This is a genomic window from Paenibacillus sinensis (assembly GCF_019904155.1).
Taxonomy (GTDB): Bacteria; Bacillota; Bacilli; order Paenibacillales; family Paenibacillaceae; genus Paenibacillus_AQ; species Paenibacillus_AQ sinensis.
The window spans coordinates 230,686-288,356 of the sequence record NZ_JAHCMB010000121.1 but is presented as its reverse complement, the minus strand read 5'-3'; the positions used below and the strand labels follow the sequence as shown (position 1 = coordinate 288,356).

The following is a 57,671-nucleotide window of genomic DNA, read 5'->3' as shown; positions in this document are numbered from 1 at the left end:
TTTCCTTAACCAGTTCATTTATTTTAGTTTCGGCGGACTCATAATTGTGAAGAGCATAGTTATATGCATTCTCCGCTGCTTCAATAGATCTTAGGCGCGCTTTTTTCCCGAGGCCTATGACCTTCTCAATAAAAGAGGCTTCCATAGCCACACCAGCAAAAAAGCTTTCCCGCACTGGTACCGGATTAGCTGGAATTGGCTTAACATAGGGCTCAACGTACTCAGGATGTTCATCCTTCTTATAAAGCGATTCAAATGAGATCTTGTCGTCCACACTAAGCGTTTCATTGATAATTGATTTAAATTCATTCAGCCGGTAAAGAATCTCTTCATTATAATCATTCGTTTCTTCTTTACGTCCTTCTATGTATAGCGCCTTTTGTTCTTTTTCAAATGCCTTTTGTTCACGGATAGACTGTTTAATTGCACGCTCGCTCTCACGTTCATATTGCCTCTGCAGCCTTAAAACCCTTTCCTGTTCACGAATAGCGGCATTCCTTGATCGTTCAGCTGCACGCTGCGCTTTTGCAGTTTCCCTAATAATTTTATTAACTGTACTTCCTAAACTACGAGCCACTTTTACCCCTCCAGATTACGCAATAATAGGATTATGTTTATCCAAATTATAACATCAAGATTCAATCATTTTACATGTAAATCCTACTTTTTACATATTTCTTTTGAACTATACGTCTGAATATCGACAACAAAAAGAGTCTGCCTATAGACAGACTCGATAGTATCACCGCTTCGCCTTATAAAACTCATGATACAGCTTCATGAGCGCTCTCTTCTCTATGCGCGACACGTAGCTCCGCGAAATCCCCAGCTCCTTGGCAATCTCCCGCTGCGTGCGCTCCTCCCCGCCGGTGTCCAGGCCGAAGCGGCCGACCACCACCTCTTTTTCCCGGTCATCCAGGATGTCGAGGTTGCGGTAAATCTTGCTCTTCTCAATCTTCAGGTCCACTTCCTTGATGACATCATCCGTATCCGAGCCCAGAATATCGATAAGCGTAATCTCGTTGCCCTCTTTATCCGTCCCGATCGGATCGTGGAGCGACACATCCTTGCGGGTCTTCTTCAGCGAACGAAGATGCATGAGGATCTCGTTCTCGATACAGCGGGCGGCGAATGTCGCGAGCTTCGTCCCTTTATTCGGCCGGTAGCTCTCGATAGCTTTGATCAGCCCAATCGTCCCGATGGAGATGAGATCCTCCATGTCCTCTCCGGTATTGTCGAATTTCTTGACGATATGCGCAACGAGCCGCAGGTTATGTTCAATCAGCATGTTTCGGGCCTTGGCGTCTCCCTCCGCCATCATCCCTAAGTATCGACTCTCTTCTTCCTCCGTCAGCGGCTGCGGAAACGCATTGTTCCTTACATACGATACCAGCAGCGTCAGTTCCTTGATCAGCAGCGCGATCGCGCTTAAGAATCCGGACACCTTGGCGACACCTCCCGCACGTGTACAATGAAACCGGTCAGCAAGACTTACGGGTTCACGGTCAGTTCATTGTATGTGGGCAGGTGCCTACAAGTGCCAGTACCGCTAAAAACAGCGGCAAAAAACTTATGCGGTCACTCCCTATAATGCTTGCGGAATTCGCTAGGTGTTGTACCGAACAAGAGCTTGAATTTACGGTAAAAGTTGCTAATATCCGTATAGCCGACGCTTGCGACAATTTCTTCAATACTGATGGAGGAATTCTTCAAAATATCTGCGGCCTCCTTCATTCTCAACTGCTGTAAAAGTGCGGAAAAAGAATACCCTGTTTCTGCTTTGATGTATCGGCTCAGATACCCTTTGCTTAGATTGAAATGCTGCGCAAGCATCGACAGGTCTGCCGTTTGGTAATTATTTCGGATATATCGCAGAATTAGCGAAATCGTATGCTTATGTGCGTCACCGGTTAAGGATTGGACTTGATCCAGATGGTAACGGATAAGCTGCCCGAATAGCAGCAGAACATAGCTGTTCATAATGATTAAACTTTTATTCGGTTCTAATTGAGATTCGGCGTACAAATTCAACAGCAATTTTTTGATTTCGGAGTCTGCGTTGCATTGAAACAACAGTACATGAGAAAAATTCTTCACGTAAAGCATCTGCCAGAAAAAATCCGAAATTTGATTTCTCTCCATGAGCAGCGGCGAAAAGGCATTCTCAAACGTGGAGCGTCTCATGATCACATTGATCACCAGGTCCTCATCATGATTGGCATAGAATGCTTGCTGCACATTTGGGCCAACAATGATTAAGCCCCCCGCCGGAATCATCCTCTTCTGTCCCTTTAAATAGAAGTAACAGCGGCCGCTAACCACATAGACAAGTTTAACAAATTCCAGACTATGCAAAAAAGGCGGCAAGTAGCGGAGATGCTTAAAAGCAACAACTCCTGAATCCATATGGGGAGGATAAATGAGTTCGTTCATCTGATCCGCCGTAAAATCGCTAAGCAGCGGAGCCGGCTGCGAGAAAAATTGATGCTCATAAAAGCGCGTTGCGATATCCGAAATAGGCGCGTCGGGAAATGAGATATATTCTTTAGCTGCCAATTGCCGGTAGTGTTCTTCGAAATCATCCCAGCTTGAAACCGGATCTATGTCATCGTAAGGATTAGCAACGTATAGATGTTGGTAGGCTTGTTCAGCCGGTTCAAGTGCCGACAGCTGTGAAATGATATGTGACGTTTCCAAGCTGATCATCCCTCTCCAACATATCAATAATGCGCTTCTATCTGATGATCCCCGCCTGACAGTTCCAGAATTTCGTCTTGCCTTGGCAGCTTGACTCGTGCAGTTGTTCCAAATGGAACGGTTATCTTGATGTTTATCATGTCTTTATCCAGCTTCCAGGATACACTGGCACGTCCAAACGGCGTTTGGTGGGCCGTCTGGGCACTGATAATCCCGCCTCCCGGCTGCGGATTGACTTCGAATACTTCCCAGCCGGGTTCCACTGGCTTTAATCCGCCGATTGTTGCATGCATCCAATCAGCCACCGAACCGAGCGAATAGTGATTGAATGAGGTCATAACGCCCGGATTAACCGTTCCGTCCGGAAGCATCGAATCCCAACGTTCCCAGGTAGTAGTGCCGCCCATTTTAATTTGATACAGCCAGCCCGGACATTCTTCAGACAGGAACAGCTGATAGGCTTCCTTCAAATGACCGGTTTCTGTAAGCGCCGGCAGCACATAGGGGGTTCCGGCAAAACCGGTGCTGATCTTGCCGTCCGACTCACGGACTAATTCAGCCAAGCGATTTCCGGCAATGGATTTTAGATTCTCCTGATCATCTAAGAGCCCGAATGCAATGGCCAATGCATAGGCGCACTGTGAATCCGACGTCATCAGTCCGTTGGCCTTAACAAAGCGGTTCACGAACCCGGTCTTGACATGCTCGGCTAACTTCCGGTAGGTGCCTTCGTCTGCGCCCACATTTAGTTCTTGCACCATCGATGCCAATAGGCGGCAGCTGTAGGCGAAAAAGGCAGTGGCAACCAGTTCTTTTTCTGTAATGGCAAGCGTTGGGTCGTCTGCCGGCGCCGAAGGGTCCAGCCAGTCGCCCAGTTGACCAAGCACATATTGCGGCTTACGATCCCAAACGCCATCAACGGACAGATAGGTTCGAACTTCATCGACCCATGCTTTAGCTAAGTAATAGTGCTCCTTGAGCTGTTTCTTATCGCCATCGGCCATGTAAATGGCCCACGGGACAAGCACGGCTGCATCGCCCCAAATCGCAATAGCCTGCGGATTGGACCATTCTGCCAGACGCAGATAAGGCACATAGAACGGCACCGTACCAACACGCTGCTGCTCATGCCGCACGTCTTCCAGCCAATGTGACAGAAAACCGGATACCTCGTATAGATAAGCGGCTGTCGGTGCAAAAAGAGCAATATCGCCTGTCCAGCCGAGCCGTTCGTCGCGTTGCGGACAGTCGGTCGGAATGGAGACAAAATTGGACTTCATCGACCACAGCACGTTCTCATGCAGCCGGTTGACTAATTGATTCGAAGACTCGAACCAGCCTGCCGGTTCCATATCTGAATAATACACCCGGCATTCCACATCCTCAGCCGATAGCTCGCCGCTCCAACCGGATATTTCGGCATACTGGAACCCGTGAATAGCAAACCTCGGCTCCCAGAAGGCATCCTGTCCATTTGAAATGAACACATCCGATTGCTTTCCCCGGCGCAGCGGCTGCATGGCAAGAGTTCCATCCTGATTCAAGACTTCGGCATGCCTGATAGACACGGTGTCGCCGGACTGCAAATCATGCAGATGCAGCCGCAATCGCTGCGTACAATTTTGCCCGAAATCCAGCAGCCAACTGGTCTTCCCATTAGCGTCCTCGCTTAATTTGGAAACAGAAACTATGGGGTGAGACCCCGTTTCCCGAACAGGTGGAAGCTTCGGAAACTGGATTTTTTGATTATCAAAAGGAATTTGGGCAACCGGCAGCCAATCGCGATCATCAAAGTTTGCTTTCGACCAGCCTTCTGCTTCCAAGCGGGCATCGTATGTCTCACCTTCGCATAAATCCGAGTGAAGAATGGGTCCGGGAGCCGTCTTCCAAGTGCTATCCCAGGAGTTGGAATAAATCGACTCACATGTACCATCGGCATATGTGATCTCGATTTGGGCAAACACGCCGATCCGGTCGCCGTATAGGTTGGCTTGGCCGCCCTTGAAGCCGATGCGTCCACGGTACCATCCGTCGCCAAGCCAGAAGCCCAACGCGTTCTGACCAGCATGCAGATCGTTAGTAATGTCGTACGTCCAGCACTCAATCCGATGATCATAGCAAGTCCATCCGGGAGTGAGAATATCTTGGCCGACTTTATTGCCGTTCACTTCGGCTTCAACCAGTCCTAATGCCGAGAGGTACAGGCGGGCATATACGGGGGCCTCTTTCAGCCTAAATTCAGTGCGAACGAGCGGCAGATGGCGGTGATCGGTTTCTCCTTCGAGCCAGGAAGGGCCAACAAAGGCTGCTTCCCGCTCATATGGATGTAATAAACCGGTTTCAAATGTTAATTCTTCCGACCAGCCGGATGAGTGGCTTGGTGTCACCAGCTTTATAGTGACGGTCACTTGTTCGCGTGATCTCAGCTCTGCAAATTGCCAAGGGTGCAGAAGATTTTGAACAGCATCAACCTCCGCCGTTTCAATTATCGCAGAAACGCCCGGCATATTGCGTGTTATTTGAATCACAGCTTGTGCACCGTCAGGCACCACTCCGTCATACTGCCACGAAAGCCGCGGAGTACTTGTGCCCAGGCCCAATATATTTCCGGTAAAATGTTCGGCTCGCAGATTTAGCGGCTTGGTCATTGTATCACTCAATTTTCCATTCTCCCCCTTACCTATTGTCCTTAAAGATTAGTAGAAGTGGCAGGGTTATCTCTCAGCGCCGTGTCGGCGATGTCTTTCTTCACAATGAAGCGGATGATGGATTTGCCGCAGATCCAGCAGACCAACAATGATCCTGCGAGCAGCCACATTAAGAGCGTTGGGGAGTAGTTCATGATTACCGGAGTCACCAATGAGAACACAGCAGTGAGCAAGCGGACAGACGCATAGGTGAATCCGGTTACAGTTGCACGTACATTAGCCGGATATAATGTCTGGCTCCAGATTTTATAGAGCGGCTCGCCGTGAAGCATATTGGCCATACAGTACAGAACATAGCATGCTGTGAACATATACCAAACGCCGCCGAACGCCGCCGAGACGATAAATGAAAGAATACACAGGGCCAAGCCGATATGCATCATCCGGTACCGGTACTTCGTATCGGCGAATTTCATATAAATAAAGTAGAGGACGAATACGCCCAGGATGTTCGCTACAAAAGCGACCAACGTAGCAAACGACTGGCTGCGGTTGTCAACGGTTACAAGAAAATAATTCAGAAACGATCCCCAAGTATTAGCCGGCAGATTCCAGAACAGGTAGAAGCCGGCCAGCATGATCATGGGCGCAAGATAACGGGGAACTTTAAGCAAGGCCAGCAGGGAAATCTTCTGATTATCAGCCGTGGGATTGGACGATGGGTCCGGATTTTTCCACAAGGCTTCTTCTTCAATCTGCTTGAAACGCGGCGAGAACACACGGATCAGCCAAGTGACGAGCGCAACCAGCGCCAGCCACAGAAACAAGAACCGGTTACTCAACGTTCCAAGTCCGGCTGTTAAAAATCCCAACCCTTGCGAAAGAACGATCCCGCCGATCCAAAAAATCTCGGTGACGGTCATCGCTTTGCCGTGCTTGTCATCTGAGGTCCGTTCGGAAATAACGGCAAGCGAAGTCGGCAAATCGGCTCCGGAAGCAATTCCGGCGATGACCAGCCCGCTCATCAGCCAGGGCAGAGACGGGGCAAAAGCAATAATCGCAGTTCCGATAACGACAAATAGAATATCCAGGTTGAACACCCGGGTGCGGCCGAACTTATCGGATAAGTAACCGCCTACAAAAGATCCAAAGGCCACCGAAAGTGTGAGCAGTGTGCTGATAAATCCGGCCATCCAGGGACCAATGTTGAATTGCTGCGGCCAGATAGCTAATGCGATACCGGCAGATACCAGCAAACCTGCATCCAGATAAGATGCGATGCTTGCGTTAATGACTAAGGACCAGTTAAGATCCTTGCTGTGAGATTGCATGGTGAAATCCTCCCACTACAAAATAATATTGTCTCTTGTTCATTTCGTTAATAGATGTATTAGATAGCGCTTTCTTAATACATTCCTAGTATAAATTCGCGCTCACAGAGTGTCACTGTTGCATCTTATTGGTTTTATATGACCTTATTCTTCTGCTATTTAGCCCTTCACTGCGCCGCCGACAATTCCTTTGATAAAGTGTTTCTGCAGCAGCAGGAAGGTGATCAGAAGCGGCAATGTGCCCAGTACAATGGCCGAGAAGATCATAGCCCAGTTGTTATTGTATTGTCCGGTGAACGTGAAAATCGAGATGGGAATGGTGCGTTTCTCGCTTGCCTGCAAGAATAGCAGAGGTACAAGAAAATCGTTCCAGATCGTGAGACTGTTAGTAATGACAATCGAAGCGGTAACTGGCTTTAACAGCGGGAGTACGATGGTCAGGAAGGTTCTAACAGGCCCGCACCCATCGATCAGCGCCGACTCTTCGAGTTCTTTCGGGATGCCTTTGAGGAAGCCCGTATACAGAAAGATCGAAAATGGAATGGTCATGGCGATGTATATGAATATGATGCCCTGATGCGTGTTGATTAAGTGCAGTGTCTTTAGCAGCTTGTAGAGCGGTATCATGCTCAGCTGGAACGGAATCATAATGCCGGATATGAAATAGAAGTAGAACGCATTAATCATTCTGGACTTGGCTCTTGCAATCGGATAAGCGGCAAAAGCGCTGACCAGGACGACTCCAGCAAGAGAGAATGCCGTAATAATGATGCTGTTGCCGAAGGAATTCAGAAGATGCGCCGTCTTCCATGCCTCCGAGAAGTTGCTCCACATCCATTTTTCCGGAAGCGCAAACGGCGACTTCAGAAGATCCTGAGGGGACTTGACGGTGACGGTGACCAATAGGGTAAGCGGCAGTGCAACAATGAGGGCCCAAATGAACAATACAAAACCGGATAGGGTACGGATGGCGGCATTTCCTTTCATCACGCTTCAATCTCCCTTCTGCGAAGAATTCGTAGCTGAATGACTGAGATGAAGAGAATAATGAAGAACATGACAATGGCGATTGCAGTCCCGTAGCCCATCTCATTGTAATTGAACGCTTTCTTATATAGCAGGATTGCGAGTGACTCCGTAGCCGTCCCCGGTCCTCCTTTGGTCATGACGAAAATAATATCGAATACCTTAAAGCTTCCGATAATGGAGATCAGAATATTCACGGTGAAGGCCGGAGCGATGAGCGGAAATGTAATCTGTTTGAATTGATGCCACCGATTGGCCCCGTCGATATCCGCAGCTTCGTACAGGTCTCCCGGAATCGCCTGAAGTCCCGCCAAATAGATGACCAGCGAGAGTCCGGTCCACTGCCAAATATTTGTGAACACGACGCTGTACATCGACCACTTGGGATCTCCGAGCCAATCTTGCGCCCATGAGCCAAGTCCGATATTTTCCAAAGCCATGTTGATGACGCCGAACACCGGGTTATACATATAGCTCCAGACAAATCCGATTGCAAGGGCGCTTAATAAAGCAGGTATGAGGTAGAACACCCGCAAGAAACGAGCGAGCCAGCCTGCTCCGTCCAGCAGCATAGCAAGCACTAATGACAAAATGTTCTGAAGAACGGTTACCAGAATGGCAAAGATAATCGTGTTCTTCAACGCAATCCAAACTTCGGAGTCGTGGATTATATTCTGATAATTCTTGAGACCAATAAAATGAGAGTGGGGATTCAAGCCGTTCCAATCCGTCAAACTGAAATAAAAGCTGCTCAACATCGGAATTACGATGAACACACTAAAGATAAGGAAAGCCGGCAGCATGAATAAAATCTGTAGTCCTGGTTTTTTCATCCTCAATCCCTCTGTTTCTATCCGGATCAGGAGGGGATACCCCCTCCCAGTCCGCATTATGATTACTGCTGAGTTGTCCTATTGGTCTTTCTTCTCTGTGAACACCTTATCCATGTCTTTCAGCATGTTGTCAATCGGGTAAGTCTTGCCTCCATCGACAAGAACCTTCTGGATGCCAGTGAACATCGTTTCCTGCACGCCCTGCGGCCAATTTTGATCGAGGAAGCTATACGTTCCCGCATTCAGATAAGGGAGAAGCTCTTTCAGCGTCGCGCCAAGGTCCGGATTGACATCTGTAAAAACAGGGAAGGCTTGAGCCTGCTTGAGCAGCAGCTCGTTGTTCTCCGGTTCTGCCCAGAAGTCGATATACTTCTTGACTTCTTCCGGATGTTCGGTCTTGGCGGAGGCTCCGATGCCAAGCGCGATTGCAGAGGACACCAATACCTTCTCGCCAGGTGCAGCATACGGTAAGGGGAACATGCCCAGATCCACATCCGGATTCACGGCCAGCACGGCCGGCAAAGCCCAGTTGCCCATAACCATCATCCCCGCCTTGCCCGTTGCCATCAATTGAACCATTTGATCGTAGCTTGTTCCCAGGACCCCTTTGTTGAAATATCCCTTCTCGTCAAGCATCACGTAGTCTTGCATGATTTTCGTCCATGCCGAATCGGCGAATGTTGCCTTACCCTCATACATTTCCTGATCGAAAGCCGGATTGTCACGATAGATTGCCGATGGCGCCATAGCATAAGGAATCAATTGCGTGACCCACAGGTCTTTGTTGCCGATCGCAAGCGGTGTAATCTTCTCCGCCTTGAGCTTCTCGCAAAGTGCAAGGAATTCATCCCAGTTCTGGGGAATGGACAACCCAAGGTCCGAGAAGATCTTCTTGTTATAGACAACGCCGATCGCATTCTGATCCAGCGGCAGCGCGTAGACTTTACCGTCCTGGCTCTCCATCTCTTTGGCACCTTCTTGCAGGCGAGAAACCCAAGGCCGGTCGGACAGATCCATCAAGTAGCCCGATTCGACAAACGGCTTCTTCCAGGTTCCCGGGAACACGCCGAGAAGGTCAGGCGCATCACCTGAAGCAAATCTTGTCCGAATTAAGGTTTGATATTGATCGACGGGAGCATTCTCGTATTCGATTGTTATATTCGGATATTTTTCATGGAAACGCTTGTTAATTTCTTTGAGCGTCGGACCTGCTTCGGCTTCCATAAAGTGAAGCATCTTGAGCGTAACCGGTTTGTCGTCACCTGTTGTCGTAGCGTTCGACGCGCCCGGCTTCGAACTTGCGCCAGGGACCGCGCTTGCAGCTCCTTGGTTGGATGAATTATCCCCGCCGTTTCCGCAGCCCATTAAGGCTAGGGACAACATCGAGACTAGTGCGACAATGCTGAATAATGTTTTTGTTCTTGCTGACATTGTAATGACCTCCCAGAAGTTAATCGCTTACATTCCTAGTTTAGCTTGAGGCCCCTACGAGAACTGCCGAGTTGTTTTCCCTTTTGGGTAGGTTCATTTGCCTTCTTATGCACCAACAACAATAGGCCAGCCAGAAGTTTCTGGCTGACCTAATTGCCCCAGTTGCCGATAAGCTAGGGAACATCATAGTAGAGCTTGGATTTGTTCTGCGCATAAGCCCGGTCTAATTCGCCAAGCGCCTGGTCGATCGTATGCTCCCCTTCCCTGGTCAAGATGTTCTGTACCGATTGGAAGAGAGTATTTTGAACACCTGGCGGCCAGTTCTGGTCCGGAAACGAATAGGTTGAGCCTTGAAACGCTGGTTCAATCTCCCTCTGCGCCGGAACGAGCTCCGGATGTATATCCTTATAGACAGAGAAGGAATGGGTTCTCTCCAGGAAGAGCGCATTAATCTCAGGCTCGCTCCAGAAGTCCAAATACTTCTGTGCTTCTTCCGGATATGACGTTGAGCTGGATATCCCGATACCGATGCTGACGCCGGATGACGTTCCAATCGGCTCATCCTTCTGCACATAAGGCAGCGGGAACATGCCGATCTCTGCCTTGGGATTCGTCAATTCGATTGGCCCAAGCGACCAATTGCCCATAATCATCATCGCAGCTTGGCCTTTGGCCAACATCTGTACCATTTGATCATATGTCGTCCCAATATATCCTTCGTTAAAATATCCTTTTTGCTTCAAACTCATATAGTCCTTAAATATCTGCTTCCATGCCGAGCTGCTGAAAGATGCCTGGCCTTCGTACAGTTCTTTATCGAACCCAGGATCTTCAAGATAGATCGAAGAGGCGGCCATTGCGAACGGGATAATCTGCGTGACCCATTGATCCTTGATGCCTAGTGCAAGTGGAGTTACTCCACTGTGCTTGATCTTCTCGCATAAAGCCAGGAACTCATCCCATGATTTCGGAATGGTGTAACCTTCAGAGCGAAATAGCTGCTTGTCGTACAATACTCCGATCACATTGCGGTTAATGGGCATGGCGTATAATTTGCCGCCTGTTTCCATGATTTTTAACGCATCATCTTGCAGTCTCGACTCCCACGGGCTCCCGCTCAAGTCCATCAAATACCCGGCTTGCACGAAGGGGTCCTTCCATGTGCCCGGAAAAATGCCTACAAGATCGGGGGCTCCTCCAGCTACAAAACGGCTCCGAATCAGACTCTGGTATTGATCGACAGGCGCATATTCGACTTGGATCGTAATATTGGGGTATTTCTGATGAAATCTCTCGTTGATCTCGCTCACTACAGGACCTGCTTCCGTTCCGATCCAATGAACCATTTTTAACGTTACAACCTCTGTTCCTTTATCCGGTGAAACAGCATGATCTCCTCCTAATCCACATGCTGTCACGAACAGGGACAGGCATACGATGGCGATGAAGGCCCGCGAGCTGAGTGTTCTTTTTCGCATAACATCATCCCCGTTTCACTTTTCTTTGCGCCTATATTCTTGGGGGGTAACGCCCGTCCATCGCTTAAACGTCTGACTGAAGAATTTCGGATCTTCATAGCCCACAAATTTACCGATCTCCGCAACTTTCGTATACCCGTTGTCCAGGAGCTCTCTGGCTTTGTTCATCCGAAGACGAATGATATAATCCGAGAAATTGTCTCCTGTCTCGGTTTTGAAGAGCTTGGACAAATAACCGACGCTGACATGGTGCCTGGCCGCAAAGTCCTGGAGATGAACAGCTTCTCCGTAATGCTGCCGGGCATACTCGATCATCGAAGGAATGATCTGTTTCGGCTCCAGAGTCGGCTTCTCGATCCCTGCCATCAGAGCTGCCAGCTTGCTCGATAGCCATTCCACAAGCATAGTCTCTTCTCGACATGACTTCAGGAATTCGTATAGAGAATCCGCGCCTCCATGATCCGCATTGAATTGGCTATCGCTCAATTTAAATTTGAGCGCGTAGAGGAAATCCGCAAGCAGAACGGAAGTTTGCTTGAGCGTCTTGCGCTCCCGCCGCAGGCCTTCGATCATCCTTCTCAGCTCCAGCTGAAGCTTCGCATAATCCTGCTCTCTCACATGCTGTTCAATGCGTCTGGCGCTGTCCCAGAATGATTGAACGTGAACAGGCTGCTCGATCTGCATGAACGTTGATTCACCCAGGCGTACTTGAGATTCCAATTGAAGGAGACATTGTTTATAGGTATCCGCCAATGAGTGTTGTACCGCTGTATGCCGATAGACGCTATGCACCACAAGCCCTTGCGAGCAAATATATTGGTGCAGCAGGCTGACTCGCTGGCGGATAACCCCCTCTTTTTCCGAAGAACCCAAGGGCCACATGACGATTCGTAGATGCTCATCCATATCGAAGCATTCCGTGTCGGCATAGCCCTCGCCGCGGAGCCAGGACGATATGGAAGAAGCAGAAATTCCGGTCTGATGCCATAAATAAGAGCTGTTCCAATTCTCGAGAAGCATAGTGATCAGAACCCAATCGCCTTCCAGCTCATTTCTGATGTCATCCGCTCCTTCAAGTATCCCTCGCACGGAACGCGATAACGACCAATGCAGCTCCAGTCTGCTCTTTTCTTCTTCCTTTCTTGCGGCAACGATCATTCGATCGACGGCGGCATACAGCTCGGCTTCAAGTACCGGCTTGAGCAAATACTCCTTGGCGCCTAACTTCAGCGCGGTCCTCACGTATTCAAAGTCATTGTAGCCGCTCAGCATAACGGCTTGCGTTCTGGGCTGCAAGGCGATCATTTCTTCGACCACTCCTAATCCGTTCAGCCCCGGCATGCGAATATCCGATATTACGATATCGGGAGCGGAGAGCCTGGCATCTGCTACAGCCTCTTCACCACTTTTAAAGCATACGACCGTATGCGCAGATTCATAAGGATTCATTAAGTAACGCAGTTCATCCAGCGCCAGCGCTTCATCTTCAACCAGTGTGATCTTCATGCCGCTCCTCCTCTTTTCGTTCTCTTTGAAAGGGCAGTTTCAAAATCACAGCTGTCCCTCCTTCCAATCCATTCTCTATTGTCAAACCGTAATCATTACCGTAAATAAGCACCAGCCGCTTCTGAATATTGACCAGGGCAATGCCCATATGTTCATCACGGATGCTAGATCCACGCAAATGAGTCTCCTCAAGTTTCTTCCGAAGATTCTCCCGGATGCCAGCATCCATGCCGATTCCGTTGTCCGTCACTTTTATTTCCAACACTCCGCCGTTGCTCCGGACGCTGACAGCCACGATGCCGCCCTCTTTGCGGTGTTCCAATCCATGTACAATTGCATTCTCCACGAGAGGCTGGATCATCAGGCGCAGCACTTTCGCGTCCAGTAGTTCCTCGGGAATATCGCTTTGGAATACGAACCGGTCCTGAAACCGGTATTTCTGAATCTTGATATAGCTGTTGACCAGATGCAATTCCTCTCTTAATTCGACGGTTCGGTCCCAATCATACAGACTATAGCGGAACAAGTGGGCTAAAGATTCCGTCACTTCAACAACATCAGCAGAAGCTCCCTTTCTTCCAAGCGATTTGAGAATCGTAAGCGTATTGAATAGAAAGTGGGGATTGATCTGCGCTTGTAGAGCTACAAGCCTGGCGTCCTTTTCCCTGATTTCAGCCATATAGACCTTAGTGATCATCTCTTGCAGGCTATCAAGCATCTTATTAAAAACCTTACCAAGCAAGCTGATTTCATTGCGGTGACCCGAGTATTCCGCACGTACAGTGAAATCCCCGCGCTCCACATGCTTCATCGTGACGATCATTTTGCGAAGGGGTCGCGTTACGCCTGTTGCAATAATCCAGGCGATTGCTACAACCAGGATCAGCACGACAGCTTCAATCCCCATGACCGTATTGCGGATAACCTTCAGCTGCTTCGTAATGGCGCTGATCGGCGTTAGAATCAAAGTTGTCCATTGCGTATAGTCGGAACGGTAAAATCCATATAAATAGTCTTGTCCTTGCCAGTTGATCGTGCCTGTCGAACGGGCTTGCAACAACTCGGGCGCGTTTATCCCGGACATATTCTTGCCGGTTAATAAGTCCTGATTATCATAGACAACCTGGTCTTCGTCTGTTGTAATATACAGCTTGGAACCCGGAGATTTATCCGCCTGTAAAGAGACCAGATTGTTAAAAACCTCTGCATGAATATCGATTTTCATATAACCGATCAGCTTCCCCGTCGGAATTTGATTGATCGGACGAACAAGCGAGAACACCTGCTCCCCGAGAAAGTTGGTAATCGTATTCTCTCTCATGGTCGGCCATAGCAAGAATGGCGTTCTTCGTCCTTTCCCGTCGTAGGGATACCACGGCTCTTGGTCGATGGTATAACCGACAGGCGGGCTCCGCTTGGACCAGAAGTAGGTTAATTCCTTCTGCTGAACGGAGTACAGATAAATTCCCTGAACATCAGGCCATGACATCGTCAAATTCAGAAGATGCGACGTTACCTGTTGGGTCAGATCCGCTTGCTCCGATAGACTCAGTTTCTCATTCTGCCCCACTGCCCGTTGAACGACAGGATCATTGAAGACGGATAACGACAGCTTCTCCAAATCTTCCGTGAAGAGTTCGATCGAACGCGAGACCTGTGCGCTATTCGAACCCAATAACTGCAGCGACTGCTTCTTGACTTCATTAACACTGCTGTAGTAATAGAACACGCCGGTAGCGATGAAAGAGAGAGCCAATATCACGGAGAAGCTCAACACGAGCTTCGTATGAAGCTTCCATGACTTCCAGTACTTCATTTCATCCTCATCCACAATTTGTTAAGCGCTTTCAAAAATAAATCCCCCTTGCCATGAATTGAACTGCTATACCTTATACTCTTGATTGAATATTAGCACCCTGCAGAATAAGACAGCAAGCTCTCCGGCATGACCTCACCGGAAGAGCTTGCTTAGAGTAATCTGTAAGCTTCACATTTCTTGCTGCTTAGCTTACCGCTTAGTTAGAAGAGTAACGCCAGAGCTGATTGCTGCTGGAACTGCTGGACCACTGCTGCATCGCGGTTGCGTCCCCGGTTTGTGTACCTGTGTCGAGAGCTTTGCCTGTCGCGCGGTTTACTATTTTCCAATAGTCGCCGCTTTGAGAGACAATGGACCATTGTTGATTGTAGCTGGAACTGTCCGTGTATTGACCAACGATGGACCCGTCCGTTGTCCGGCCCATTGTATCCAGTCTCAGACCTGTTGCTTTATTGACAATTTTGAAATAGCCATTGCCGATGTCTACGTTATACCATAATTGGTTATCGGTATCATTAAGATGATACTGATCGACATCCGCCCCCGGTGTTGTGTTCCCCATCCCATCAAGGGCCAACCCTGTGGCAGGGTTAACGATTTTGAAGTAAATGGGCTGGCCGCTCACGCCGTTCACCGGCATGTCTGCATAGGTCACCGAGTTCAAAGCTGGTTCTCTCAATGGACCGCCATTCATTACAAACAACCGGCCGTTCATGAGCGGCAGCAGCAGACGTCTGTAGCCGTTGCCTATGGGTGTTGCCTGCCGAATCCAAGTACCTGTACCATTATTTGAGTTCACATAAATATCCGTAGTGCTGTAGGAGCCGGCAACCACCTTACCATCATTCATAACCGCTACATAGGGACTTCCTCCATAACCGTAAGTGGTTCCCGGATCTGTCGGATTCCAGCTTTCGGGATTGGATGTAATTTTGAAATTAACCGGCGCATTTGCCTTGCCAATAAACTCATAGACCATGATGTATTGACCGTTAGCCATTTGCGCGACTACAGGCATGCCCGGACGATAGGATACATTTGTAGAACTGAAATTGACCACATCAAAAGGCGCGCTCCAATTTACTCCATCGGTCGAGGACTGTGCTACAATTTTTTGTCCTCCGCTGGCCATGCCGCGTTCATCCGAATAAAAGCAAATCAGCTTATTGTTAGCGTAAATAAGGTACGGCTCCCATATCGCGCTGCTTGTACCCATGGTTGCCGCTCCGCCTGAAGCTACCGAGCTGGCAAATGTCCATGTTCTGCCGAGATCATTGCTCTTGTATATATCGATCTTGGTCTGCGAATCATCGACAGGCTCCGAATTGCCAATCATCAGAAGCGTCCCGGCAGGCATATCCCCAACGCTTTCAGGAAGTTCAAACAGATGCGGCTCCTGCTTCAATCCCCACCCGTTGACCTGATCTGTTACATCCGGAAGTCTTGTCCATGATTTACCGTTGTCCACACTTTCAAATACAGGAAAAGTAAAAGGGGCTACCGTATATTTTTCAAAGGTCGCATACATCTTGCCGTTATCAGACGGATTGCTTTGATGCTTAAGCTGGATGGCATGCGGGTACAGCGTTCCGTATCGAACTGATGTTGATGAATCTGCGGTATACATCGTCAATGGCCCGTAAGCGCTTGCTTGAATCGGAAAGCTAATGATCATCGCGACAATAAGTGAACATAACAGAATCAGATTTCTGGAAGATTTTCTGGAAAAACATTGCACAATTAACTCCTCCTCATAGCTATTCTATTAATCTACCCCATCTTTAGCTACATAGTTGGCGTTCCCTCTTCAATGGGCATACATGATGATCCCCCCTTTGTGTTTATTGTAGATGGAATTTATTGCCGACAATGGTAGATTAATTTTTCTATTAGGGTGGGTTAATTTACATGTTCAAGCTAAACGGCACATCTTTCGCTATTGGATATCCCCGCCCATTGATACGGACAATCCCTCCCTCTGTATCCGAGCAAACCCGGAGCGTATCCTTCGTCAGCTCCACATGCACCGTTCCCCCATTCACCGGCACTGAACCCTTGATCCATTCCAGGCCGCCAAGCCGTGGCTCGACTGCGAATGTCTCATATCCCGCCGAGGTCGGGTATACGCCCAGATAATAGCGTCCCAGCAAATAAATCGGACTCGCTCCCCAGGCATGGCATAAGCTTTTGCCGTAGCGGTCTCCGTACATCCCGAAGCGTTCAAGGCCGGTGATAGCCGGGTTGTACTCCTCCCAAAAGGTTGTAGCCCCCAGCCCAAGCATCCCTCCCCAATAATCCTCCAGTTTCCCGGTAACTTGCTCCAGCTGTCCAAGCATGCACATAACCTCCAGCTCGTAAAACTTGAAGTAAGGAGTGCTGATTTGCGGCACGGCGTCATTTTGCAGAACATTTTGAATGATAAGCTCCCGCCTTTCCTCATCGGCAAAGCCCCATAATATCGCAAAGATATTGGCATGCCGCGTAACGCTGCGCTTACCCGATTCGAAGCTGTCGATATACGCCCCGCGCTCCTCATCCCAGAACCGTTCCTGTATGAGCTTTTCCACCTGCTTGCAGTGGCTTAAATAACGTTCTTCCCCCGCGCCAAGCAGGTCTCCGCATAACCATACCGCCTTCAGGCTTTCCGCAAAAAGCATCTGTACCGCGCACACGGAGCCGGTCTTATCCATGTCCGCCCAGTCAACGAATACCCAATCCTCTTTTCGTCCGCGAATCAATCCGTCTTCATCACTCAGAGCAATGCAATAATCCATCAAGGATTTCATCCTCGGATAAATAAAAGCAATGAAGTCCATGTCCTTGGTCGTTTGATAGTAGACTTGAACACTCATTATCCAGTAGAAGGTATAATCGAGAATTGTGTTGAGATGGCTCACAACCGGGTCTTTTCCGCGCAGCGCGGTGATCGTCCGCTTCATGATATCCTCATCGAAATAGAGGTAGTTGTTAATAAAATAGCTTTGGTACGCATCGCCCGACCATACCCAGCGATCCCGTTTGATGCCATCCAGGAAGAATTCTCTGCTGTTTAAGTGAAAGGTATATTCGGCCGTTCTCCAGATCTGGTTGATCATATCATTTGAACAGGTGAAGCTTCCTCTTGTCTCGAATGGCAGAAATTCATACCAGGCGGTTAGCTCAAATGCTCCACTCTCTGCCCCTTGGATAAACAGATAACGGAAGGCCCGGGGCGAGCAGCGGTATTCAGCCTCTCCGGCCGGAATCGCATCTATCAAAATGCTGTGTGGCGTATCCAATGCTTCCTCGATAGACTCGCCGTAAAAAATCCGAAATCCATCTGTTGTCCGGACATTATCGAATCTTAACGCAGCAAAGGTTTCCTTGCCGTAGTCATACAGAATCCCGTCTTGTCTTCGATCGATAGAGACCGGCGTTATTTCTTCATATTGAAAAGCAAAAACACTAGGATCATCCTCTTTATTCGGGTACAAGCCGTTACAGCCCGCTGGAAGCCAATCCAGGCTGAATTCATTCGCCTCCCAGGAGGGATTGCTGGCGCTTTCTGTACCGTCCACGTATACACAAGGCAGTCCGTCCGTACGGGCAACGTGAATCATAAGATCATGGCTGCCGGGCGAGAGAGTAATCGGCTGACGAAGCGGATGCTTTTTCCCGTCAACGGATACATGTCCAACACCATGGGCGTATACCGTCATTTCTTCGGAAGCGCTGCAATTTACCTGCTTGCGAAAGCGCACATTATGGTAGCAGTCATCGAGACGCCAGAACGCCGGCCAGTGATAGTCCCGTTCTTCTCGGCGGGTGTTCAGCAGCAGATGGTGGAAGATTTCAAAATCTCCGGGATACCAGATCCACACCGGGCTATGATTCACTTGTAATCATCCTTTCAATGATTTCTGTCAGAAGCAGAAATATTTTTGTGTTTATAGTTCTCATTATATCGACGTCAGGGCATTGATTTACGTATGATAAGGACATTCTATCCCTGTTATCAGGACATAATTCTCTCTTTTTGTGCTACACTGGCTTTATACTCTTGTGAGGATGAGAGCGATGAAACCTGTGAATACGCTGTTCGAAAGTCAATATTTTCTGCAAAATGATTTGCCTGTGTGGGTCAACCGGTACACGGAGGATTTCATGGTTCCCTACCACTCCCATGACTTTATTGAATTTTGCTATGTCTTTGAGGGGACCGGATTTCACCATATCGGGAAGGAAACCTTCCCCATTCATAAAGGACTGCTGTACGTCATCCCGGTTGGCGTTGCCCATGTATTCAGACCAGCAACCCCTGGGCGGGACAGCAAGCCGCCTGTCGTGTACAATTGTCTGTTTGATCCCAAACTGGCCGCTAAGCTATCGCTTGTTCTGGAGCCGCCCATCCAAGAGCATTTGGTCTCCCTGGAGAACAACACCTTGTCCTACTACTCGGTCATTGATCATGACGGAGCGATTGAAGCTGCGATGCTGATGTTGCACAAGGAAGTGACGCATCCAGCAGTTGGCTCCAGGACGATGCTGTATGCGCTGCTGAATCAGCTGATCGTTACCGTGTACAGACTCAAATTTATAGAATTGGAACCTGCTGAAACCACCTCCGCCGACTTTCAGCACGTAATCCACTATGTTGAACATAACTATAATCAGGCGGTTACGTTAACCGAGCTATCCCGATTATCCGGATGGAGTACGCGGCATCTTCAGCGCCTTTTTCTAACCCATACCAGTCAAACCTTCGGTTCCTTTCTACAGAATCTGCGTATCCAAAAAAGCTGCGAGCTGCTTCGCGGAAGCAATCTTAAGATCAGCCTTATTTCGGAGTCTGTCGGATATCGCAGTATCGACTCGTTCAACAAGGCGTTCAAACAATCGGTTGGATTTACACCGACGCAGTACAGAAAATCGGTCAGGCCTTGATGCTGAACTATTTTTCCGCATATTCAAAATAGTCGAAATCGGCTGCCTTGCGGAACCCGGTCAAGTCCTGGCAGCAGATGCCCACAAACGCCCCGGTGAACCATCCTTCCCGGCATGCCTCATCGGATAGAGTGCTTGCATCGAATACAGGGCCAATCGGCTCAAAGTCCCCATCCTCATGCAGCGAATAGGCGAATTGAAGCCGATCATGATCGACCGAGACTCGCAAATGGATGCTTGCCGCGTCTTCCGGAAGCGCTATATAGCCCACCGGCTCCTCATACTGGTTATTGATTGCGGAAAGGATGCTGATGGACCGCCCAAACTGCTCGTGATGGGTGATATGCAGATAGTAATAATTCTGATAATCATAGAGACAGATGAGACCGGCCATCTGCTTGAAGTTGTCCGGTGCGAATTCCAGGCAAGTGGTAGCGGTAAACGTAAAAGCCTGCCATCTTCGGGCAATCAGACTCTGCCGATATTTCGAACCAAGCCCTTCTCTGCCGTACAGACGCAGGTATCCTTTTCTTGCAGACAAGGAATAAAAGGTTTCGTCCAACGGAACCCGCAGGGATTGAAAATGAATATCGAGCTGCGGCTGGTCGAAATGATCCCTTTCCGGTCTTGCCGGAAACGGAAACGGCGGAAGAGCGGGCGCTTCAACCTCCACCTCCGGGATAACTAACCTGTGGGAAAGTCTCAGCCAATCGTCCCCGGTCCACTCCACCTTCTGGATCGCCGTTTCCCGTCCCAGTGTGTATTTACGCTCCCCTGTTTCCGTCCGGTTCTCCAGCGCCCTTCCGCATAGATGCACCATATACCACTCGCCGGTTTGCGTTTCCACCAGATCGCCGTGACCGGCCTTTTGCAGTAGAACGTCCGGATTGTCTCTTGAAGTCATGATCGAATTGCCTTCGTAATACTCATATGGCCCATACAGCTCCCGCGATCGCAGAATTGATTGTCCATGGCCTTCCCCGGTTCCCGTATCCGCCGCGAACAAGTAATAATAGCCGTTCCGTTTGTAAATATGCGGGCCTTCCAGATAAAGATCGCGGCTGGCAAAAATCGTCCGGACCTCCCCGATCATTCGCTGCTCCTCCGTGCTGTATTCCTGCAACACCAAATGCCCCTTATACGGCTTATGTACCCGGTGATCCGTGACCATGCTGACGATATATTTACGGCCGTCCTCATCGTGAAACAAGGAGGGATCGAATCCGTAGCTGTTCAGGAATATCGGCTCGGACCAGTCTCCCCGAATATCCGAAGCTGTCACCAGATAATTATGGGTATCGTACATCTTCACATAGAACGAGTTCACAACGGTATAGATCAGATAAAACAGGCCATTGTCATAGGTAAGGCAGGGAGCCCACACCCCCTGGGACGGACCAACGCCTCTTAAGTCGAGCTGGGATACCCGATTCAGTGGATGGGCAATCAGCTCCCAGTGAATCAGGTCTTTAGAATGATGAATCTGTACACCGGGAAACCATTCGAAAGTGGAAGTGGCGATATAATAATCATCCTCCACCCGAATAATGGAAGGGTCCGGATTAAAGCCTTTTAATATAGGGTTTGATATTTTCGCCACAGCCAACGACTCCATTCCATTGAATTTAGAAGGCTATTGTGATCACCACAAATATAAATCGCCGCCCTTAAGCTTGAACGCCGCTTCCAATAAATAATAATCGCCGTAAATAATCGGTTGATGGTGGCGATCCGTATGATAGGCGGACGAGCCTCTTTGGACAATCGCGTCGGATCGGCTGCTCCAGTCACTGCGTTCTTCCACGACCTTGATGAGTTTAACCGCGTTATCCAGATAGAGCTTTCTCTCCGGACTGTCCACGGCTTTGGCGATTTCGATCAGCCCGCATGCCGCAATGACCGCCGCCGTATCGTCTTCAAGCCCCGGTTCTTCCGGCTGCCGGAAGTCAACCGGAATGACGCCATTCCCCGGAGTATTGGCGATAAAATAGTGGGCGATGACTTTAGCCGTGTCCAGGTATTCCCGCTTGCCCGTATGGATATAACTCATCATAAATCCGTATAAGCCCCACGCCTGGCCCCGAGTCCAAGAGGAGCCCTGCCCATAGCCCTGCCCGCCGTATGTCTGGATGACCCCGCCTTCGAACGGATCAAATTCGACTATATGATTTACTGAGCCGTCCGGCCTTACAAAGGTCTCCATCACGGTGTCGGCATGCCTCATCCCAATCTGCATGAAACGCGGATCACCGGTTTCTTCCGATGCCCAATACAGAAGCGGAATGTTAAACATACAATCGATGATGGCCCAGCCTCTCGTATCGGAACCATCCACCTCATTCCAGGCCCGGATAAAGCCGCCCGCCAAATTAAAACGTCCCGCGAGCAAATTGGCGGCATGCAGCGCTCTTTTTCGAGATTCCGGATTACCGGTAACTTTGTAATTGGCAACACTCGTCGGCAGCCACATAAATCCGACATCATGATGGAGGCCGTAATATTCCTGAAAGCAGCGGTCCATGAAGCCTTCGGAGATCCCCGCTATATCCCGGTACTTGTCGATGCCCGTCTCATAGTACATCAGCCACATCATCCCGCCCCAAAATCCGTTCGTCCACCAGTTGATACCGTCGGCCGGGGTGCCCGAAGGATTGCATATGTTGCGGTCGTCATGTGTGCCTTCGATGGTGGTATAAGGAATCTTATCCTTCGACTTCTCGCTTACCCACTCCATTTTTTGGCGTATCTTCTCGATTATCGCAGCCAGCCACTGCTGATCTTGGTCATTCAACATTTAATCGTCCCCTTCAACTAATGCTCTCCCGTATTGAACTGAATCTGTCTGGCAAAGGAATTGGTATCGAAGCCGCTGTCCTCAAGAGAGGTCAGCAGTCGTCCGTTGATATACATCCGGTTAAAGGTGATGCCCTCCACTACCCGCCCCTCATCATACCCATGGATTCTGGGCGGATTGCCCTTAGTGCCGTTGTATTCGATCTGTTCAAACGTCACATTCTCAATCCGGTTCCCCGGCAGTGGATTATAGTCTTTGTTGTGAACCACGCGGATGTCGAACAGCTGCCCCATTTCAAAATCATCGACCCGGATATGGCTGTACACGACATTGCGCACGGTGTTGCAGTCTCCCGCGTTAATGGCCATTGCTCCCCAATAATTGACCTGCGGCTCATGATGTTCGAGGATATCGATATTTTCATAGCGGATATTCTCGATGATATCGCCGCCTTGTTCATGGTCGCCGTGAGTGCCGATCATCAGGGCATGCGCGACATCCGCCCACAGCACCGAATCGCGGACCGTCACATCCCGGGTATCGCCGCGATAATCCCAGCGGGAGCCGTAGATGGCAACGCAGTCGTCGGAGTTTCTCATAAAAAGATCCCGCAGCTGAATTTGCTTGCAGGACATCATATCGATGCCGTCGGACCAGCCGCGCGTACTGAAGGATTTGAAGTTCTCAATTTCAACCTGCTCGGACTGTCCCAGAAAAACGCTGTAATGCGGAGGATCGATTACCATGATGCCTTCAATCCGGATATGGCTTGAGAAAGTGATCCTCACTCCACGGAACGCAGAGAACCGATGGAACATCGCCAGATAGATCATTCCGCGCCCGCGAATGACGACATCCTGCACCCGATCACAGACGAGCGACCCCATGAGCGCCGCCCCGCCCGCCAAATATACAGTGATGCCCGAAGGCAGCCGCAGAACCGTCTCCTCCACAAAATGGGCGCCTTCTCCGAAATACAGAACAGCCGGCGTTTCTCCCGTAGCGTCAAGCGGCTCAGACAGCAGCCTCAATAAATCATCGGTCCGGTGAATGCCGGGCTTCACGAACAGAACGTCTGGGTCATCCGGCTTGGGAGGATGTAATTCAAACGGATTGGCGAACAGATGCAGATTCCTGAACCGGTCCCCGTTGATTTCAATGGATAGCTTGCGGGGCTCGTGCAATGCAAACGTCAGGGTATCTCGAGCGACGGCCGGTATCAATGAAGTGGAACGCGGACGGATCTCACAGCTCTGGATGGTGGTATACAGACAGCAGATTTCCACCTCCACTTCGCCTTCCATATCAAAATAGGCCATCGAAGCCTGCCTTACCTGATGCATGTCCACATTGACCTCAAAGACCGGTATTTCCTCCCATGCTCCCCCCACGGGCCGGATACGGACGCGGAAATCTCCACTTAACGGAATGTGAGGAGGAGCCGGATAATGTTGCATACGATTCATGTCTTCCATCCTTTCACGGGTGCTTCCACTAACTTATCAGACCCCCTTGCGACTATCTATTTCATCATTTTTAAATCGGTTCCAATTTCTTTAAGTATGGCGGCTGCATAAGCGCAATTATGGTGATTTGCCTTCAGGCTTGCGTAAAAAAGGGGCTGTTCCATCATCCTCAGATGACATTTGGAACAGCCCCGGAGCTATAGCTTCTGCCTAGATCAATCCGATTAGATCAATCCCAAAATTCTTGCTGCAAGAACCGCAGCTTCCGCCCGCGTTGTCTGTGACTTCGGAGCAAAATCGCCCGCGCCCTGACCTTCAATGAAGCCCGCTTCGGCCATGATGTTCACCGCTTCCGTAGCAAAAGCGGAGATTTGTGAAGCGTCGCCGAACAAGGCTGCCTCGCGCATTTTCGGCGGCTCCATACCCGCCGCCTTCATTACTTGGACGGCCATGACCGCCATTTCCTCCCGGGTAATGCTGCGGCTCGCGCCGAATGTGCCGTCCTCGTATCCGGTGACAATTCCCAGTGCTTGAGCCGATGACACCGCGTCCGCGTACCACTGGCCCGCTTTCACATCGGTGAAAGAGGAGGTCCGGCCCGTCTGCACCAGGTCAAAGGCTTCCATCATCAGCTTCAGGAACTCGGCGCGGGATACCGCACGCCCCGGGGCATACATGCCGTCTCCAATCCCGTTCACGATTTGACGGGCCGACAAGGCTGCTACGCCATCCTTCGCCCATGAGTAGGAATCCATGTCCGTATAGACGGACGGATTCGAGAGCACTGCGTACTTGCTGAAGTGCCTGGCGTCGAAATCGAGTGTTCCGGCTGTGCGGTCATATTTGGAATTCCGGATCACCTCCAGGCTGCCGTTATCCTGGAGAGATGCGGCGACCAATCCATAAATCGATTCATCCGCTTGCGGCGAATAAGGAATCTTTACTCCGACGACGCTGCCCTTGGCGAAAGCGTTCACGCTCTGACCATTAACGAAGATTCCGAACTCGTATACCGGTCTGTTCTTTAGAAGGTCGGATAGCGACGCCGAAAGTCCAGACCGATCTCCCTTACCGATCGACACGGTCAGCTTGTCGGTGTCATTCAGGTTGTCGACCGCATTCAGGGGGATTTTCAAAGACGCCAGTCCGGTTTCAATCGTCAGGAGCTTGATTCCCTCCTGCATCGACTTCAGCCAGGCGCTGGCCGGGAGCTCCAGCACGATTGTGGACAGCCCGGTGTCACTCTGCACCTGAATAGACAGCGAGTTCTCGCGATTCTGTACGGCATGGCTGATCGCTTCCTGCAGATTCTCCTTGCTAAGCGAGACCTTCGCCACTCCATTGCTCACAACGGGGATGACCTGAATGCGGCTGCCGTCCACGCTTGTTCCGGCCTGGCCCGTGGAAGCGGACACATCCCCTCCCGCGCCCTCCCCGCTGCCGCCGCCTGCTGGCTGGGACGCCTGCGCTGTCCTCACGGTGTATGCCTCGCTTTCCGCATAGTTGCCCGCGGCGTTAAAGGCGACTACCCGGAACGTATAAGACGTGTCCGCAGTGAGACCTGTGACGTAATAGCTGTACGTATCGCCTGTCACGGTTGCTTCCTTGTCTGCTCCCATGAAGAGCTCATAGCGGGTGACGCCAACATCATCGGAAGATGGCTCCCAGCCCAGCGTCAAGGAATTTGCGGTAATGGCGGTCGCATGCAAGCCCGTCGGCGGAGTCGGCAGAGTCGGTGTCGGTGCGCCCTCATCGATAACGGTGACATATGCGATTGCCAGTATAGTCGTGTCATAGACAGCGCCCGTTACGGTGAAGCTTCCGGCGGCGCTGTATTGAACCGGGTCGATATCCTCCCAGTTGACAGGCAGCAGCTTAACCGTCTCATCGCTATAAACGGCATTTACCACCGTCGGCAGCTTCGGGGCTGTTCCCGCTATTGTCGTTACGGTTACCGGCTTCAGACTAACGATAACCGCCTTGACCGAGAGTTGCTTCATCGCTCCCAGCATCACGTCAGCGGCATCGTCAATTTGCCGCTGCGTGCTGAAGGAGGAGGCCAGAAGCTCCTTCGCTGCTTCCGTTGCCGCTACCACTGCCCCAAGACTCTCTTCCGTATAGAGGTCTTGGTCTAAACCTTCGGCTTGCTGCGCCAAATATTCCAGCAAGGTCTTGTCGGCTGTTCTCTGATTGAACTCCAGTTCCGCTACATTGGCATTCCCGGTCTGAGAGTAATAACGCAGATAACGGTAAGCCTTCTCGTCATTTATGGCGGCCGTGTACCATTGTGCGGTGCTAACGCCGCTTATGGTATACAGGTCCACATAATTCACTCCATCAACAGAGCCTTGGAGTATCGCTCCGTTAACCCGGCCGAGATGCGCCGCAGTGCTTCTCGGATAAAACTTGAAGCTGGATAGCGACCTTTCATTGCCTTCGCCCAAATCGACAACGATCCAGCCCGGATTCGATTTCGTATCGGTAAATGTATCTTTATTGCCATCGAATGCCATCCATCCATTCACGGCTGCCGTCAACTTACCGTCCCAGGATATGTCCGACGCCTTGACCATAGACTCGGCAACGGCTATTTTCTGTACGGGCAGCTCAGAGACCGGGACCAGCAGTTTCTCTGCCTGGAACAGTTCATTCAGCAATGCCAGCATATCCGCTCCCTGCTCGTTAGCGGCTATTACAATCCGGTTCGCCTCTTGCTTGTACAGGTAGTAGCTGAGCCGGGTATACCCTTCTGACCCTTTCACCTTCGATTGGATGGATTCGGCCGAAGTATCATATTCGCCATACACTTCCACTTCAGCTACATTGCCGCTCCATGCCGACGGGTTATAAATTCGCAAGTACCGGTAGGAGCTGTTGTCCCGGATTTGTTCTTCGCTGATAAATGTCCATGTATTGTCCGCCGCCCCCGATACAGCCGGGGTCAGATCGGTCCAATTCGCCTGATCATTGGAGCCTTGCACAATCAGACCGTTCATGCGGCTCGCATAGCCGGGTCTGGGCATCAGAACAACATCGCTTAACCTGATGGCTGCATCCTGCCCGAAATCTATCGTATAATAGGCTCCGCTGCCGCTCGCCAGGTCGCCATAGGTGGCGGTGTTGCCATCAAACAACAGATAGCCGACCTTGTCCGCAGGCAGACCGCCGCTGCCGTATTGAGCGCTCGAGGCAACGACATTAGCCAGTTTCGCGATATCAATAAACTTGGACTTGTTGACATAATACAAGGACGACTGATCCGTGGTGAAAATGGCCGGATCGGCAGACAGCCCGTCGGCGGTTTTGTAGGCAATGGAGAACTTGACTTTGCCTGTCGGCATAGAGCCATCCATAACGACAGAGGCGGTCCAATTGATCTGGTCCGTTGATTGAACCGTCGCTTGGCGCCCTTGAATAGCAACCTCCACATCCTGAATAGGCTCGGCGGATTGGAAAGACAAGGCAACCGTATTCCCGGTATTCACCCTGTTCTGAATGCTCTGGGGCGAGCTCAGGGATACGGACTTGAGCTGGTTGTTCGTCTCATGACGCGAGCCGTAGATGCGAAGCTCGGACAGTTCAAACATGGTGCTCGACGGTTGTATCATTTGCAGCTTCAGGAAGCGGAACTGCTTATCCTGCTGCTCCCCGCCGACTTCCAAAGTCTGCATATCATCGGAGACAACGGTGAGTCCGGGAGTCAGCCGGGTCCATGTCTCTTTATCATTTGACCCGAATACCGCGGCGCCGCCAATCCGTTCGGGGAATCCGGCTCTGACTTGAAGAGCGACGGCAGTGGGAGATACTTTGAAATCAACTCCAAAGTCGAGGATGTAACTCAGATTGTCAGCCAGGTAATAACCGGCGAAGCTGTCCGGAGCGCCATCAATCAGATTGCCAATTTGTGTACCGAAGGTTGAAGAAGCCACCATATCAAAATACGACATGCTTCCATCATCCATTAACGGTGTTAATTCCTTTAGCCCTTCAACGGCGAGGTTCAGATCGGCCAGCTTCCGATAAAATTCCTCATCCGATGCCGTTGGCAGCGCATTCATCACATCGTCGATCATCGCCCGATATGCCTTCAATGTCGAAGATATATAGCTTGTGTCCGGATCATATGGAGCAATGTCAGCCTCTACCGCTGCCTGACGATTAGCGGCTACCGTAATGTTCACGGCCTTCGCCGTCACGGAGGTTCCGTCCGATGCGCTGACGATGATTGAATACACGCCAGCCTGTTCAGGCTTCCATGATAAGGCGCCCGTGCTTTCATCGAACACTGCTCCGTCAGGCTTATGGTCAATCTGATAGGTTACGGAATCGCTTCCGGCCGCATCATTGGCTGAGAAGTCATATTGGAGCGTAGCCTCGGACCCGACATAGGCATACAGATTCAAATTCGCCGGTCCGGATGTGAAGGCAGGGGGCGTCAATTGAGCCGCCGGCGCCAGCAGCAGATGATCGATGTCAACCAGAGTCCCGGCGCCTGTAACCTTGAAATAAATCAAATCGCCCAACCCGCGATATGCATTCAGGGTAAAGGTGACATACTTCCATTGTCCCTTCGTGTCGGGCAGCACCAACTCGGCATCTTTCCAGCCGTTAACCTCCAGCTTTGCCGTACCGTTGGTCCGGATTCTCAAAGCGACCGTCTTCAGGCCTGTGCTGGAAGCGACCACTGAAATCCGGCTTCCTCCTTCTGTCGCTTTGACCTGCACATAGGAAGTATCTCCTTCCTGCATAACCGCAGCGTTCGCGTCCAGGCTGGTGGCCCGCTGGTCAATTTCCGCCCAATCCGTACTGGGTGAAACTTTAGGCAAGGTCGATGCCCCTTCAGCCGCCGCTTCCTTCGGGATGTACAGCCAGTAATCTGCTCCGCCATCAGGCGATTCCCAATAAAACGGCGTTCGCTTGTTGAACATATCGGCGTAATACGGCGCTTCTTTCTCAATATCCAGCCCCATGTTGTATTTGTAGTAGTAGTACTGGCCGTACACATTGCCGCCAATCCGTCCCCGGTATGCACCGGAGAGCACTTTATAAATGACGGGAATTCCGTGCGAATCATACCGTGCCACAACGGGAGTCCATGGCGTATCATAGCCAAGCATGTACTGGGCGAAATAATCAGCCGCCTTCAGTATCCGGTCGCCCAGAAACGCGTAGGCAGTTACCGCGTTATCCGCTGTGGACAGCGTTCCATCCTCCGGGTCGACCTTGGTGCCTTGCGCGTCCAATAACCGGCCCAGAATTTCCACGTTGGTAAGATCGCCGGCGCCATGAGCCTGATCCCGTCCCATTTCCACATGCTGGACTCTCGGCGTCTCCAGCTTCTCCCCGGTTACGGCGTCTTCCGTGACCAGACGGAACAGCTGCTTGATGGAGCCGTTCTGGCCCTGGTCTGCCGCGGTTGCATTCACGGTAAACCATTCAACGCCTTCTTTATAACGGTCCGTATTGTCTGTAAAAATATACCCGGACATCGCGCCAAGCAGCGGATACAGATGCTGGTTCATGAAATATCCGTTGGAATGCTGGAAGGTTTCGATGACCGGATTGATCAGGTTTGTCGTAAAATTGGCCGTATCCGCTTCTGTCCACAGAAGAGCCGGGTCAAGGCCGTCCGAATCGCTGTAACGCAAAATCTCCGCAGCCGTAACCATCCGGTTAAGCGGAATTCCCGTATGAATATGCGCATCGGTAAAATACTTGTACTGGGCCGGGTCAAGACGAGACCAGGTCCGGATAAGGCGCATGGCATTATAACGGTACACCTCATCACCGGTTGTATAATACATCAAGGCCTGGGTATACGCTCTCAGACCATCCGCTATAAATCTGGAATTATAGCTTTGGCTGTTAAAATCCAGGCTGCGCGGCTTCGTGGGGTCCGATGAGTCCGTCTGATTGCTTGAAGCAAAGTTCCTGGAAGCGTAGGGGGATTTGGTCATGGCGACATAATACGAATACCAGGGTTCCTTCTTGGCGATAACTTGCTCGCGCATGTTCTCCAGAATGTCTTTGGTCAGACCGACACCGGGGTGAGTGAACCCGTTGCTAACGGTTTCATGAATAACGACATGATCTGTAGGCTCGGGTACGCTGTCATCCGCCTGGGCTTGGGGCAGGACAACATCGCCGATCAAGGTTACAGACAGCAGTATGCCTGAGATCATGATGACAAACGCTTTGGATAATAGAGATTTCCGGATGCTCATATCAAACCTCCTACGTGAATGATGAAACACCAACTTCCGTCCTGTTACAGCCTTTATACATCCCAATCCCGTATTTGCCTCGAACGTTTAACCACCTCCTGGCTGACGTAAAATAAGCAGAACCACCCTCATCGGAAAGCGCATACATAATTCTCTGTTGAAACACGGCTCATCATAGCAAATTCCTTTTTCGTTATCTATTGCAAATTCTTTTACTTTTTTATAATTTCATTCAAATGAAGTCTCTCCGTGAGCAAAAGGCCGAATGTATGCGAAAGGCCCGATATCCGCCGATATCGAGCCTTTCCTCTCATTCATGATTTGAAATTATTTGGCATTCCAGGTCGGCGTAGGATTATCGCACAAAGCTTACGGAATCCCCATCCTTGTTCAAATGCAGTTCGGAATAATCGTTCAATACCGGAATATCACCGTTAAATTCAATCGGCAGCACGACGTAGCCGGATTTGAAATAGTCCTGGCCGTTCCATCGGTCGCCAAAATAAAGATACTCCTGCTCCGACTTTTTCAGCACGAATGCAGGCTGTGTATGGTACGTCGTTTCATCCCCAAAATCCTTAAGCAATCCCCAAGGCCCGTCCATGGAATCCGCCATGGCGTATTTCCCCTGGTTCGGGTCCCATCCTGTGCAAAAGGAGGTCAGCATATAGTATTTTCCGTTCCGTTTGAAGACAGCGGGTGCCTCCCGGTATTCCCCCTGCCACAATTTGTGGACGAGGCAGTCCACATTCATATAATCCTCCGCGAGCCGGTACACATGCAGGTCCGCATTGTCCCTGGCGGCGGAAATGAAATAAGCGGTTCCGTCCTCATCTTGAAAAAGAGTACAGTCGCGCGACATATAACCGAATGGATTAAAGCTGCCATGATACACAAAACCGCTGTCCGGGGCGTCCGATGTGGCGATTGCGCATGCCGCCGCCTTGTAATTCTTCCCGTTCTCATAATGGACCCAAAGAACGAATTTCCGTGTCGCCGGATTGTACAGCACCTTGGGCCGTTCCAGATTCACTTTGCCTCCGTCATCATTCTTCAGTTGCAAAATCGTTCGCACTCTGATGGATTCAGCCGGCGTGGATGTCGTAAGAATATGGTTCCGGAATTCCCAGTTGAACAGATCACTGGACCTGTAACAGCTTACATAGTTCTGATCCCTGCGGTCTTCGCCGTACCAATAATAGAAGCCGTCATGAAATAATAGATGTCCACCGTGGGCGTGAATCGGCTGGCCATTGATGTCATTCCAGACCGTGCCGTTGGTTAATTTCGTACTCATCGCGGAAGCCCCTCTTTCCTCATCTTGGAGAGTCAGGATTAACATGCCTTGATGTTGTGAGCATGATTACCAATGATAATATAAGGCGCTTCCAATTGAAAGGCACTGCCGTTGACGGTTACATTCTCAAAAGCAATATCCCTGACAACCCGGGTATCGTCATATCCTTCAATATGCGAGGGATTCATACAGGTTCCGTTAAAATGAATGTTCTTGAACATGATCTGTTCAATCACCTTGCCCGGGGCGGGGTTGTATTTTTCGTTCTGGAGAACCCGAAGATTGAACAATTCACCTAGCTCGAACGATTCAATCCGGATATCCTCGTAGGTTACATTGCGAACCGTATTGTTATCGCCCGCGTTGATCGCCATGCAGCCCCAGTAATCCGGCTGCGGCTCATGGTGCTCCAGGATATCGATATCCGAGAAGGAGATGTTCTCGATCACATCTCCTTCCCCTTCATGATCGCCATGCGTACCGATATTCGTCGGGTGGGCGACATCTGCCCACAGAATCGAACCGCTGACCGCAACATTCCGGGTATCGCCTTTAAATTCGCCGCGCGAAGCGTATACCGCCACGCAGTCATCCGATGTACGGAGGAACCCTCCTTCGATGGCGACATGCTGACAGGCCATCATATCAATTCCGTCGCACCAGCCTCTTGTGCTGAATGATTTCAGGTTCTGAATCCTTATATCCTCCGACTGTCCGAGAAGCACCGTGTAGTGGGGAGGATCGATTACCGTTATCCCTTCGATATGGATATTGCGGGAATATTTGATCTCGAAGCCGCGAAAATACGTGGATTTTTCAAAATCGGACATATAAAGAATGCCTCTGCCTTTAACCGTCACATCGTGAACCTGATCGCACACAAAGCCCCCATAAACTACAGCGTCTCCCGGTATGTATACCGAGGTGCAGGATGGAAGGCGAAGCAGCGATTCATCGAGCCGATGAATGCCGGGGCCAAAGATGACGTTGCGCTTACCCGGAGAAGCCGGCATGCGTTCAATCCGGTCTTGAACTTCCGCTGCTATATGCCATCCCGGCTCCAATACCAGCATCTCCCCGTCCGGAGCTTCCGGAATATCCGCTCCAATCGGATTCGCAAACAGATGAAGATTGTGAAACCGGTCGTTGTTCACTTCAAGCGACAACAGCTTTGGCCCATCAATCGTGAAAGACAGGGTGCGGCCCTTGCACTCGCAATGAATGCCGGCTGCCAGCGGACGGATAATGGCATCATTAATAGTTCCGTGATTGGACTCCACTTCAATCTCCACTGTACCGGAGCAATCGAACATGACCATGGACGCATTGCGGACATTATGCATATCCACCTTCACATTGTAGCTGAACAAAGACTCCCACTCCCCTTCTGGCGTTCGAACACGGACGGAGAAATCGGAGTTGGACACGGCGCCCTCCGGTGCCGGATAGACATGGATTTGGTTCTCGGATAACAAGTTTCTTCACTCCCGTCAACAAGGATAAAACCGGCCATGTCCAGGCATGTCTCCATGTCCCCATAGCCGGTTATCAATTTAGTGCCGATTATTCGTGCTACTTGCTGCGCTCATTGTAAATCTTCTGGGCTTCATCAAGCTCAGCTTGCCCGCCGGAATTCAGCCATTGCGCTTTAAAATCATCAAATCCCTTGTCCGTGTCTGATTCCCCAGTGATTGCTTTGATATAATATTGCGTCTGAAGCGTATTCAAAATAGCGTCATACTGAGCCTTGCTTGTCATAACGGTTGACTGCATAAGGTCGGTCAGAACCGTCAAACCGTCAATCTTGGTGTACTTGTCACGGAAGGCGATTTTGTCGGGAGAGAAATGATATTTAGTCATCGATTCCACTTTGCCGCCGAGCGGATTATAGAAGCCTACGCCCGTCTCCGCGTTCAATTCCGTACCCGTTGCTTCTTCCGTGGCTACCGCCAAATCGCCATCCAGTGTATAGGTTTTGCCCTCTTGACCAAATACGGTTGTCAAATAGCCTTCCTTGTCCGTAGCGACGTATTCAAGGATTTCCAGAATCTTCTGTCTCTTCTTCTCATCCTTCTCCAGTTGGACTCCGAAGAAGATCGGCGGCTGCAGTGCCCCGTTAGCCATGGCGTATTTCTTGCCGTCCGGTCCGGTGAGCGGAACACCGGGCACGAGGTCTATCCCTTTATCCGCGGCCACCAGTCCGAAATATCCATCCTTGTACAGATGATGCCACATGCCGGTATCGAACATTCCCGTCCGGAGGCTGATGAACTTGTTCTGAATCGAGCCGTTATCGTCGGTAACGAACTCAGGATCAATGATGCCGGCTTCGAACCATTTGTTGAGCAATTTCAGAGCACTTCTCGCTTCCTCCGTAATTGCTCCATATTCCACTTTTCCGTCGGCAGCCAGCTTATACTGAAACGGGTTAACGCCGTAAGCGGCAAAAATGGTGTTGAACATTTGCGTTTGAGCGTCCTTGCCGCGACCGGTCATGCCGTAGGTATCCTTCTTCCCGTCGCCGTCCGGATCATTCTTCGTGAACTTGGTCAGAACATCCTCCAGCTCATTCAAATCCTTGGGAGGTTCATTGTAGCCGATCTTCTTAAGCCATTGGCCGTTATATGCGGGGATGAACCCGGTTGCGCCATTGGACCAAACCTTCGGAACCCCCCAATTCTTCTCGTTATAGCTTCCCGCATCCCACGCGTTCGGATCGACACTCTCAATATCTGCTACATACTTCGGCATGTACTTCTTGATCTCATCAACCGAAATGCTGGCGATGACGCCTTGATCCGCCCACTGCACCATGTCGCCCACCGTGCCGTCAACGGCCATGACATCCGGGATATCCCCGGAAGCGAGCATAACCCCCAGCTGTTCTTTCCAGGTCGCCGTTTCGAATTTGACATTTTTGATTTTGACATTGAATTTCTTCTCCAGGAACTGCTGCACATAGTTGTTGTCTTCTTTGGGCAGGTTCCAGTTATTGGCCCATGTGATTTCAATCGGCTTCTCCGTCTCCGGGTTGGCCGAAGCGCCTGAATTGTTGGCCGCACTGCCGCCGTTATCTTTGCTACAGCCGCTTGCCAGCAGCGAAGTGGACAGCAGCAGAGCCGCCATACCGGTTAACCATGTTTTTGTTCTCATCTCTTTGATATCCTCCCTTTTTGTTCCTCTGTTGCTCGTTATTTAAACAACCCGTGAAATAGCGGATTGAGTAAACCGAATTAGCCTTTGAGCGAGCCTACCATTGTGCCCTTGACGAAATACTTTTGCAGGAACGGATACACCACGATAATCGGCAAGGCTGTAAACATCAGCGTAGCTGCCTTGATAGGCTCCTGGAAGCCAAGCGCCGAGCCTTTGACATCGTTGGAGAAAATGGACAGGTCCTCGCCCGTGATCACGACTCTTCGCAGGAAGGTCGTCAGCACCTGCTTGTTCGGGTCCTGGATATACAGCACGGCATCGAACCAAGAGTTCCAGTGCCCGACTGCCGACCACAGTGAAAGCGTAGCCAGAACCGGGAGCGACAGCGGCATGATGACTTGAAAAAGAATGCGCAAATCGTTGGCGCCGTCAATCTTCGCCGAATCCTCAAGCTCGTCGGGGATGGCCTGAAAGAAGTTCCGCAAGATGAGCATGGAGAACGTGCTGACAAGTCCCGGCAAAATGTAGACCAGCCGGCTATTCAGCAGTCCCAAATCCTTGATCAGGAAGTACACCGGAATCAGACCGCCGCTGAAAAACATCGTGAACACGATCAGCATGGTATACACGTTCCGGTGGGGCAGGTATTTTCTCGAGAGAGGGTAAGCCCCCATTGACATAAAAATAATAGAGCATAACGTACCGACTACCGTTCTGAATACCGTGTTGCCGAAGCCAATCCAGATATTGTCCTTGGTCAGCACCCGCTCCCAGGCATAGAACGAGAAATGTCTCGGATACAGATGAATGCCTGTTCGCAATGCCTCCGCCGGTGTGCTTAACGAAATCGACAGCATATGAACGAACGGATACAGCATGATGATACACAGGATTACCATAAAGGTAATCAAGACGACCTGAAATATTTTGTTCCCAGTACTTTGCTTCACAATCGCTTACTCCTTTCAACGCTTCTGATCAGAACAACCCGTCCTGTCCGAGCTTCTTCGAAACAAAATTCGTGGACAGCACCAGGACAAAGGCGACCACATTCTTAAACAGACCGACCGCCGTCGTCAAGCTGAACTGGAAATTCTGCAAGCCTACCCTATACACGTAAGTATCCAAAATATCGGCCACCTCATAAGTTGCGGGCGAGTACAAGTTCAGAACCTGGTCAAAGCCGGCGTCCAGTACGCTGCCCAACCTAAGAATGAACATCAGCACGATAACCGGCAGAATCGAGGGCAGGGTGATTTTGAGTGTCTGCTTCCATCTGCTTGCTCCGTCCATGACGGCGGCTTCATATAAATCGGGGGATACGCCCGTCAGCGCGGCCAGATAGATGATGGTACCCCATCCCACCTCTTTCCAGATGGCGGAAGTAACCAGTGTAAATCGGAAGTAATGCGGATCGCCGAGAAAATATACGGGGTCTAAGCCGACCAGCTTGATCAAGTAATTCACTACCCCTGTGGACGGGGACAGCAGATTGATCAGGATACCCGCCAAAATAACCCAGGAGAAGAAGTGAGGCAAATACGTAAGCGACTGCGCAAGCTTTTTAAACCTGGAAGACCGAATCTCATTGATCAACAGCGCAAGGATGATCGGGGCCGGGAATCCGAAGATAATATGATAGAAACTGATTACAACCGTATTTCTTAAAATTTTGAAAAAGTCGGGGGACTGCATAAACAGAAATTTGAAGTGTTTAAGTCCGACCCAGGGACTGCCCCAAATGCCGTCCATAATCCGGAAATCCTTGAACGCCAGCTGAATTCCATATAAGGGCGAGTACGCAAACACGACGTACCAGATCAGCACCGGGGTGAGCAATAGAAACAGGTACCTGCACTTTTTGTATTCTCTCCATGTTGCCGCTAACTTTGACGGTCTCTTGTTGGTTTGGTATTTACCGTCAGCGTCCGAGGTGATTACCGAGGTCATCACAGTTGCTCCTTTCCAATAAGCAGAATCATGTATTTAGGTTGTGTCGCTCCACAGATGTAAGTTTAGGTTTATGGAAGCGCTTTTTCTAGTTCAACTTCATCCGATTTCTTATAAAATCTTTCATTTCTCCGGCTAAAAACGTTCAATTATATAAGCTGTCATCCAGTTAAAGAAAAAGAACGCATAATCAAAAAAAGACCCGATGCTTGACCAAGCACCAGGTCCGGAAAAGTTGGCAGTATCCCGATAATCAGTTCTCCAGCGTTACCCAATCCGTATCGTCCTTGTGGGATTTCCTGTACTGAACGGGGGTAACGCCATACCGGGCTTTAAATTTGCTATGGAAATATTGCGGATTACGATAACCAACCTGCTCGGCAATCGCCGCCACAGATAGCCTTGGATTGGTTACCAGCAGATCGGCGGCTTTCTCCAGCCTCAGCTTCGTAACATACTCGGTGAACGAGCTTTTCGCAACCTCGCTGAACAGGGTTGAAATATAGGCAGGAGCCAGCGAGACCTCCTTGGACAGAATTTGCAGGGACAAATCCTCATGGAGATGATTCGATATAAAAGCTTGTAAAGTACGGATTACCTCCGCATGCGCCTGATTTCCTTCAGCATTCATAAGTTCCGTGATCTGTGATGATAACTTTCGGATGCTTTCTGTCGTTTCGTGAAGGGTATCCTTCTTTAGCTCGTCAAACAGATTGGAATGTGGAAGCAAGTGCTGCAATTCCAGTTCGATCACACACTGGTACAGGTGAGAAATCAGCTGAAGCACCGCCAATTCCGCCGCATCAATCTGTACCTTCTCTTTCAGCAGAGTGAATACGAAGGTATCCAGAAAGTCGTTTACACCCTTTTGGTCGCCGGCTTTCAATGCGTTGCGATAATGATCAAAATTAAAGAAGACCGGCTCCGCTTTCAGGGATTGAATTCTGTCGGAAGAGATCACTGTATTTTTACCATAGACAAAATGATACCGGCTGACCTGCTGGGCTGTCTGGTAGGAATATGGAATATCTTCGCTGGAGCATACCTTTCGGCCGATGGCCGCCTGGAACCTGACGCCTTCACCGGAAATCCGCTGCAACCCTTGCAGATCCTGAACAAGAAAGGATGAATCAAACTCCCCTTCCAGTTCCATGTAATAGAGAATAACAGCCTCCCTGGAATTCAGGGAAATCCATTCTCCCGGAAGAGCGTTATGGATTTCATAACGGGCTTTCAGTCCTTCCGTCTCCCCTTCGGTCAGCTGGAGATAGACTACGCAATAAGCGGTGTCGGGCAGCACCACTTCCTGATGCTCTTCATTTGGACTGACCCCGAGCAGCAGGTTGATAATCTCATTTTTTCTCGCTTGGGACTCCAGATCCACAATTTTGTCATTCATTAATGAAAACGTGTCTCCGATGATCACATACTCATTCTCGCGGGATAGATGGAGCTGCGCCGGCTGGAAGCTCCCGATTCTGGCCATCAGCTGCTTGATTGGAATATAGAGCTGCTTGGAGAACAGGAAAGAAATGAGCAATCCGAACAGAATAATGACCGCCGACGCCGTAAAAAGCCCTGTTTTTAAATGCTCGGTAAAAAGCTCGAGTGTATTTGTAGGCCGGTACATGGCATAGGTCCATTGATGGGCCGAATAATTGGAAGAAAGCTGGGATACGACTCCCGGCACGCCATCCTCCTTGATCCTTCTTTCCAGAGCCGCCCCCGAGCTAATAGCCACATGTAATTGTTCATCAATCTTGCTGTTCCCGCCGCCGACTGAAAAAAGGATATGATCGGATTCATTCCATACCACGAGCTTGTCGTCTTTGGAGCTCAGCATGGGCGCCACGACATTTTGCAAATAATTGACGCCTACATCGATGATAAAATACCCTGCAGCCTTCGCGTCCGGTATTTGATAAGGAAGCTTGATAATATAGCTGATGACCTGCTCCCCATCGGAGTTGGTGCGAACCGTCCATTTTTTGAGCGGGGTCTGACCGATTTTGAAATAAAAGCCGGACTCCGGCGAACGAGCCGTATTCATATAGAAGTGGTCGGCATCAATCACATAATCGTTGTCCGGAAAATAAACCGCCGCATTGGTAACGCCTGTATTCTCAACCTTAAAAAACTCCAGATCATTGCTGAAGGAAGCGACCCGGCTCAGATTGCCCTTCCATTCTCTGTACAGCAGCACGCTCAAATTACTGTTGCTCTGTATAAAATTGATCGACAATGCCTTGTTCTGCAAATTATCCTCATATTTTTTCAATAGCGTTTGTTCAATAAACGTCTGAACCGCATTCAGCCTCGTGAGGTTGTCTTTGGCGATTTCCTGATCCATCATACGGTTGGCCTGCGTATACCAATAAACACCCATCGTACCGATTAGAACAACAGAAAGAATGGTGTAGGATATAATCAAATGGTTGAATATGGTTTTTTTAAAACCGTATCTGTTCATGCTGCCCCCCCTTTTCTCTGTCAGGTCCACTTTTTTATTCCGGTATCCACAAATTTTAAACGCTTACATTTGAAGCCGCGAGGAGTTGATCCACTTTTTAATGATACCAGATGTTTAAATTTCATTACTATTATAAAATCTTTCGATTTATTCAGTTATTTACTGTGATCGGCTCATTCACTCGGGTGATGTGGCAATTGCGGTACTGTAGGGGGGCAGCGCGAAGTTCAAGGTGACGGCGGTTAAGTTCAAGGACGAGTGAGATCCAAAAAGCCACGGATCAAATATCCGCGGCCTTCTTTCATGCTGACATCCAAACGTTGGTTGTACACAACTCTTCACAGAAGATTAAGACTTATGAGGTGTTTCATTCTGACTTATTGAATATGCTTACTCAAAGCATCATTAATCTCATGAACCCAGCTAGGAGCAGGATCAAGTAAATATGCTGATATACCATAATCAGCTTGCATAACTATTTCCCCTGATGCTTCGCTATTATCAATAACGACCAAATGATCGATCATTTCTAAATGGGTAAGCAGGTTTTGAAATGAGGTCGTGTGTCTTCTAATTATATCTTCGGTCGGAATATCGTGACCGCCATTTCGAACCCTCGCGGCAACCCGCTCGATATTAAGCCGATAATCGCCAAGACCCACGTAGAACATCGTAACCTCGAATCCATCAGCTCTTGCATCTTGTATTAGCCTTAGCACATTTCCACCGGCCAAAGTTGTTTCAACTGAAAAATCGCGTCTATGCTGTATACATTCACGAGCCAGTTTAATTGCCTCTTTACCGGCAGATACCTTACGACGATCAGGATGCTCTGAATCAAGACTACGTGCTAAAGCATCCGGATCGATATTTACACTGATTCCCAGTCTGTCCACAATCAAATTACGTATCGTACTTTTGCCGCTTCCGTTATTCCCGGCAAATACATACATGATCGGGGAAGCTTCATTCATGTGATACACCTGGGTCGTTAACAACCTCGATTTCACCGTTGGTATATTCCTTCACGATTTGTCCCTTATCGGTTTTGTACACAATATATGTCCCATTAGCTTTCGCATCCAGCTTAGCCCGTTCCCCTGTTAGTTTGATGAATTTTGACAAATCTTGAACACGGTCCATGGTATTTTTCACCTTCCAATCCGATTGAACACTTGCTAAAAGTATAACACACTATCATTAAAGATCGCTTACAGTTGCAATACATAAGGTCGAAGACACTATAAGAAACCAAACACTTTTTTACATGAGTTTTTACGCGAGATATTAACTACCTCAGTTGCTCCTGTTTTATTTAGTTTGTTGACCAGAGCCTCTCCGCCATTCTTCATAGTGAAATCAAGTTCTTCCTTATATAAAGGAACCAAGTTATAGAAACGTAGAACTTTGTCGTCGGAGATATTAAAATAAAAGAAATCAGATACATTCTCTACTTCCGGAACCCAAATTAACATGCTCTGAAAATTTGCAGTATCACAATATGGCTGTGCCGGATTCCCATTCGTGACAGTGTGACCTAAATAAAGCCAAGTGTTGTAGTCATGCGGAAATCTCGCTGCCTTCTTCAATGCTCGAATGGGCCAATAATTTCGTTCATCCTTAAAATCCTCATCTGACAGCTTCCACGTAGGAGGCAGGGATATCATAAGTTCAGCATATCGATATTCTTCCGCTCCAGCTGGAACTGTCATGGGAAATTCGCTCATCCCGCAAGTAATTAATGTGTAATAGTTCCGTTGAGGCGTCGGCGCAACAACCAGAACATCTATTAACACATGATCGGAAACAATTTCTTTGAAAATATTTGAGACTGGGCCTATGTATCTCTCAATATGGTTATGTAAGAATTCAATGTTCTCTTGCGTATACATCAATTATCCTCCTCGACAATATCATAAGCATTTTCACTACCATACAGAAAAAAATCCAAATTATCAATAATATAACATATATCACTTCTATCACTTCACGTTCAGAAGATAAGTCTGCTTATTGAGAGCGGCTTATCGATCCAAACAGCTTGTCTTTCAACTTCTGGCATGGCATAAGATCGGGACCAAACATATACTGATCTTTGATCTCCCAAGCAGCTGCATTCTGGGCGAAATCATAGAATAACGGATTAGGAGACGGACGCCCCCAACAAACAGCCCGTATAACCTAGTTTTAGGATACAGATAGACAAGCTTTGGGTGTAAAATGGAGTCGAGGAGGCATTCATATGGAAAATATATTGCTTGTGGCTAGCCTTATTTTGAATCTGATTGTTATTCTCTTACTGATGTTTAAACGTACTGATAGTGGAGCTACATTACTGCGCCCGGAAATTCAGCAGCAATCCAAGCTCACAAGAGATGAACTGAGTTCACGCTTGGAAGCGTTCAGCAACTCACAGCTTAATTTGCTGACGAAATTGTCGGGAATGCAGAAACAGGAACTCGTGACTACACTGAAGACGTTCAACGAAACGCTCAGCAGCAAAGTGGCGGATCTTTCAGCACTGTTAAAAAGCGACATGAAGCATAATGAAGAACGCATAGACAAGCTGCGGGAGCGTGTAGAGGATCAGCTGAGACTGCTCCGGGAAGATAACCGGGGTCAGCTGGAACAGATGCGCGCTACGGTAGATGAGAAGCTTCAGAATACACTTGAGACACGCCTTGGTGAATCATTCAAACTTGTAAGTGAACGGTTGGAGCAAGTACATAAGGGTCTGGGAGAAATGCAGTCATTAGCCACGGGTGTCGGCGATCTGAAGAAGGTGCTGTCCAATGTGAAGACGCGCGGCAATTGGGGAGAAATTCAGCTGGGGAACCTGCTTGAGCAGACCCTGACAGCCGAGCAATATGAAGCGAACGTTGCTACACGGAAAGGATCGGCGGAGCGCGTGGAGTTTGCGATCAAGCTGCCGTCCAAGACAAGCGATGAGCAGTTTATCTGGATGCCCATTGATTCGAAGTTTCCGCTGGAGGATTATCAGCGGCTGATCGAGGCGCAGGAAGCGGGAGATGTTGCAGCTGCAGGCGAGTCGGTAAGCAAGCTTGAACAACGCATCAAGCTTGAGGCGAAGACGATTAAAGCCAAGTATATCGATCCCCCGCATACGACGGATTTTGCCGTTATGTTCTTGCCGACAGAGGGCTTATACGCGGAGGTTCTGCGGCGGCCTGGCCTTGCGGATACACTTCAACGTGAATATCGCGTCACACTGGCGGGCCCGACTACACTCGCTGCCCTGCTTAACAGCCTGCAAATGGGCTTCCGCACACTTGCGATCGAGAAGCGGTCCAGCGATGTGTGGCAGCTGCTCGGTGCGGTCAAAACGGAGTTTGGCACATTCGGCGGCATTCTTGATAAAACCTATAAGAAGCTGCAGGAAGCGAGCAATACCATCGAAACCGCTTCACGCAAGACACGCACGATCGAGCGGAAGCTCCGGTCCGTTCAAGAGCTTCCCTCCAGTGATTCCGCCCAGTTAATCGGACATATGGAACCGGATGAAGAGCTTGCGTAGCTTGCCTGCATATCGGCCCTTGAACCGAACAGCATTCAAAGAAGAAGAAAGCGTGCTTATCCGCTCTCTTCTTCTTTTTGCCTCGTTAAACGCAAGATCATTCCCTCTCTCAAAATACCTCTTCGATCTCATAGCTGCTTACAGTGAATGAATACACGCTGTTCGAAATCAGGAGCATATTCCCCACTTTCGTTAATCGGCTGCCGTTCCGGTTGAACTCGTAATTTTTCGCGATGGTGACAGAACGGCCTCCCGGGTCTATAGATGCAACATCGAATACAGAGTGGGACAAATCTATGTCGATCTGAAGTGTTAAGAGCTCTTTTTTTCGATAAGCAACTCTGTTGTCTGCCATAAATCCTTCCCCATTCAGAGCATCTATACAGCCTTCATTATTAAGGCGAATTTGTATGGGAATTAAATCGGTAATGGTAATCAACTCTTCCCGGTCGGAGAACCCGATAATTCCCTCCATATTCTCCCCGAATGGAATAATGTTCAGGCTGATTCGTAAGCGCCCCTCATAATCCCGGTCCAGATGATGCGCCGCTTTCAGGCAGTGGGAAGCCGAGCTGACAGGATACTGCTCCAGTTCTTGGGCCTCCCGCCTTTGCACATCTTCAAGATCGTCAATCAGCCAGGAGATCGCTGCATGTTCGATTGAAACCGCATCTTTGATCTTACCGATTATTTTCTCCAGTTGTCCCTTATCCCGGGTCTTCTTGTATTTCAGGAACAGAATCTGCAGGACGGAATATTCATCCACGAGCTTCCGGAATAACTCCAGATAAGCCACATGGTCAGGGAGAATATTCTTTTGAATCAAATATTGAATCCGGTCGACCATCAGCTTCTTATGTTCCCACAGGAGGTATACAGGCTTCACGATATTCCAGTCCCAGTTATTCTGGTGAATCGCATACAAGTGCATAATAAGCGGTTCATAGATGTCCATCCCGAAATAAAGCTTCTCCTGCGAATTGAAGAATTCATTGTACCTTTCGGTTGTGGGAGATGAATTTAGAAATTCCTTGAGCTGCTGGATCATCGCATTTAGGTCCAATTCATACCGCTTGCTGGTGGAGTTGTATTTCATTAAATATATGTAATTGTTGTCATCATAGAGGTGGAGAGGATTATGATTATAGGCCTCTCTCAGTTCATCAAAGCTGCACTCGCCGTAGGTGTAATGCAGATTTTTATCATATGCCGCCGTATAGAACAATGATTTGTCCCGGTCATACCCGTATATGAAGATGGCATGGGGATACTCCATCTGCTGATAAGCCCAACGATCCTTTATATAGTACTCATTGACAAATGCCATCACATACCTGTCCAGGTCCAGAGCGGCGCATGCGCACTCAATGATATCCTTATTCAGCCGGGCGAGCGTGTCTCTGTGAATGGTCTGATAATGAATCAGAGGGTGCCTGGTGTTCCATATATTCCGGTTCACATCCACATAGTAGTACCTCACCGGATTGCGCAGGTCGGTCTCGTCGAAATACAGCTGGATATAATTGCAGTAAAAATGATCCCAGGCGTGCGGAGAATTCAGTGTGATCGACAGCGGGTATGCATAATCCGGATACGCCTTGATCGGCGGGTCCGTGATCTCAAGGATTTTTCCATTCACAGCCAATTCCTCCTTATGACCTTAATTCCCGGAGCTCTCATAGCGCTGCAGCCCTGTACGCCAGAATAACAAAGCTGCGGCGAACAGGATGACGCCTACTCCTAACGTGAGATACACCCAGCCCCAATTCGAATGGTCTCCCATAAAGAATCGGGAAGGATAATAGTTCACAAAGCCTAATGGGACAATAAAGGTTAATATGCCCTGGATGTACTTGGGGTAAATGGATAAGGGATATGCAATAAAGCTCCGCATCTGATAGAACAGCAGGTCTTGAATGCCGCTTGATTTGACGGTCCAGAACGTTAGCACAGCCGTGAATAACAGCAGCGCCCCTTGAATCAGAATTCCGCCTGTCATGACCAGCACAATGGCAAGAATGTTACCGGCCGAAAGAGGTAAATTCAGCTTATGATAGGCATAGACGAATAGCAGAACTCCCAGGGTTCCATGTCCTAAAGTCGCCATGATGTCAGATTTTCTTGCGATCACATGAAAAAATGGAGCGATCGGCTTGGTCAAGTATCCGTCAAATTCGCCATGATGAATCAGGCTCTCGAAATCCCGAATACCTGTAAATAGTAAAATGCATAGGCTATACGTCAGAAAGACAAAGCTGTACAGAAATAGAAGCTGAGCGATATTCCAGCTCTGGATTTGTGAAAATTTCATCAGGATCAGGTATAAGGATACCAGAGCCGTGCACTCCCGAATGATAACGGCAAATGTTAACAAATACGTGTCTGTCTTGTACTGCATCCGGGATGATACCGTCAGCTTCAGAAACCGGAAGTACAGCGACACATAATCCTTGAAGCTGTGTTTTTGAAATTCGTACATATTCTTATCCACCTTGTATAACCAGTTTGTTTTGCGCCTTTTTCCATACGAACAGAGCAATCGCAAGAAGAATCACAATCCAGACTCCTTGGCTGGCATACAGCGACCATACTTCCGAGAAGGTTGCCTTACCCAAATAGATTTTAAGTGGCGTATAGTAAATATCTTTGAAAGGCAGCCACGACAGAAAGTCCGACATCCCCTTCGGCATGAACCACAAGGGAACCATTGCGCCGGAGCAGATCAGGATAATAGAGTTCTTGATCGTTACAATACTCCAGGATTGATGAATCCAGAATACCGCCAGCCACAGAATTAAATTGAAGCAATACAGGACCAGATAGCTTAAGGCCAGGCTGAGTATAAAAAGAGGAATGTACCATTTATCCTGTGGCACAACCATTCGGAAAGCCAGAAAAGCAACGATGACGACAGGCAGCACCCGTGTCTTGAAGTTATACAAGGTTTCGCCAAGAACGATCGAGAACAAATAGAACAGAAATCGGACAGGCTTCAGCAAATCGGCCGCAATTTCCCCCGAGCGAACTTTATGATCCAATATAAATTCATTCATGGAAAGCATTGATCGCATAATCATGCCGAAGACAGAGTATGTAATCATTTCCTTCTGGGTAATGCCGTTGAAAATTTGATTGTCGCCGTACACGGCTTTCCAGATGGCTGCGCCGATGAAGATGGTTAAGATGGCATTCAGCAATCCCATGTAATACTGAACGCGATAAACCGCATGCTGCCGATAGGCTTTTTTCATAAACTCGACGTACATTCTCATACATTCACCGGTATTGTATCTTCTATTCCATTCTCATAAATCTCTCTGATAATATGGTCGATTTCCGGCTCAACGATTTCCAGATCCGATATTTCGTTATGCTCGGAGATCATCGCAATCAGCCTGGACGCCGATATTTCATCTTTATGGAATTGAAACAATACTTTCGTTCCTTCCAGCTCGTTGACGACGACCCCATTGATTGGAGGAATCAGCCGGATCGATTTGAAATCGACGATAAGCTTCCGCTGCTTGCCGAACCGGTCTTTGATTTGCTTGAGCCCGCCATCATACATGAGCTGCCCTTTATCAATAATGATCATCCGGTTGCAGGTCTTCTCAATGTCAACCATATCATGGGTCGTCAGCATGATGCTTACCTTCCTTTCCCTGTTGATATTCACCAGCAGCTCGCGAATCTTCTCCTTGGCTATGACATCAAGACCGATCGTGGGTTCATCGAGAAACAGAATTTGCGGGTTATGAATTAATGCGGCTAACAGATCGCCTCTCATCCGTTGTCCAAGACTCAGCTGTCTGACAGGCGTCTGCATAAATGTTCCGATTTCCAGAAGATCGCTTAGAAACCTCAGGTTCTCCTTATAAATCGAGTCCGGTATTTTATACACATACTTGAGGAGTTCAACCGATTCCTGCAGAGGAATATCCCACCAGAGCTGCGTTCTTTGACCGAACACCACTCCAATACCCGCCGCGTTCTCCATCCGGTTCTTATGCGGAATTCTCCCGTTCACCAGAATTTCTCCCGAGGTTGGAACGAGAATGCCTGTCAGCATCTTGATCGTAGTCGATTTGCCTGCACCGTTAGGCCCGATGAAACCGACCATTTCCCCGGGATTAATGGAGAAGGAGATATTTTGGACCGCGCTTTTTGTCTCGTATTGCTTGGAAATCAAGCGGGATAAGAATCTCCCTGAACCGGCTTCCTTCTTTCTGATTCTGAAATCCTTTTGCAAATTCTGCACATGGATGATGCTCATACTTCAACTTCCTTGCAGACCTTCTCCACCAGCGGCACAATGTCGGCCAGGGTCTGGCTCTTTCTTATATCGATTAACACCGTTTCCAGAGAGATATGAAGACCTTCCTCAATCTCGATCATCAAATTGACCAGTCCAAGCGAATCCAGACCGGGGGCTTTTCCTACTCTGGCGTCGAGCGCAGCTTCAAACTCACCGGGAACTTCTTCCAGCACCTTCCGGTAGCAATCCAATACAAAATCCTCGTATTTCATCGTATTCATTCCTCCTAATTTGTAATGAGCTGCTCGTTAATCATGGACATGACCGACCTTAGTTCGGAGTAGCAGAAAAAATGCCCGCCTTCATATTGGAACAGTTCGGCCGATTGACTGGAATAGCTCAGCCATTCCCGAAGCTCGTCACAGTCAATCATGTTGTCCTTCTTCCCGCCCAATATGGAAATCCTGCAATCAATAGGCTCCAGACCAGGCGTAAATGCATAGCCTTCAATAATTTTAAAATCCGCGATCAACGCCCGAAGCGCCGGAATTTTATCATTATCCCAATCGGATGAACCGGTTGTTCCGTTAACCTGCTGGAGAAATTCATCATTCTGCAATCGAAGCAGCAGATTTCGGTCCTTCTTCATATGCGGAGCATGCCTGCCCGAGAAAAAAATATGCTCCGGCTTGTGGAGCCCGGCGCTAATCATTTTGTAATAGAGTTCATAGGCAATCCAGGAGCCCATGCTATGGCCGAAGACGGCGTAGGGCTGCTGCCCGGCGTTTTCTTGAACAACCCTGAAGACATCATCCACCGCCTCGGAGAAGCACTTATACAACGGTTCATCCACACGTCGGCCTCTACCGGCCAGCTCGATGGGGAACAGCTCCACGCCAGGGCGAAGATGCCTTTTCCATTTGCCAAAAATGTCAGCGGAGCCTCCCGCATGGGGAATACAAAACAGCCTGATCATCGTCGCTCCCCCTTACTTGCTGTAATCTCATCAACCAGCTCATTCAATGTTATGATGGTGGGACATTCGGGATGCTGATCCTTGGCAGAGCAATATGCGAGCTTGTAGTGTTCACCAATTTGATACTGCCGGAAATGGTTGGGCTCGCATCGTTCTCCGCCGCTGAAATGAATCTTGCCGTCCTCAAGCCGGAACCAGAAAGAATTGAGCGGAATCGACAAGCCTCTTCCGTCTTTCTTAATGTAGCTTTCTTTCAGCGTCCACAGATCATAAAAGTATCGCGCCTTCTCCAACCCCTGCCTGGTCATAAGATCATCATATTCCCGGGAAGTGAAAAAACGCCTGGCTACTTTATAATGACCCTCGATCTTCCGCAGGTTGATGTATTCCACATCAATACCGATCGGTTGATCATCAACGGCGCACACGACCCATTCTCCGGAATGCGACACATTAAAGTGCATATGCTCTTTGTTCAACAGGATTGGCTTTCCGAAGGGGGTTGTCCCAAACAGCAGTTGCTCGCTTCTCTCCATTGCAAAGGATTTACGCAAGCCGAATCCGGGGAGAAGGTCGGCAATTATCCCCCTCTTGGCTTCAAGACTATCCCATCTCTCCCCGATTCTTCGCCTTTTCCCTTCTGTTATATGAAGCATCAGCTCCCTATAGACAAACGGCTCCCAATCATCCACCAGCCTAACGGCATATAAGGTTGCCATGGCTCACTCTATTTCATGGCCAATGGATAAGAGAGATCGAATGCGGAATCATAGAAGGAGACCTGGCGTGTTATCGTCGCTTCATCCTTTCCCGATACATGAATCACATCCAGGAAGGATGTGTCCTCCGGCTCCAGCAGTGGCAATAAGTAATCAAGATTGTCATCATCGTAGAACTGTCTCAGCTGGTACAGCGTGTAGTAGCATACCTTGTCGAGATTCAGCTCTTGCATGAGATGAACCCACTCCTCCAGCTTGCTCTTCTCTTCCTCCAGCCGGAAGGTATTCATAATATCAACTACCTTGTACAGGAGAACATCCCGCTTCGTCTCGGTCCAGATCGTGTCGGTCGCCTCTCTAAAGAAGTGGCTGCACAAATGAGCCATATGGGTCGGCCATGGCAATCCGGTAATCGTATCCGGAGATTGTCCGTATGTGACTGTTCCATATTCCAGCACTTTTTTGGTAATATCATTGTTCTTGGAGTCGAAATGGAAGTTGATATCAATCTCCAGTTTGTCAAACAGCTCCGAATCGCTCTTCTTGACGTAGGGAACCAGGTCATGGTAATTCATTCGTTGAATCATTTTCTCGATTCGGGTTGCTTCCGTGAACTCTTCATTCCGATACAAAGATTGAATAAAACCAAGCTCCCTGAGGGCCTTATCCACCTTGCTCAAATCCTCTTCCACTACCAAAAAGTCACCGTCATTCGATCTTCGGTCGCCCGGATTATAGATGCTGTAATTGAACACCAATCCCTTAAGTCCTGCGTATCTGATGTTCGCCTTATCAAAAGCCTCGGTGATGGACTTGATGACGCCGAACAAATAAATCGTCGCCTGCCGCTGCGCCCGGACCAGCAGCTTCATGTTCCGGATCAGCTCGGAATGCATGCCTTTCTGCTGCTCCGGCGTCGTTCCCCTTAGAAAATAGCCTGTCAGCCGGTGATGATACAATTGCCCCGCCATATATCCCCAGTCCAAAGGCTGTACTATCAAATCCTGAATTTCCTGTTCTTCCTTCATGGTCCGTTTCAATAGTGAGGCCAATAAGAGTAACCGGTTTTCCTTCTTCACCATCTATTCCTCCCGTTTCTTCTGATTACTTCAGCGTTCGGCCGCCATCGACAACAAAGGTCTGTCCGGTAATCCAGGATGATTCGGAGGATAGGAGAAAGGCAACCATCCCCGTCAGATCATCCGGAGTGCCGTAACGTTTCATAGGGTATTGCTCGATGTCCTTCTGAACTTCCTCTTGGGACATTCTGTTCACGGTGTCCATATACATTCCGCCATTCGTGTCAATCATCCCCGGTGCAATGGAATTGATGCGGATTTTCGGAGCCGTCTCGAGAGCAACCGATCTTATGTACCCGCTTATGGCCGATTTGGAGGCCGCATATGCGCTCATGCCGATATTACTGATCGTGGTCCCGGAAATGGAGGACATGAAGATGCTGCTGCCTCCGTTGTTGATTTTCTTCTTCCGCAGCAGCATGTTATTCAGGGAAGCCGGGAATAGAAAGTTTACCTGCATGATACTCTGAAGCTTATCGTACTCCGTGAGCTTGGCCGGGACCATCTCGGAGACTCCCGCACAGTGAACAACGCCATCGACCGGGGCCATTTCCTTGCAGAAGTCCTGCAAACCTTCCGGATCGGCAAAATCAAGGGGAAGCGGAGTGAATGCTTCCCCGAAAGACTCCTGCAGCAAGGCCAGCTTCCCGATGCTGCGAGCCGTGCCGGTAACATGGGCGCCGCTTTCCAGCAGTCTGCGGGTTATGGCGCACCCGATGCCGGAGCTTGCGCCGGTAACAAGGATTCTCTTCCCTGCAAACAGAGTCTCATGGATTGACATGGCTTGCTCCGACTTCCAACAGCATATTCTCCATCTTCTGATACGTATTCATGTTCTCGAACACCAGGTACTGGTCGGGGATTTCGATATCAAACTCCTCTTCCAGCGCCACAACCAACGCAACCAGTTGAACGGATTTGATGATCAATTCCTGCTCCTTGTCCCCAGAATAAGCAATATTGCATTCGTTAAGAAGGTTCTCCAGAATCTTGATATCCGGCATCTGTTAACATCCTTTCTTCCATTTAATAAACGTCCATAGGGGCTAGATTCGGTCATATTCAAGAACAGGCAGAATGACCGCATCGTTCAACTTCGTCACACAGGCCGCCAGGCTTAAGCCGACACCGAATCCCGTCAGCATCAGCGAGAGCTCATGCGGGCCGGGGGAATTCCCCAAGGCGCTGGACAGTACATGCGGAATCGTCGCACAGCTTGAATTCCCGTAGTCCCGGATCACATCCGTCGGCGCCTTCTCCAAGGGAATAGACAGCTTGTCAATGATGCCCCGATTAATAATGCCGTTCGCTTGATGAAATACAAACAGATCAATGTCGTCCATCGTCTTGCGGCTTAAGGTCATCGCCTCGTTCACCAGCGGCGGAACATGCTGCAGCGCAAAATTGAATACCTCTAGACCATTCATATATAACTGCTCAGGTGAGCGATGGTTGCCTTCGGAATCCTCTTGTTCAATTGCCGTCTCCGGGCAGGACATCTTGCGATATGCACCCGCTTCAACGCATATCGCCTTCGCCTTGCTGCCGTCGCTGTACAAGATGAAGCTCGACTCATTCTCCTGCTCCGTATATTCAACAATTGTGGCGGTACCGGCATCTCCATGAATAATGGACAGGGACTTATCTCTGGGGTTAATAACCTTGGACAGAGTGTCCCCGACGAGCAGCAGAATCCGCCTGCACATCCCCGATTCGATCAGCGAAAATGAATTGATGAGACCATAAATATAGCCGGAGCAGCCATGATTGATATCGAAGCATAAGCAGTCGCGTTCAAGACCAAGCATCCCGTGGACCAGTGAGGCATTATTCGGTATTCGGTGATCAGGCGTCTGGGTCACGAAAACAACACCGTCAATCCCGCTCCTGTCCAGCTTCATCGCTTCAAGCAATCTCTCCGCCGAGTAGACACACAGGTCCAGGCTCGTCGTCTGTTCATTCGCGATTCTCCTGCTGTGCAGACCCGTAATGCGTTTGAGCTTATCAATATTTTTCTGACTTCCGAATAAATCCACTTCCTCATCCAGACACTTCGAATAGCTCGGAACCGCCGTGGATACACCCGTAATGGCGACGTTGCGAAAAGCCCCCTTTGGCATATGAGCCTCCTTACACCAACGTATATTTATCGATCAGTATTCGGGATATGGAGCAGCAGCTTTCCTCGTACCGGCCGGTTTCAATTTCATAAATTGCCCGGTCGCCCTGCTGTTCAACGAGCGCAAAGCCTCTTTGCGTAAATATTTCCGCCGTATACTGATTGGCTTTAACCTCTCTGCAAGAGCCCGTTATCCGGGCCAGACCGCTATGCTTGGCCAGATTATGCAAGAAGTTCATAACGGCATTTTCAATATCCCGGTTAAATACCCGGCAGGACATCACCCAGGTCTTGATGCAGAGACTGTCACCTTCGATCGCCGCGATAAAAGCGCTGATGATCCCGAAATTCTCCAGCTTGTCCTCCAGCGAGATTTGATAGCACAGCATATCTCCCGACTCGCTGATCCGTTCGATTTCCTGCGGGGTAAACCGGTCTTTCATCAAATTAAACTGATTGGTTTTATTAATGAGCTGCGCAATCCTGGTCATGGATTGTCTTTCGAACGGCTCGATGCGCAGCACCATATCCAGGGACTTCAGGTAACTGCTGTAGTCCGAGAAGTTTTGTTGAATTTCGATTCTTTTCAAATTATTAAGATAGCTCTGTGACCGTCTCAGATCTTCATCACTCAACTCGTAGTAGTCAAAATACCCGCTGTTAGCGATCAAGGCTGGATAGTACGCAGGGTCCTTTCCCAATTCGATTGTGCATACTTCGGGAAGCTTCTCGCGCACCAGCGCCCTCTCATGCATGTTGTCATCAATGAATACAATGGAGTCCAGTCCCAGATTCAACGATTCGGCAATCGCCTTAATATTGGATACCTTATCCTGCCAATTAACTTGAAGAATCGCGAAATGCTCCCGCTTCAGCACCAGTTCGGAGCAGTTGTTGAATAAATCCTCCACGTTGCCGATATCATTTTTGGATGAAGCGGCCAGAACAATCCCCGTACGGAAAAGCTCGTCATGCAGATAGCGCTGGAAATCCTGAAACGCCTCTCCTTCCGGTGTGCCACTGCCAATCAGGATGTTGTCCTGTTTGTCGTCGCCCAGTATTCCGCCCCACAGAACGCCGTCCATATCCAGCACGACCACCTTCTTTCGGAGGCCCAGATAGGCGGCCAGCAGACGAGTCAGATAATCGGAGAATATATCCGAGCATTCAAACCGGAATGGAACCTTGCTGCGGTAATAATCGATGGGCCTGTGCCAATTGAGCAGACCGACCATCGAAGCCAGCTTATTCACATCCAGCACGAGCATTCCGTGGGTATCCGCAATCTCCGCTATGATCCGGTTGTACCCGGAATTGAAGACCTCATATCCCCCTGCCGAACCGGCCCGAACGGCTGAGGTCTGATCATAATGTCTCGCATGGGAGGTAGACAGAATCAGCCGGGCATCGTACTGCTCCTTGATTCCTAACGATAAATGAGTAAGCTCTTCCTTAATCTCCTCAAAAGGGATGCCCGCATTATAGTAGTTCTGTGGGTGCTGGTAGATGAAAATGAAGTCAAGCTTCGATCTGAAGGGAGAAATTCGGCCCATCGCGACCTGGTGCAAGCTGTCGAACGGCGAGAATTCCAATTCGAGTAAAATCCCCCTTCTGAAGGCTGCGGCTATCAGACTATATTTCAGATGATCCAGCGTGAAGTTGCTGATGATCCCCATTCTTACTCGTCTGTATGCTGCAAAATGACCTGAAGCCGCCGCCTTCTCGATCAGCTTGCCCAGCGCCATATTATCGATAACCGACAGCCTGCATTTGGACAGGGCTGTTAGGCTATCCGGATCGGCGCCCGCCCGAAAATATTCCTTCTTGCTGTCCATGCTTAACTCAGGCAAATAATCGAAATATTCCAAATAAATGCCCCCTCTTTACTGTCATTAGCCTACCAACCGGATGATGTCCATTACGGAATGAATAGACGATATTTCTTCATAGGTCAGAAATTTATCGAATTCTTTCTCGACCGCCATCAGAATTTGCGCACTGTGAAGGCTGTCCCATTGCTCGATGTCCTGTTTCGTCAAACCGGGGTGAATGGTCCCTTCGTGCTCATCAAAGATGACGGACAGGATTTCAATCACTCTCTCTTCAATAGGGTCCATGATTAACAATCCTTCCGCGTTAAGATTGGAGAACATTGTGAAAGGACTCGATGATTTGCAGGCATGTCTCCAGAACGTCCTGCTCGCTTGCTTCGCCATTGACTACTGTTAAGCCGAGCCGCTGCGCATGATTGTCATAATAACCGGAGGCCGCGATAATCGCCTGCAATTCTTCGCCTTCGCTTGGCTCGCGGGTCATGCAGATTCGCTCGTAGGCTACGGCGGGATCGACCCGGAGATAAATATAGACATCCGGCTTCGGCATATTATGGATGACCGGCTGAAGCGTCCTTGGGTCCACACCGTAATGGTCCACAATAAAGTCGATCGTCTCCAGATACCGGTCAATAATGACAATGTCCGCTTCCTGCCGCGCGTTCATCAGCCGAGGGTAAGAGATTTCACTTAATTCATGCATCATATAAGCGATCATCAGATTATGGCGCGTGACTCCGATCTGATGCTGTCTGAGAAACGACGCCGCCTTCTTTTGCAATTTAGGAGTATAGAAGGTATCGTAAATGCGCATAGAAGAGCATGTATGTTGTTCAGCCAGCTTGTTGTACAGATTGGATACAAGCGTGGACTTACCTGAACCATCAATACCGGCGATGCAGATAATCATAGGGCCTCCTTGTTACTAGAGAAATTAGCGGCTTTGGAGATCGGCAAGTATCGTGTTAACGATTGTCGGCGCTCCATTATGTACATCAAGCCTCTGCAAGTGTTTCTTGAAGTACAGCCGGCCCTCATCGGTTAACAGCTCTTTGAGAGCGCCGGTGAAATCTTCGATATGCTCAACCAGCAACCGGTCTGCTTCGATGTCATGGAGCAGCCCAGCGATTCCGCGTTCCTGATATAAATAGCCTTCCGTTGCGTTGATCAGCAGAGGCACACCCGAGGACAAGGCTTCATAGAAGGAATTGGCGCCCGCCTTGGTGATATAGACATCCGAAATGGATAATAGCTCATCCATGGATTCATAGAATGGCAGAATTTGCAGGTTGGTCCTTGAGCTTCTTTTGGCATGCAGCCGGGCAAGCCGGAATAGCGATTTATTCGTGCCGCATAACATAATCAGATTCGCATCAATATCGGAGCTCAGGAACTGGTTCAACAGATTTATTGTGGAAATGTCGCCTTTCGATCCGCTGTTCAAGAGAACGACTTGCCGATCCGGATTCAGGCCCAGCTTCGCATAGACCTCGGGTCGGTTCACTTCTTCTCCTTCCTGGCAAAAGCGTCCGGATACCGGATACCCGGAAACGGCAACTCTCCGCTCATCAATGCCACTGTCTGCAAGCACTCTCCGCACCGTATCGTTGGCACAGAAGTATTTGGTGGCGCCAGGTACATCAAAGCCCGGAGCGATCGGATCATAGGGGTCGGTAACCACTATGTAGAACGGAATTTTGTCAGCCAGGCCCTCTTCGGCAAGAGTTCGGATCAGACCGTAATTGATCGCTGTCGCAGTTGATATGACGGCTTCGATCGGATGTGAAGAGAGGATTTCGACATAATGCTTTCTCGTAAGCCGATAAATCACTTCATTCATATCCGGTCGCGTTAAGGTGGTGAACTGGACATATTTCTCGCACAGACTCGTTGAGCTTGCAAGCAGATAATTGTAGAAGTCGCTCAGGATTTTATTGCTTGGGAGCATGGACTCGTAGAAATCCGGAATGCAGATGCAGTCCGTATACCCCGACTCTTCAAATTGTTCCGCAAGTGCCCTCATTACCGAAACATGGCCGCGTCCGGTCTCAGCGGACAAGATTAAGATCGACATAACGACTTCTTGTTAACGGCAAACTCATTTGGTTCAAAATACAAGGATGGAATCTGCCCTTCCGTCTCATGCGTGCAGCCCTTGCAGACTGGCAGCTTGCCGACATTCTGCTTAATGGCATAAGCTTTAGGGCTGTTCCACAATTCCATGAAATCCATGTTATAGTCCGACAGATTGCCGATCAGATAATCATTTCCGGAGGTCTTGGCATCCGGCAGCACCTCGCAGACACTGACATCGCCGTTATAATCGACCCAGCCGCCATGCTTTCCCGCATAACAGACAAAGTTTCGCTGGCTCGTCCTAATGGTCTCCAGTGTATTTCTGCTCATTTGATGCGTGAAATGCGTCTGAGGGCTGTTAAGATCGCCAAGGTTGCCGGAAGCGATATGATCCCCCAGTTGATCGACGGCTTTGGCGAATAAATCAAGGTCCACATCGCATAAGTAACGTCCAGCTCTCGGTGTTTGGCGCACTTTAAGTATCGTTACTTTATTGGGCTCATGAGTCTTGATGAACCAGTTGATGAATTCGGCATAGCTGTCCTGATTAATTGTGTTAAAGGTCGAACAGAGGTTGAGTTCCAGATTATTGTATTTCTTTCTCAACGCCTTGCAGGCTTCCAGTGTTTCTATGGATCGTCTGAAGGTTCCTTTGCCCCGAAGCTCATCGCTCTCATTCTCAAATCCATCTATGGAGAAACTGAGCGAGAAATGCTTCTCCGGGTCCTGCTTGCATATGAGTTCGGTCTGTTTCACAATCCCGTCGGTCAGCACTCCGTTGGTAGCCGAATCGCACCATGACATCATATTATTCGTTCTGAACAGGTGGATAATCTCATGCAAATCCTCGCGGATAAAAGGTTCGCCGCCAGTGAAGATGCCCATGAAGAACCATTCCATGCTCTTCGAAATCTTCTCATAATCGTCCAGTGTCAGCTCACGCGGGTCCCGGGTCATTCCTTCGCTGCTTAGCGTTTCATAGTAGAAGCAATGCTTGCATTTCAGAAAACAGCGGTTAGTGGTCAGGAAGGACATCACCAGAGGAGTTCCATCACGAAACAAGTGTCTCTTATGGTAGTATTTCAGCATTTTTTTCATTTTGGAAATATTGGACTCGAAGACCCGTTCTACAAAGACGTTCATCGGCTTCACTCCTTGGGGGTTAGAAAATGTTCTTCTATCGCGGATACAACTCGTTGTAATGCTTCTAGCGAAGTGCCGAATAATTGTTCATACCGGTTCAAGAACTCCTGCTTCCTTCCTTCTCTCTGGCTAACCGTAAGCTTGATCGCTTTATTGCTGAGGATATTCCATTCCATTTTCAGAGACTTCAGTTCGTTCAGCAGTTGTCCGCTATTGAAGCGATCTTCATACTCCTGAACATAATCAATCAGATAACTCAACATGGGAATGAAAGTTCCGAACCGGATCGTATTCGATATATAATAACAAGCCTTCAACAGATCCTCGTCGCTCCCTGATGTGAATACCTCATTGAGATGGTTCAGATGCATCCTTACCGCGCCTTGCCGGCTATCCGGGGCAGTGCTTGTCAGGTAATGATTCAGATTGGACAGCAGCAGGCTCTGAATACCGAGGTCCTGCGAAGTGTCCGTTCCCGGAGTGATGACCAGATATTCCCGGGCAATGGTTCTCAGCCACTTCAACGGAACTTCAAAATCAATGACTTGAATCTCTTGCGCATCATTAATGCAAAAGGTATCGCTCAGCGTAAGCAAGCCCGTCTGCTCGTCATAATCCCGGATAATAAAAGAACGGTAAAACCCGTATTTCTTCGACAATCTGTGGTCGAAATCAAGCCCGTCTGTATGGATCAGGACAATAACGGGAGTTCCGTTCCTGACGAATGAAGTAATAGTATCCAGGCTGTCTGAATCGACGACTCCCCACCTGGTCCGAAACAGGCCGCAATTCGTCAAGGATTCGCTTATGCCTTGAAGGCTGTTAATCGCAACATAACCGTCGCAATAGGAAGTGCGGAATCCATCGGAGAGAACGTAGACCTCATATTCC

General features: G+C 49.2%; 46 protein-coding genes (2 of these 46 only partly in view). 2 read left to right on the top strand and 44 right to left on the bottom strand.

Going from position 1 to position 57,671, the window contains the following annotated elements; genetic code table 11:
* The 13 genes from KIH86_RS13815 to KIH86_RS13755 form a co-directional block, all read right to left on the bottom strand.
* Positions 1-577, bottom strand: partial view of a restriction endonuclease gene (locus KIH86_RS13815; RefSeq protein ID WP_223110508.1) — the 5' end (the start) only. Its footprint begins 1,082 nt before the window's first position; the window shows 577 of its 1,659 coding nt (coding positions 1-577); its start codon is at positions 575-577; the stop codon falls past the left edge of the window.
* A gap of 165 nt (positions 578-742) precedes the next feature.
* Complete coding sequence (gene sigK, locus KIH86_RS13810) at positions 743-1,444, bottom strand: RNA polymerase sporulation sigma factor SigK (protein WP_223085475.1); 702 nt, start codon at positions 1,442-1,444, stop codon at positions 743-745.
* Positions 1,445-1,578: 134 nt separating this feature from the next.
* Positions 1,579-2,706 carry an AraC family transcriptional regulator gene (locus tag KIH86_RS13805; RefSeq protein ID WP_223110507.1) on the bottom strand — a complete coding sequence of 376 codons (1,128 nt, stop codon included), beginning with the start codon at positions 2,704-2,706 and terminating at the stop codon, positions 1,579-1,581.
* Positions 2,707-2,720: 14 nt separating this feature from the next.
* Positions 2,721-5,357, bottom strand: a complete 2,637-nt coding sequence (locus KIH86_RS13800; RefSeq protein ID WP_223085477.1) for an alpha-L-rhamnosidase — start codon at positions 5,355-5,357, stop codon at positions 2,721-2,723.
* Between the two features lie 29 nt (positions 5,358-5,386).
* Entirely contained in the window at positions 5,387-6,676 is a 1,290-nt protein-coding gene (locus KIH86_RS13795) for an MFS transporter (RefSeq protein ID WP_223085478.1), read from the bottom strand.
* A gap of 159 nt (positions 6,677-6,835) precedes the next feature.
* On the bottom strand, positions 6,836-7,663 hold the full coding sequence (locus tag KIH86_RS13790; RefSeq protein ID WP_235775407.1) for a carbohydrate ABC transporter permease: 828 nt from the start codon (positions 7,661-7,663) through the stop codon (positions 6,836-6,838).
* Positions 7,663-8,478 (bottom strand): carbohydrate ABC transporter permease, encoded by an 816-nt coding sequence (locus KIH86_RS13785; RefSeq protein WP_223110506.1) that lies wholly within the window; start codon positions 8,476-8,478, stop codon positions 7,663-7,665. The genes KIH86_RS13790 and KIH86_RS13785 overlap by 1 nt, the downstream gene beginning before the upstream one ends.
* A gap of 135 nt (positions 8,479-8,613) precedes the next feature.
* Complete coding sequence (locus tag KIH86_RS13780; RefSeq protein WP_223085481.1) at positions 8,614-9,966, bottom strand: ABC transporter substrate-binding protein; 1,353 nt, start codon at positions 9,964-9,966, stop codon at positions 8,614-8,616.
* A 173-nt stretch (positions 9,967-10,139) separates the two neighbouring features.
* Positions 10,140-11,444: an ABC transporter substrate-binding protein gene (locus KIH86_RS13775; protein ID WP_223085482.1), complete on the bottom strand. Its 1,305-nt coding sequence runs from the start codon at positions 11,442-11,444 to the stop codon at positions 10,140-10,142.
* A 15-nt stretch (positions 11,445-11,459) separates the two neighbouring features.
* Positions 11,460-12,950 (bottom strand): response regulator transcription factor, encoded by a 1,491-nt coding sequence (locus tag KIH86_RS13770; protein ID WP_223085483.1) that lies wholly within the window; start codon positions 12,948-12,950, stop codon positions 11,460-11,462.
* Positions 12,931-14,766: a cache domain-containing sensor histidine kinase gene (locus tag KIH86_RS13765; protein WP_223085484.1), complete on the bottom strand. Its 1,836-nt coding sequence runs from the start codon at positions 14,764-14,766 to the stop codon at positions 12,931-12,933. The genes KIH86_RS13770 and KIH86_RS13765 overlap by 20 nt, the downstream gene beginning before the upstream one ends.
* Before the next feature lie 199 nt (positions 14,767-14,965).
* Positions 14,966-16,441, bottom strand: a complete 1,476-nt coding sequence (locus tag KIH86_RS13760; protein WP_223110504.1) for an RICIN domain-containing protein — start codon at positions 16,439-16,441, stop codon at positions 14,966-14,968.
* Between the two features lie 229 nt (positions 16,442-16,670).
* Positions 16,671-18,641, bottom strand: coding sequence for an alpha-L-rhamnosidase-related protein (locus tag KIH86_RS13755; RefSeq protein WP_223085486.1), 1,971 nt, complete (start codon positions 18,639-18,641; stop codon positions 16,671-16,673).
* A gap of 181 nt (positions 18,642-18,822) precedes the next feature.
* Between KIH86_RS13755 and KIH86_RS13750 the strand changes: the two genes are divergently transcribed.
* Positions 18,823-19,689, top strand: a complete 867-nt coding sequence (locus KIH86_RS13750) for an AraC family transcriptional regulator (RefSeq protein ID WP_223085487.1) — start codon at positions 18,823-18,825, stop codon at positions 19,687-19,689.
* A gap of 7 nt (positions 19,690-19,696) precedes the next feature.
* On the opposite strand, the gene KIH86_RS13745 is transcribed toward KIH86_RS13750, so the two are convergent.
* The 14 genes from KIH86_RS13745 to KIH86_RS30120 form a co-directional block, all read right to left on the bottom strand.
* Positions 19,697-21,289 (bottom strand): glycoside hydrolase family 43 protein, encoded by a 1,593-nt coding sequence (locus KIH86_RS13745; protein ID WP_223085488.1) that lies wholly within the window; start codon positions 21,287-21,289, stop codon positions 19,697-19,699.
* 42 nt (positions 21,290-21,331) lie between these two features.
* Positions 21,332-22,483 (bottom strand): glycoside hydrolase family protein, encoded by a 1,152-nt coding sequence (locus KIH86_RS13740; RefSeq protein ID WP_223085489.1) that lies wholly within the window; start codon positions 22,481-22,483, stop codon positions 21,332-21,334.
* Positions 22,484-22,500: 17 nt separating this feature from the next.
* Positions 22,501-23,949, bottom strand: coding sequence for a glycosyl hydrolase family 28 protein (locus KIH86_RS13735; protein WP_223085490.1), 1,449 nt, complete (start codon positions 23,947-23,949; stop codon positions 22,501-22,503).
* A 224-nt stretch (positions 23,950-24,173) separates the two neighbouring features.
* The gene (locus KIH86_RS13730) at positions 24,174-30,173 is read right to left on the bottom strand and encodes an S-layer homology domain-containing protein (RefSeq protein ID WP_223085491.1); all 6,000 of its coding nucleotides are present in this window, start codon (positions 30,171-30,173) and stop codon (positions 24,174-24,176) included.
* Between the two features lie 355 nt (positions 30,174-30,528).
* Positions 30,529-31,470 (bottom strand): family 43 glycosylhydrolase, encoded by a 942-nt coding sequence (locus KIH86_RS13725; RefSeq protein WP_223085492.1) that lies wholly within the window; start codon positions 31,468-31,470, stop codon positions 30,529-30,531.
* 38 nt (positions 31,471-31,508) lie between these two features.
* Positions 31,509-32,945 (bottom strand): glycosyl hydrolase family 28 protein, encoded by a 1,437-nt coding sequence (locus tag KIH86_RS13720; protein WP_223085493.1) that lies wholly within the window; start codon positions 32,943-32,945, stop codon positions 31,509-31,511.
* A gap of 97 nt (positions 32,946-33,042) precedes the next feature.
* Entirely contained in the window at positions 33,043-34,623 is a 1,581-nt protein-coding gene (locus KIH86_RS13715) for an extracellular solute-binding protein (protein ID WP_223085494.1), read from the bottom strand.
* An 80-nt stretch (positions 34,624-34,703) separates the two neighbouring features.
* Positions 34,704-35,576, bottom strand: a complete 873-nt coding sequence (locus tag KIH86_RS13710) for a carbohydrate ABC transporter permease (RefSeq protein ID WP_235775406.1) — start codon at positions 35,574-35,576, stop codon at positions 34,704-34,706.
* A gap of 28 nt (positions 35,577-35,604) precedes the next feature.
* Complete coding sequence (locus KIH86_RS13705) at positions 35,605-36,576, bottom strand: ABC transporter permease (RefSeq protein WP_223085495.1); 972 nt, start codon at positions 36,574-36,576, stop codon at positions 35,605-35,607.
* 253 nt (positions 36,577-36,829) lie between these two features.
* On the bottom strand, positions 36,830-39,046 hold the full coding sequence (locus tag KIH86_RS13700; RefSeq protein ID WP_223085496.1) for a helix-turn-helix domain-containing protein: 2,217 nt from the start codon (positions 39,044-39,046) through the stop codon (positions 36,830-36,832).
* Between the two features lie 377 nt (positions 39,047-39,423).
* The gene (locus KIH86_RS13695) at positions 39,424-40,020 is read right to left on the bottom strand and encodes a zeta toxin family protein (RefSeq protein ID WP_223085497.1); all 597 of its coding nucleotides are present in this window, start codon (positions 40,018-40,020) and stop codon (positions 39,424-39,426) included.
* Positions 40,013-40,189 carry a hypothetical protein gene (locus KIH86_RS13690; RefSeq protein WP_223085498.1) on the bottom strand — a complete coding sequence of 59 codons (177 nt, stop codon included), beginning with the start codon at positions 40,187-40,189 and terminating at the stop codon, positions 40,013-40,015. The genes KIH86_RS13695 and KIH86_RS13690 overlap by 8 nt, the downstream gene beginning before the upstream one ends.
* 98 nt (positions 40,190-40,287) lie before the next feature.
* Positions 40,288-40,938, bottom strand: coding sequence for a suppressor of fused domain protein (locus tag KIH86_RS13685; RefSeq protein WP_223085499.1), 651 nt, complete (start codon positions 40,936-40,938; stop codon positions 40,288-40,290).
* A 118-nt stretch (positions 40,939-41,056) separates the two neighbouring features.
* A complete protein-coding gene (locus tag KIH86_RS30120; RefSeq protein ID WP_407672277.1) occupies positions 41,057-41,224 on the bottom strand; it encodes a hypothetical protein in 168 nt (55 codons plus the stop codon).
* A gap of 265 nt (positions 41,225-41,489) precedes the next feature.
* On the opposite strand from KIH86_RS30120, the gene KIH86_RS13680 reads away from it, so the two are divergent.
* Positions 41,490-42,581, top strand: coding sequence for a DNA recombination protein RmuC (locus KIH86_RS13680; RefSeq protein WP_235775405.1), 1,092 nt, complete (start codon positions 41,490-41,492; stop codon positions 42,579-42,581).
* Positions 42,582-42,690: 109 nt separating this feature from the next.
* Here KIH86_RS13680 and KIH86_RS13675 read toward each other — a convergent pair whose 3' ends face one another.
* The 17 genes from KIH86_RS13675 to KIH86_RS13595 all read right to left on the bottom strand — a co-directional run.
* Positions 42,691-44,220, bottom strand: a complete 1,530-nt coding sequence (locus KIH86_RS13675) for a hypothetical protein (RefSeq protein WP_223085501.1) — start codon at positions 44,218-44,220, stop codon at positions 42,691-42,693.
* 21 nt (positions 44,221-44,241) lie between these two features.
* A complete protein-coding gene (locus KIH86_RS13670; protein WP_223085502.1) occupies positions 44,242-45,060 on the bottom strand; it encodes an ABC transporter permease in 819 nt (272 codons plus the stop codon).
* Between the two features lie 4 nt (positions 45,061-45,064).
* Entirely contained in the window at positions 45,065-45,853 is a 789-nt protein-coding gene (locus tag KIH86_RS13665; protein WP_223110502.1) for an ABC transporter permease, read from the bottom strand.
* Complete coding sequence (locus KIH86_RS13660) at positions 45,850-46,854, bottom strand: ABC transporter ATP-binding protein (RefSeq protein WP_223085504.1); 1,005 nt, start codon at positions 46,852-46,854, stop codon at positions 45,850-45,852. Before KIH86_RS13660 ends, KIH86_RS13665 begins: the two co-directional genes overlap by 4 nt.
* Positions 46,851-47,108 carry a hypothetical protein gene (locus KIH86_RS13655; RefSeq protein WP_223085505.1) on the bottom strand — a complete coding sequence of 86 codons (258 nt, stop codon included), beginning with the start codon at positions 47,106-47,108 and terminating at the stop codon, positions 46,851-46,853. The genes KIH86_RS13660 and KIH86_RS13655 overlap by 4 nt, the downstream gene beginning before the upstream one ends.
* Before the next feature lie 14 nt (positions 47,109-47,122).
* Positions 47,123-47,812 carry a thioesterase II family protein gene (locus KIH86_RS13650; protein ID WP_223085506.1) on the bottom strand — a complete coding sequence of 230 codons (690 nt, stop codon included), beginning with the start codon at positions 47,810-47,812 and terminating at the stop codon, positions 47,123-47,125.
* Positions 47,809-48,468, bottom strand: a complete 660-nt coding sequence (locus KIH86_RS13645) for a 4'-phosphopantetheinyl transferase family protein (RefSeq protein ID WP_407672276.1) — start codon at positions 48,466-48,468, stop codon at positions 47,809-47,811. Before KIH86_RS13645 ends, KIH86_RS13650 begins: the two co-directional genes overlap by 4 nt.
* Positions 48,469-48,539: 71 nt before the next feature.
* The gene (locus KIH86_RS13640; protein WP_223110499.1) at positions 48,540-49,559 is read right to left on the bottom strand and encodes a nucleotidyltransferase family protein; all 1,020 of its coding nucleotides are present in this window, start codon (positions 49,557-49,559) and stop codon (positions 48,540-48,542) included.
* Between the two features lie 76 nt (positions 49,560-49,635).
* A complete protein-coding gene (locus tag KIH86_RS13635) occupies positions 49,636-50,391 on the bottom strand; it encodes an SDR family NAD(P)-dependent oxidoreductase (RefSeq protein WP_223085509.1) in 756 nt (251 codons plus the stop codon).
* Positions 50,378-50,614 carry an acyl carrier protein gene (locus KIH86_RS13630; RefSeq protein WP_223085510.1) on the bottom strand — a complete coding sequence of 79 codons (237 nt, stop codon included), beginning with the start codon at positions 50,612-50,614 and terminating at the stop codon, positions 50,378-50,380. Before KIH86_RS13630 ends, KIH86_RS13635 begins: the two co-directional genes overlap by 14 nt.
* A gap of 42 nt (positions 50,615-50,656) precedes the next feature.
* Positions 50,657-51,730 (bottom strand): 3-oxoacyl-ACP synthase III family protein, encoded by a 1,074-nt coding sequence (locus KIH86_RS13625; protein WP_223085511.1) that lies wholly within the window; start codon positions 51,728-51,730, stop codon positions 50,657-50,659.
* A gap of 10 nt (positions 51,731-51,740) precedes the next feature.
* Complete coding sequence (locus KIH86_RS13620) at positions 51,741-53,597, bottom strand: HAD-IIIC family phosphatase (protein WP_223085512.1); 1,857 nt, start codon at positions 53,595-53,597, stop codon at positions 51,741-51,743.
* Positions 53,598-53,621: 24 nt separating this feature from the next.
* Complete coding sequence (locus KIH86_RS13615; protein ID WP_223085513.1) at positions 53,622-53,846, bottom strand: acyl carrier protein; 225 nt, start codon at positions 53,844-53,846, stop codon at positions 53,622-53,624.
* 19 nt (positions 53,847-53,865) lie between these two features.
* Positions 53,866-54,471 (bottom strand): dTMP kinase, encoded by a 606-nt coding sequence (locus KIH86_RS13610; RefSeq protein ID WP_223085514.1) that lies wholly within the window; start codon positions 54,469-54,471, stop codon positions 53,866-53,868.
* A gap of 24 nt (positions 54,472-54,495) precedes the next feature.
* Positions 54,496-55,635, bottom strand: coding sequence for an MGDG synthase family glycosyltransferase (locus KIH86_RS13605; protein WP_223085515.1), 1,140 nt, complete (start codon positions 55,633-55,635; stop codon positions 54,496-54,498).
* Positions 55,623-56,780, bottom strand: a complete 1,158-nt coding sequence (locus tag KIH86_RS13600; protein ID WP_223085516.1) for a radical SAM protein — start codon at positions 56,778-56,780, stop codon at positions 55,623-55,625. Before KIH86_RS13600 ends, KIH86_RS13605 begins: the two co-directional genes overlap by 13 nt.
* Before the next feature lie 5 nt (positions 56,781-56,785).
* Positions 56,786-57,671: the 3' portion of a hypothetical protein gene (locus tag KIH86_RS13595; RefSeq protein WP_223085517.1), read on the bottom strand. The gene runs 89 nt beyond the window's last position; 886 of the gene's 975 nt are visible here — the last part of the coding sequence; its start codon lies beyond the right edge, outside the window — the gene reads right to left on this strand; it ends in the stop codon at positions 56,786-56,788.

What these genes read in the sequence shown, in the direction of transcription:
- KIH86_RS13690 (WP_223085498.1), bottom strand. Translation starts at nt 40,189, where the DNA reads ATGGACCGTGTTCAAGATTTGTCAAAATTCATCAAACTAACAGGGGAA.
- KIH86_RS13740 (WP_223085489.1), bottom strand. Translation starts at nt 22,483, where the DNA reads ATGTTGAATGACCAAGATCAGCAGTGGCTGGCTGCGATAATCGAGAAG.
- KIH86_RS13610 (WP_223085514.1), bottom strand. Translation starts at nt 54,471, where the DNA reads ATGATTATCTGCATCGCCGGTATTGATGGTTCAGGTAAGTCCACGCTT.
- KIH86_RS13625 (WP_223085511.1), bottom strand. Translation starts at nt 51,730, where the DNA reads ATGCCAAAGGGGGCTTTTCGCAACGTCGCCATTACGGGTGTATCCACG.
- KIH86_RS13660 (WP_223085504.1), bottom strand. Translation starts at nt 46,854, where the DNA reads ATGAGCATCATCCATGTGCAGAATTTGCAAAAGGATTTCAGAATCAGA.
- KIH86_RS13805 (WP_223110507.1), bottom strand. Translation starts at nt 2,706, where the DNA reads ATGATCAGCTTGGAAACGTCACATATCATTTCACAGCTGTCGGCACTT.
- KIH86_RS13705 (WP_223085495.1), bottom strand. Translation starts at nt 36,576, where the DNA reads ATGACCTCGGTAATCACCTCGGACGCTGACGGTAAATACCAAACCAAC.
- KIH86_RS13790 (WP_235775407.1), bottom strand. Translation starts at nt 7,663, where the DNA reads ATGAAAGGAAATGCCGCCATCCGTACCCTATCCGGTTTTGTATTGTTC.
- KIH86_RS13645 (WP_407672276.1), bottom strand. Translation starts at nt 48,468, where the DNA reads ATGCTTCATATAACAGAAGGGAAAAGGCGAAGAATCGGGGAGAGATGG.
- KIH86_RS13635 (WP_223085509.1), bottom strand. Translation starts at nt 50,391, where the DNA reads ATGTCAATCCATGAGACTCTGTTTGCAGGGAAGAGAATCCTTGTTACC.
- KIH86_RS13655 (WP_223085505.1), bottom strand. Translation starts at nt 47,108, where the DNA reads ATGAAATACGAGGATTTTGTATTGGATTGCTACCGGAAGGTGCTGGAA.
- KIH86_RS13700 (WP_223085496.1), bottom strand. Translation starts at nt 39,046, where the DNA reads ATGAACAGATACGGTTTTAAAAAAACCATATTCAACCATTTGATTATA.
- KIH86_RS13680 (WP_235775405.1), top strand. Translation starts at nt 41,490, where the DNA reads ATGCAGAAACAGGAACTCGTGACTACACTGAAGACGTTCAACGAAACG.
- KIH86_RS13765 (WP_223085484.1), bottom strand. Translation starts at nt 14,766, where the DNA reads ATGAAGTACTGGAAGTCATGGAAGCTTCATACGAAGCTCGTGTTGAGC.
- KIH86_RS13650 (WP_223085506.1), bottom strand. Translation starts at nt 47,812, where the DNA reads ATGATCAGGCTGTTTTGTATTCCCCATGCGGGAGGCTCCGCTGACATT.
- KIH86_RS13685 (WP_223085499.1), bottom strand. Translation starts at nt 40,938, where the DNA reads ATGTATACGCAAGAGAACATTGAATTCTTACATAACCATATTGAGAGA.
- KIH86_RS13665 (WP_223110502.1), bottom strand. Translation starts at nt 45,853, where the DNA reads ATGAGAATGTACGTCGAGTTTATGAAAAAAGCCTATCGGCAGCATGCG.
- KIH86_RS13735 (WP_223085490.1), bottom strand. Translation starts at nt 23,949, where the DNA reads ATGAATCGTATGCAACATTATCCGGCTCCTCCTCACATTCCGTTAAGT.
- KIH86_RS13770 (WP_223085483.1), bottom strand. Translation starts at nt 12,950, where the DNA reads ATGAAGATCACACTGGTTGAAGATGAAGCGCTGGCGCTGGATGAACTG.
- KIH86_RS13695 (WP_223085497.1), bottom strand. Translation starts at nt 40,020, where the DNA reads ATGAATGAAGCTTCCCCGATCATGTATGTATTTGCCGGGAATAACGGA.
- KIH86_RS13725 (WP_223085492.1), bottom strand. Translation starts at nt 31,470, where the DNA reads ATGAGTACGAAATTAACCAACGGCACGGTCTGGAATGACATCAATGGC.
- KIH86_RS13670 (WP_223085502.1), bottom strand. Translation starts at nt 45,060, where the DNA reads ATGTACGAATTTCAAAAACACAGCTTCAAGGATTATGTGTCGCTGTAC.
- KIH86_RS13775 (WP_223085482.1), bottom strand. Translation starts at nt 11,444, where the DNA reads ATGCGAAAAAGAACACTCAGCTCGCGGGCCTTCATCGCCATCGTATGC.
- KIH86_RS13715 (WP_223085494.1), bottom strand. Translation starts at nt 34,623, where the DNA reads ATGAGAACAAAAACATGGTTAACCGGTATGGCGGCTCTGCTGCTGTCC.
- KIH86_RS13600 (WP_223085516.1), bottom strand. Translation starts at nt 56,780, where the DNA reads ATGAACGTCTTTGTAGAACGGGTCTTCGAGTCCAATATTTCCAAAATG.
- KIH86_RS13750 (WP_223085487.1), top strand. Translation starts at nt 18,823, where the DNA reads ATGAAACCTGTGAATACGCTGTTCGAAAGTCAATATTTTCTGCAAAAT.
- KIH86_RS13630 (WP_223085510.1), bottom strand. Translation starts at nt 50,614, where the DNA reads ATGCCGGATATCAAGATTCTGGAGAACCTTCTTAACGAATGCAATATT.
- KIH86_RS13760 (WP_223110504.1), bottom strand. Translation starts at nt 16,441, where the DNA reads ATGATCATTAGCTTTCCGATTCAAGCAAGCGCTTACGGGCCATTGACG.
- KIH86_RS13795 (WP_223085478.1), bottom strand. Translation starts at nt 6,676, where the DNA reads ATGCAATCTCACAGCAAGGATCTTAACTGGTCCTTAGTCATTAACGCA.
- KIH86_RS13780 (WP_223085481.1), bottom strand. Translation starts at nt 9,966, where the DNA reads ATGTCAGCAAGAACAAAAACATTATTCAGCATTGTCGCACTAGTCTCG.
- KIH86_RS13605 (WP_223085515.1), bottom strand. Translation starts at nt 55,635, where the DNA reads ATGTCGATCTTAATCTTGTCCGCTGAGACCGGACGCGGCCATGTTTCG.
- KIH86_RS13640 (WP_223110499.1), bottom strand. Translation starts at nt 49,559, where the DNA reads ATGAAGGAAGAACAGGAAATTCAGGATTTGATAGTACAGCCTTTGGAC.
- KIH86_RS13730 (WP_223085491.1), bottom strand. Translation starts at nt 30,173, where the DNA reads ATGAGCATCCGGAAATCTCTATTATCCAAAGCGTTTGTCATCATGATC.
- KIH86_RS13615 (WP_223085513.1), bottom strand. Translation starts at nt 53,846, where the DNA reads ATGGACCCTATTGAAGAGAGAGTGATTGAAATCCTGTCCGTCATCTTT.